This is a genomic window from Pseudomonas sp. Os17 (assembly GCF_001547895.1).
Classification (GTDB): Bacteria; Pseudomonadota; Gammaproteobacteria; order Pseudomonadales; family Pseudomonadaceae; genus Aquipseudomonas.
Genome location: NZ_AP014627.1, coordinates 3,383,624 through 3,441,294, shown reverse-complemented (window position 1 = coordinate 3,441,294; position 57,671 = coordinate 3,383,624). Strand labels below are relative to the sequence as shown.

37 protein-coding genes and 5 pseudogenes (2 of these 42 running past the window's edge) are annotated in these 57,671 nt (G+C 58.9%); 14 read left to right on the top strand and 28 right to left on the bottom strand.

Annotated features, from left to right (window positions below; all coding sequences use genetic code 11):
- Positions 1-795, top strand: the 3' portion of a protein-coding gene (locus tag POS17_RS14990; RefSeq protein ID WP_060839293.1) for a DUF6687 family protein. 546 nt of this gene lie to the left of the window's left edge; 795 of the gene's 1,341 nt are visible here — the last part of the coding sequence; its start codon lies off the left edge, out of view; its stop codon occupies positions 793-795.
- Between the two features lie 80 nt (positions 796-875).
- Complete coding sequence (locus POS17_RS14985; protein ID WP_060839292.1) at positions 876-1,499, top strand: class I SAM-dependent methyltransferase; 624 nt, start codon at positions 876-878, stop codon at positions 1,497-1,499.
- Positions 1,500-1,539: 40 nt separating this feature from the next.
- Here the strand turns inward: POS17_RS14985 and POS17_RS14980 are convergent, their stop codons facing one another.
- The 4 genes from POS17_RS14980 to POS17_RS14965 all read right to left on the bottom strand — a co-directional run bounded on the left by POS17_RS14980 (position 1,540) and on the right by POS17_RS14965 (position 4,354).
- Entirely contained in the window at positions 1,540-2,019 is a 480-nt protein-coding gene (locus tag POS17_RS14980) for a copper chaperone PCu(A)C (RefSeq protein WP_060839291.1), read from the bottom strand.
- Complete coding sequence (locus POS17_RS14975; RefSeq protein WP_042941277.1) at positions 2,019-2,624, bottom strand: SCO family protein; 606 nt, start codon at positions 2,622-2,624, stop codon at positions 2,019-2,021. Before POS17_RS14975 ends, POS17_RS14980 begins: the two co-directional genes overlap by 1 nt.
- Positions 2,625-2,824: 200 nt before the next feature.
- Positions 2,825-3,463, bottom strand: a complete 639-nt coding sequence (locus tag POS17_RS14970) for a LysE family translocator (protein WP_060839290.1) — start codon at positions 3,461-3,463, stop codon at positions 2,825-2,827.
- A gap of 81 nt (positions 3,464-3,544) precedes the next feature.
- Positions 3,545-4,354 (bottom strand): helix-turn-helix transcriptional regulator, encoded by an 810-nt coding sequence (locus tag POS17_RS14965; RefSeq protein WP_060839289.1) that lies wholly within the window; start codon positions 4,352-4,354, stop codon positions 3,545-3,547.
- Between the two features lie 196 nt (positions 4,355-4,550).
- On the opposite strand from POS17_RS14965, the gene POS17_RS14960 reads away from it, so the two are divergent.
- On the top strand, positions 4,551-5,375 hold the full coding sequence (locus POS17_RS14960) for an enoyl-CoA hydratase/isomerase family protein (protein ID WP_060839288.1): 825 nt from the start codon (positions 4,551-4,553) through the stop codon (positions 5,373-5,375).
- A 20-nt stretch (positions 5,376-5,395) separates the two neighbouring features.
- On the opposite strand, the gene POS17_RS14955 is transcribed toward POS17_RS14960, so the two are convergent.
- From POS17_RS14955 to POS17_RS32720, 10 genes are all read right to left on the bottom strand, one after another.
- Positions 5,396-6,625: a hypothetical protein gene (locus POS17_RS14955; RefSeq protein ID WP_060839287.1), complete on the bottom strand. Its 1,230-nt coding sequence runs from the start codon at positions 6,623-6,625 to the stop codon at positions 5,396-5,398.
- Positions 6,622-7,620 (bottom strand): DegT/DnrJ/EryC1/StrS family aminotransferase, encoded by a 999-nt coding sequence (locus POS17_RS14950; protein WP_231979042.1) that lies wholly within the window; start codon positions 7,618-7,620, stop codon positions 6,622-6,624. The genes POS17_RS14955 and POS17_RS14950 overlap by 4 nt, the downstream gene beginning before the upstream one ends.
- Positions 7,611-8,120, bottom strand: coding sequence for a hypothetical protein (locus POS17_RS14945; protein ID WP_060839285.1), 510 nt, complete (start codon positions 8,118-8,120; stop codon positions 7,611-7,613). The genes POS17_RS14950 and POS17_RS14945 overlap by 10 nt, the downstream gene beginning before the upstream one ends.
- A gap of 67 nt (positions 8,121-8,187) precedes the next feature.
- Positions 8,188-18,612: a LysM peptidoglycan-binding domain-containing protein gene (locus POS17_RS14940; protein ID WP_060839284.1), complete on the bottom strand. Its 10,425-nt coding sequence runs from the start codon at positions 18,610-18,612 to the stop codon at positions 8,188-8,190.
- A 15-nt stretch (positions 18,613-18,627) separates the two neighbouring features.
- Positions 18,628-19,995, bottom strand: a complete 1,368-nt coding sequence (locus POS17_RS14935; RefSeq protein ID WP_060839283.1) for a hypothetical protein — start codon at positions 19,993-19,995, stop codon at positions 18,628-18,630.
- Positions 19,992-23,549: a hypothetical protein gene (locus POS17_RS14930; protein ID WP_060839282.1), complete on the bottom strand. Its 3,558-nt coding sequence runs from the start codon at positions 23,547-23,549 to the stop codon at positions 19,992-19,994. The genes POS17_RS14935 and POS17_RS14930 overlap by 4 nt, the downstream gene beginning before the upstream one ends.
- Before the next feature lie 2 nt (positions 23,550-23,551).
- Entirely contained in the window at positions 23,552-24,484 is a 933-nt protein-coding gene (locus tag POS17_RS14925) for a hypothetical protein (RefSeq protein ID WP_148654964.1), read from the bottom strand.
- A 90-nt stretch (positions 24,485-24,574) separates the two neighbouring features.
- Positions 24,575-24,910 carry a hypothetical protein gene (locus POS17_RS14920; RefSeq protein ID WP_060839280.1) on the bottom strand — a complete coding sequence of 112 codons (336 nt, stop codon included), beginning with the start codon at positions 24,908-24,910 and terminating at the stop codon, positions 24,575-24,577.
- 420 nt (positions 24,911-25,330) lie between these two features.
- Positions 25,331-26,377: a hypothetical protein gene (locus POS17_RS32155; RefSeq protein ID WP_173655899.1), complete on the bottom strand. Its 1,047-nt coding sequence runs from the start codon at positions 26,375-26,377 to the stop codon at positions 25,331-25,333.
- 1,012 nt (positions 26,378-27,389) lie between these two features.
- Positions 27,390-27,785, bottom strand: a complete 396-nt coding sequence (locus POS17_RS32720) for a hypothetical protein (protein WP_173655876.1) — start codon at positions 27,783-27,785, stop codon at positions 27,390-27,392.
- On the opposite strand from POS17_RS32720, the pseudogene POS17_RS30995 reads away from it, so the two are divergent.
- Positions 27,720-27,854 (top strand): annotated as a pseudogene (locus POS17_RS30995) (IS3 family transposase); the annotation flags it as partial. The gene POS17_RS32720 and the pseudogene POS17_RS30995 sit on opposite strands and share 66 nt — an antisense overlap.
- Positions 27,855-28,400: 546 nt before the next feature.
- Here the strand turns inward: POS17_RS30995 and POS17_RS14910 are convergent.
- The 9 genes and pseudogenes from POS17_RS14910 to POS17_RS14875 form a co-directional block, all read right to left on the bottom strand.
- A complete protein-coding gene (locus POS17_RS14910; RefSeq protein ID WP_060839279.1) occupies positions 28,401-29,501 on the bottom strand; it encodes a caspase family protein in 1,101 nt (366 codons plus the stop codon).
- Between the two features lie 31 nt (positions 29,502-29,532).
- Complete coding sequence (locus POS17_RS14905; RefSeq protein ID WP_148654963.1) at positions 29,533-31,560, bottom strand: effector-associated domain EAD1-containing protein; 2,028 nt, start codon at positions 31,558-31,560, stop codon at positions 29,533-29,535.
- 144 nt (positions 31,561-31,704) lie between these two features.
- Positions 31,705-31,992, bottom strand: a pseudogene (locus tag POS17_RS32715) (GAP1-N1 domain-containing protein); the annotation flags it as partial.
- Between the two features lie 4 nt (positions 31,993-31,996).
- Complete coding sequence (locus POS17_RS14900) at positions 31,997-32,854, bottom strand: hypothetical protein (RefSeq protein WP_060839277.1); 858 nt, start codon at positions 32,852-32,854, stop codon at positions 31,997-31,999.
- Between the two features lie 2 nt (positions 32,855-32,856).
- Positions 32,857-33,600 (bottom strand): TRAFAC clade GTPase domain-containing protein, encoded by a 744-nt coding sequence (locus POS17_RS14895; protein WP_231979041.1) that lies wholly within the window; start codon positions 33,598-33,600, stop codon positions 32,857-32,859.
- Between the two features lie 209 nt (positions 33,601-33,809).
- Positions 33,810-35,153, bottom strand: coding sequence for a GTPase-associated system all-helical protein GASH (locus POS17_RS14890; RefSeq protein WP_197662860.1), 1,344 nt, complete (start codon positions 35,151-35,153; stop codon positions 33,810-33,812).
- A gap of 301 nt (positions 35,154-35,454) precedes the next feature.
- Positions 35,455-36,582: a DUF3800 domain-containing protein gene (locus POS17_RS32315; RefSeq protein WP_060839275.1), complete on the bottom strand. Its 1,128-nt coding sequence runs from the start codon at positions 36,580-36,582 to the stop codon at positions 35,455-35,457.
- Positions 36,583-36,806: 224 nt separating this feature from the next.
- A pseudogene (locus POS17_RS14880) lies at positions 36,807-37,645 on the bottom strand (DNA-binding protein); the annotation flags it as partial.
- Positions 37,646-37,829: 184 nt separating this feature from the next.
- Positions 37,830-38,378 (bottom strand): annotated as a pseudogene (locus POS17_RS14875) (IS3 family transposase); the annotation flags it as partial.
- Positions 38,379-38,839: 461 nt separating this feature from the next.
- Here POS17_RS14875 and POS17_RS14870 point away from each other — a divergent pair.
- The 6 genes from POS17_RS14870 to POS17_RS32710 are packed head-to-tail and all read left to right on the top strand — an operon-like array spanning position 38,840 to position 43,118.
- A complete protein-coding gene (locus POS17_RS14870) occupies positions 38,840-40,288 on the top strand; it encodes an SIR2 family protein (RefSeq protein ID WP_060839274.1) in 1,449 nt (482 codons plus the stop codon).
- A gap of 3 nt (positions 40,289-40,291) precedes the next feature.
- Positions 40,292-40,768, top strand: coding sequence for a TIR domain-containing protein (locus POS17_RS14865; RefSeq protein ID WP_060839273.1), 477 nt, complete (start codon positions 40,292-40,294; stop codon positions 40,766-40,768).
- 31 nt (positions 40,769-40,799) lie between these two features.
- Positions 40,800-41,333: a toll/interleukin-1 receptor domain-containing protein gene (locus POS17_RS14860; protein ID WP_060839272.1), complete on the top strand. Its 534-nt coding sequence runs from the start codon at positions 40,800-40,802 to the stop codon at positions 41,331-41,333.
- Positions 41,334-41,385: 52 nt separating this feature from the next.
- Positions 41,386-41,928: a toll/interleukin-1 receptor domain-containing protein gene (locus POS17_RS14855; RefSeq protein WP_060839271.1), complete on the top strand. Its 543-nt coding sequence runs from the start codon at positions 41,386-41,388 to the stop codon at positions 41,926-41,928.
- A gap of 54 nt (positions 41,929-41,982) precedes the next feature.
- The gene (locus POS17_RS14850) at positions 41,983-42,831 is read left to right on the top strand and encodes a toll/interleukin-1 receptor domain-containing protein (RefSeq protein ID WP_060839270.1); all 849 of its coding nucleotides are present in this window, start codon (positions 41,983-41,985) and stop codon (positions 42,829-42,831) included.
- A gap of 5 nt (positions 42,832-42,836) precedes the next feature.
- Positions 42,837-43,118, top strand: coding sequence for an antitoxin Xre/MbcA/ParS toxin-binding domain-containing protein (locus tag POS17_RS32710; protein WP_082729867.1), 282 nt, complete (start codon positions 42,837-42,839; stop codon positions 43,116-43,118).
- Between the two features lie 488 nt (positions 43,119-43,606).
- Here POS17_RS32710 and POS17_RS14845 read toward each other — a convergent pair whose 3' ends face one another.
- From POS17_RS14845 to POS17_RS14835, 3 genes are all read right to left on the bottom strand, one after another.
- The gene (locus tag POS17_RS14845) at positions 43,607-45,271 is read right to left on the bottom strand and encodes an ATP-dependent helicase (protein WP_060839269.1); all 1,665 of its coding nucleotides are present in this window, start codon (positions 45,269-45,271) and stop codon (positions 43,607-43,609) included.
- Positions 45,268-47,199, bottom strand: a complete 1,932-nt coding sequence (locus POS17_RS14840; RefSeq protein ID WP_060839268.1) for an ATP-dependent nuclease — start codon at positions 47,197-47,199, stop codon at positions 45,268-45,270. The genes POS17_RS14845 and POS17_RS14840 overlap by 4 nt, the downstream gene beginning before the upstream one ends.
- 502 nt (positions 47,200-47,701) lie before the next feature.
- Positions 47,702-48,820, bottom strand: a complete 1,119-nt coding sequence (locus POS17_RS14835) for a hypothetical protein (RefSeq protein WP_231979040.1) — start codon at positions 48,818-48,820, stop codon at positions 47,702-47,704.
- 218 nt (positions 48,821-49,038) lie between these two features.
- Here POS17_RS14835 and POS17_RS14830 point away from each other — a divergent pair, with 218 nt between their 5' ends.
- Positions 49,039-49,767 carry an antitoxin Xre/MbcA/ParS toxin-binding domain-containing protein gene (locus tag POS17_RS14830; RefSeq protein WP_148654962.1) on the top strand — a complete coding sequence of 243 codons (729 nt, stop codon included), beginning with the start codon at positions 49,039-49,041 and terminating at the stop codon, positions 49,765-49,767.
- A gap of 137 nt (positions 49,768-49,904) precedes the next feature.
- Here the strand turns inward: POS17_RS14830 and POS17_RS14825 are convergent, their stop codons facing one another.
- A complete protein-coding gene (locus tag POS17_RS14825) occupies positions 49,905-50,294 on the bottom strand; it encodes a hypothetical protein (RefSeq protein ID WP_060839266.1) in 390 nt (129 codons plus the stop codon).
- A gap of 1,813 nt (positions 50,295-52,107) precedes the next feature.
- On the opposite strand from POS17_RS14825, the gene POS17_RS14815 reads away from it, so the two are divergent.
- On the top strand, positions 52,108-53,565 hold the full coding sequence (locus POS17_RS14815) for a toxin-antitoxin system YwqK family antitoxin (RefSeq protein WP_148654961.1): 1,458 nt from the start codon (positions 52,108-52,110) through the stop codon (positions 53,563-53,565).
- 93 nt (positions 53,566-53,658) lie between these two features.
- Here POS17_RS14815 and POS17_RS32310 read toward each other — a convergent pair.
- Positions 53,659-53,865 (bottom strand): annotated as a pseudogene (locus tag POS17_RS32310) (histone-like nucleoid-structuring protein, MvaT/MvaU family); the annotation flags it as partial.
- 713 nt (positions 53,866-54,578) lie between these two features.
- On the opposite strand from POS17_RS32310, the gene POS17_RS14805 reads away from it, so the two are divergent.
- On the top strand, positions 54,579-57,245 hold the full coding sequence (locus POS17_RS14805) for an ATP-binding domain-containing protein (protein ID WP_060839262.1): 2,667 nt from the start codon (positions 54,579-54,581) through the stop codon (positions 57,243-57,245).
- A 132-nt stretch (positions 57,246-57,377) separates the two neighbouring features.
- Positions 57,378-57,671, top strand: the 5' end (the start) of a protein-coding gene (locus POS17_RS14800; protein ID WP_060839261.1) for a hypothetical protein. The gene runs 384 nt beyond the window's last position; the window shows 294 of its 678 coding nt (coding positions 1-294); the start codon lies at positions 57,378-57,380; its stop codon lies beyond the right edge, outside the window.

Genomic DNA, 57,671 nt, shown 5'->3' with positions numbered 1-57,671 from the left:
AGGGTGGAACAGGCGCAGGTGATCACCAGCGATCATTTCGATCTTGACGGGCTGGCCTCGGTCTACGCCTTCCTGGCCCCCGAGCAGGCCCTGCGGCACCGTCAATTGCTGATCGATATCGCACGACTCGGCGACTTCACCCGGGGCACTTCGCCCCAGGCCCTGCACTGCGCCTTTACCCTGCATGCCCTGGCCGCCCGGGTGCGCAGCCACAGCCAGGGGGGCAACGACCGGCGACTCATGACGCGTTTCACCACACTGCTGCCGCAACTGGCCGATGTGCTGGATAACACCCGGCGTTACGCCGAGCTGTACGACCCGGCCATGCAGGAGCTGCAGCGCAGTACGTTGCTGGTGGAGCATGCCGCCACACGGATCGAAGAGTACCCGGACATCGATCTGGCGATCTTTCGCCTGCCTGACGGGGCATGGCAGGGCGAGGGCGGGTACTTCGGCCTGTCGCCGGTGGCGTTGCACAATCGCAGTCGCTGTGGGGTGCTGGCCATCGTCAATCAGGGGCGTATCGAAATCCGCCAGCGTTATGAAAGCTGGGTCGAGCGCAGCAGCGGCATTCCCCGGGCCCGTCGGGACCTGGCAATCTTCGCCCGGGCCTTGCAGGAAACGGAGCGCACTCCTGGGCAGTGGCTCTACGACGGGGTGCAAGCAATCATGCCGGGCCTGAGGTTTGTCGCCGACCGGCCCAGCAGCCATTCCAGCGACAAGCTGCTGGCCGAACTGCGTCAGTTCCTCGGCCAGGCCCCAGTGGCCTGGGATGCCAACGGCCAGGCCACATAACGCCTTACCGCCAACTTCGCTTTGCCTGGCGCCCTTGTGCTGTAATCCGCGGCCACCAAACAGCACAAGGAAGCCTGTGGATGCACGAATCCGCCCGTCACATCGTCGATCTGTACCAGCGTCATGCCCAGGCTTGGGACCGGGCGCGCCGGGCCAACACCCAGGCATTTCACAGCGAACAGGCCTGGTTCGAACGCTTTCGCCAGGTCATGGGGACTGATCGGCAGGTACTGGACCTGGGGTGTGGAGGTGGCGAGCCGGTGGCGCGCTATCTGGTGGAACATGGATACGCGGTCACGGGCGTCGACAGCAGCGCCGCCTTGCTGGATCAGTGTCGCCAGCGCTTTCCCGAGCAGCAGTGGATCAACGCCGACATGCGCGGTCTGGCCCTGGATCAGGACTTTGCCGGCATCCTGGCGTGGAACAGCCTGTTCCACCTGAGCCCGGACGATCAGCGCGCCATGTTCGCCGTATTCGAACGCCATGCGGCCCCGGGCTGCGCCCTGATGTTCACCAGCGGACCTGCAGCAGGGGAGGCCATCGGCGAGTTCGAAGGCGAGGCCCTGTACCACGCGAGCCTGGACCCGGGGGAATACTGCACCTTGCTCGATACCCATGGTTTCGAAGTGGTGCAGCACATCAGTGAAGATCCACAGTGTTGCGGCTTCACCGTGTGGCTGGCCCGGGCGCTGGATTACTCATAAAAAAACCGGCCCACAGGGGCCGGTTTTCATGTTTGCTGTCTCAGTGCTTCATCATGCTGTGGTCCGGCGCATCCAGCGCCCGGGCTTGGGCTTGGACCTTGATCGACTCCTTCTCGCCCTTGGCGTTTTCCACGATCAGGGTCAGCGGCACGGTGTCCCCGACCTTGATCTGGCCAGTGAGCTCCATGAGCATCACGTGGTAGCCGTGGGTGTCCAGGCTGACCTTCTTCCCGGCCGGCAGGGCGATGGCGTCCACTGGCTGCATGCTCATCACGTCGTTGTGCATGCTCGACTGATGGATCTGCACGTTCTTGGCCACGGGCGACTGCACTTCGACCAGCTTGCTGTCGCTGCTGGCGGTGAGGTCCATGAAGGCGCCGCTGGCGTGCTGGCCAGGGACGGTGGCGCGGACCCAGGCGTTGTCCACTTGGGTCGCGGCGCCGGCGGTGCCGGCCAGGCCCAGCAGAGAGATCAGCAGCAGGGCGGATTTAAGGCGCGACGGGCGCTGGTGGGCATTCATTAACAAACCTCCATGACGGTGAGCAGGTCTTCCGCGCACTCTTGGGCGTTGAGAGACTGGGACAGCCCCAGGCGCAAGGTGCCCCGGGAGTCGTAGACAAAGCTGGTGGCGGTATGGGACAGGGTGTAGGTCGAGCCGCTGGGGATCTTTTCGTAGAACACGCCAAATTCCTTGGCGGTGGCCGCGGTTTCTTCCAGGCTGCCGTACAGCGCTTCGAAGCTCGGATCGAAGGCCTTGACGTAGGCGTCCAGCACCTCGGGCGTGTCGCGCTCCGGGTCCAGGGTGATGAACACCACTTTCAGGCGCTCGCCATCGCGGCCCATCAGCTTCTTGGCCTGGGCGGCGCGGGCCAGGGTGGTGGGGCACACGGCCGGGCACTGGGTGAAGCCGAAGAAGATCATCGGCATCAGGCCGCGGTAGCTGGACAGCGACTTGGTTTCGCCTTGGGAATCGGTGAGTTTGAAGGTGCGGCCGAGAATCTGATTGCTCAGGTCCTTGCCGTACTTGAAGGACAGTCGGGGACTGTTGTCGCAACCGGCAAGCAGGCCCAGGCCGAGCACCCCGGCGCTGGTGAGCAGGGTGCGGCGAGTCAGCAAAACACTCATGAAATAACGCCCTTTGAACAGCCAGACAGGCAAAAACCCGCGCATGGTAGCAAACAGACGAAAGCAGCGGCGGGCTAATTAGACCAATGCCTGCGGCCATCGGTCGCAGGTTCGGGGCGGGTCTGGGGCTTGAGCTTTTCGGCGTGGCCATCAACGTCGCGGCAGGCCTGTGGCGGGACGCGGCCCAGAGCTTCAGCGCTTCAGTGCCGCCACAGCGTGGCGCCGATCACCAGCAACGCCAGGAGGATCAGCACCACCCCGGTGCCTCGTTCCAGCCAGGGCAGGGCCCGGGCAAAGCGCTCGCGCACTCGGCGATTGCCGATCGCCAGGGCCACCAGCACGTCCCACAGCAGCACCGCGCTGAACATCCACAGGCCATAGACCAGTTTCCAGCCGGCGCTGGTCTGCGCGCCTACCAGGGAAGCCAGGCTGACATAGAACAGCGCGTTCTTCGGATTGAGGATGCCGGAGGCAAAGCCCATGCCCAGGCCGCGCCACCAGGTGGCACGGCCCAGCGTGCGGGTCTGGCCATTGCTGTCCACCGCGGCCAGGGAGCTGGCCCCGGCGTGGCGCAGAAACAGCCAGCCCATGTACAGCAGGTAGCCGCACCCGGCCAGCTGGATCGTCAGGAACAGCGGGCTGTCGGCCCGAAACACCGAAACCCCGGCGAAAGCCAGAACGATGAATATGCCGTTGGCCAGGGCGATGCCCAGGCAGGCGCCAGTGGCCGCGCGCCAGCCGGCGGCCATGGACATGCGCGCCACCAGGAAGAAATCCGGGCCGGGAGAGAGCAGGGCAAGAAAGTGTGCGGCGGCGACCAGCAGGAACTGTTGCAGCATCGGTAAAGACTTCCAGTGACGTGATAGCCCGGAAGTCTGCGGCGCCCCAGGGGCTGCGGTATTGAAGAAAATTGCGCGGCCTCAGGCCTTGTACAGCCCCGGGGTCACGCCGACATGGGCCTTGAACACCCGCTGGAAGTGCGCCTGATCGGCGAAACCCAGGCGCTGGGCCAGGTCGGCCGAGGGTTCCCCGGCCTGCAGCGAGGTCCGGGCCTGGATGATCCGCTGGTTCAGCTGATAGGCGTGGGGCGTCATTCCGGTGGCGCCGCGAAAGGCGCGGATCAGTTGGTAGCGACTGAGGCCGGCCAGTGCTGCCAGGCGTTCCAGGGGCTGGGCCTGTTGCGCATCGTCCTGCAGGAACTGCATGACCCGATGCACCCCGGCACCGGCCCTTGCCGGGTCGGCGGCCAGGGCAATCACCGGCTGGTCGTGGAGCGGGAAGTCGCCGATGAACTCGATCAGTGCGGCTTCCTTGTCCTGCCAGCTGGCGGCGGAAAACAGCAGGTCGTTGAGTCGGCAAACCCGCTGATACAGGTGCGGATCCTGGCTCAACAGCACCTGGCACAGCGCCGTCGGCCCGTCGTGCTGCGCTTCCTGGCGCACCGCTTCGACCCAGCGCGGGTCCAGGTGCAGCATCTGGTAGCTCCAGGCGGTATCGGGCCGTGGATTGCAGGCATGGGCGCAATGGGCCGGGACCCACACCACGCTGCCGGCCTGGATCAGGGTCGGGCCCTGGGCGCCGCCGCTGAACAGGCTGACGCCACGGTCCACCACGCCGATGGACAGCGTCGGATGGCTGTGGGCCTTGTAGTTGGCGCGGCTGTCACAGGCCCGGCGGCTTTCGACGTAAGGCAGGTTCGCATCGCGCCAGAATTGCGCTGAAGAGGTCATGGCGGTTTCGCAGTGCAGGCAAAGCGGGCGGCTAGGCTAACAGGCCGGCCGGTGCGCCGGCCAGCGCCCCAGCCGCTGCTGGCTGTCCAGGCAGCGCCCAGGCATGTGCGCCACACCACACCGGCCCGGGGCCGTGGCTGCCTATACTGCTGTTCGGGTTCGCTCAAGCGGGCCACGACCTGCAACAGGAGTTGCCATGAACTTCAAGGAAATCGCCTACGAGCAACAGGGCCCCATCGTGGTCATCCGCTTCAACCGTCCCGAGCAGCGCAACTGCATCGGCCCCGTGACCCACCGCGAACTGATCGAAGCCTGGAGCCGCTTTCGCGACGATGAAAGCGCCCTGGTCGCGATCATCACCGGCACCGGCGACCGGGCCTTTTGTGCCGGCGGCGACCTCAAGGCCGCCGCACAACTGGTGCCGTCGGACCCCGAGGAAATGGCCGCCCATGAGCGTGGCGAGCGTCCCGGCATCATTGGCCCCAGCCGCTGGGTCGATGTCTACAAGCCGGTGATCGCCGCGGTCAATGGCGTGGCCTATGCCGGGGGCCTGGAGTGGGCCTGTTTTGCCGACATGCGCATCGCCGAGGAACACGCATCCTTTGGCGTCACCTGCCGCCGCTGGAACATCGGCCTGGCGGACGGCGGCACCCAGCGCCTGCCGCGGATCATCGGCATGGGCCGGGCCATGGAGCTGATCCTCACCGGCAAGGTGATCGACGCCCAGGAGGCCTATCGCATTGGCCTGGTCAACGAAATAGTGCCCAGCGGGCGCTCCCTCAAACGGGCCCTGGAGCTGGCCCGGATGCTCGCCGGGCTGCCGCAGCCGGCGATGCGCTCGGACAAGGAAGCCGCCATCCGCGGTTACGGACTGCCCCTGGCCGAAGGCCTGAAGATCGAGGCCCAGTGCTTCAACCGCTCGATCCACGCCCCGGAAACCCGGGAAAGACTGCGCCAGTTCATCGAGCGTGATCACCCCGATCGCCGGGTTCGCCCGGCGCCGGGCCTGCTCGGCGACTGAGCCCCGCCCGGACCCGGGCTTCAGGCCTGGCCGCGCAATGGCCGGCAGGCTTCTGCCAGGGTGGCGCGCAACGCCTGGCACAGGCGCTGGGGATCGCCGCCCTGGCGAAACCCCGCGACCTGGCGTTGCAGCTCGGCGAAACACCGGCCCTCGGCACTGCGGGCCAGGCTCAGGCGCGGATCGGGCTGCACGTAGCGCGGATCGTCCGGCGCCAGGTACAGGCCGTTGAGGTTCTGGTAGTCGGCGTCGATCCAGGCGTACAGGTGATGGTCGAAGCGCTCGGCAAACCGATAGCGGCCAAAGTCCATCACCTGCAGTTGCAATGGCGCCACGCCGGGCACCCCCGCCAGTTGCACGTTGACCCCGTCGATCAGCAAGGGCGCACCCCGGTTGGCGCTCAGCAGGCGTTGCAGCGTCCCGGCCACCAGAGCACTGACCGCCAGCCTTTGCTCATCGCGCGTGACTTGCAGTTCGCCGTTCTCCCGGCACAGGTGAAAGCGCACCGCGCCGCAGCTGCTGGCGGTCAAGCCATAACGCCGCAACAAGAGCTCGGCCTGCATCAGGGCCCCGGCCAGTTCGGGGCCCTGCCAGTAGCGCTGCCACTGGCAGCGCGGGCGGGTGCAGGCCCGACGCAACAGCAGCACCGCCGGTTCCGCCGCACGCCCGTCATGCCACAAGGCGTCGAAACCCAGGTCGATCAGGGCATAGGCCGGCAATGGCGTGATCGCGGCGCCGGCGTGGTTCATGGCGGCGAACACCAGGTGCTCCATCAGCACTTCGTGCACCGCCTCGGCCAGGGTCAGCAAACCGTTGGAATGGGGCAACTGCGGGGCTTCGTCCGGCGGCACGCCAATGCCCTTGATGTCGAACAGCACCTGCTCGCTGGCCGGCGCGCACAGCACCGCGGCGCGCCCATAACGTGGCGGACGCCAGGCCGTTACCCGCCGGTCGTCCAGGGTAATCGGGGTGTTGATGCCCTGGGCCGCTGCCTGGCTGGTGGATATAAAAGCCGCGTGGTCCAGCAGCCAGCGATCGATGGCCGCCTCCGTGGCTCCCTCCCAGGGCGCGTCGAAGTCGGCGCGCAGCGCCGGGTAGTTGGCGAACAGCACTCGCGCACCGGCCACCCCGAGCAGTTGTTCCGTGCTCAGTGTCTGGCCGCTCTCGGCGTAGTCGGCCAGTCGTTGCACCCGTGGGCCCGGGGCGAAAGGCAGGTTCAGATCGTGCTGGGGTTGCCAGGCGGGACTGTTCATCGAGTGTCTCCGGCCCAGGCATCCAGGCGCCCGGGGTGGTCGAGGGCGGCGATCGGGTCCAGCAGGACCCAGTTGCGGCGCAGTTCCAGGCTGGCTTGCGGCCCCTGGGCCACCTCGCCACGGCCGCGCAGCATGGGCAGCTCCCGCAGCGCGCCGGCCGCCGGGGCGCAGACCCCCAGGGCCTCGGCATGGGGGCTGTGGCGCAGGCGTTCGAACAACTGCGGTTCGCGGGTGCGGATCGCCAGGTATTGACCGCTGGGCGGCGCCGATCCGGCCGGTGCCCAGGGCTCAAGGCCGGCATCGCGCAAGCGCGCCAGCAGCCCGGGCATCTGCTGCCGCAGGCGCTGGCTACGGGCCTGGGCCCTGGCGACGGCAGGCATCAGCGCCGGCAGGGCATGAATCGACAGGGCCGGGCTCAAGGCCGGGCAGGCGCGGGAACGCTGGCCCGGCGACCAGACGTCGATGTCGCCATCCACCGGCAGATCGCCGAACAGCGCGCCACCGCCGCCGATGTCCAGGGCCTTGCCGTGGCCCAGGGAGGTGACCACCAGCGATGCGCCGGGACAGCACAGGTCCCAGGCACCGGCGCTGTCTTCGATGATCGGCAGGCGCGGGCCCAGCAACTGGCGCAAGGCCGGGATGTCACAGGGCAAGCCGTATTGATGGACCGCGATCACCGCGTCCAGGCCATGGATATGGGGCGCCAGCGCCTCGCTGCTGAGCAGCAGGTCGGCGGCGTTTTCGATAATCACCGGTATCGCGCCGGCATTGAGGACGGCGGCCACCACTTGATGGCAGGTGGCGGCGGGAACCGCGACCCGCCAGGTGCCAGTGGCCCCCAGTTGGCGCAGCGCCAGTTCCAGCGCCGCGGTGCCGGAACCGACCAGGACGCCGTGGCGCCGCTGATAAAACTGCGCAAGCCAGGACGAGCACGGCAGCCGATCGGCCTCCCGTGCCCGCCACTGGCCATCGGCAGGACCTGGAACTACTTGCACTTGTCCATGGCGCAAGCGGTGAGGGCTTCGACCTTGCACTTGTCCATGGCGCAGGCGGTCAGGGCTTCGACCTTGCACTTGTCCATGGCGCAGGCGGTGAGGGCTTCAACCTTGCACTTGTCCATGGCGCAGGCGGTCAAGGCCTCGACCTTACACTTGTCCATGGCGCAGGCAGTCAAGGCCTCGACCTTGCATTTATCCATGGCGCAAGCAGTCAGGGCCTCGGCCCGAGGGCCGCCGATGCGCCAACTGGTGAATTTGCTCTCCGGCAGCGCGCCGCGCTTGACCACATCCAGGTGCAGGGTGCGGGCTTCATGGTCGTTGCATTCGAGCAGGATCTCGTCCTCGGCGACCGCGAAGTGATCGTGCAGCAGGCAGAGTCCGAAGCGATCCAGGTTGCCGTGGCGCTCCAGTAGCTCATGCAGGTCATTGATGAATTGCGCATCAGACGCCCCCAGTGGCATGGCTTCGTCAAAGGAGGGATTGGTGTGTCCGTTCATGTGGTGTACTCCAATAGGTTTGATTTAAAGCGGTCATCTTCATCAACAGTGCGCGGCAGTGGCGGTCTCATGCACCTCCTTGTTCCGGTGGAACCTTGTTGGCGGATACCCATAGAGTCTCGATGCTCAGCAGCGGTGGCTGGTTGTCCGCGGCCACCGCGCCCCGCGCCAGTTGCGCCGGATCGTCGGCGCTGAAGGCCCGCAGGGTCAGGTCGACCCGGGCGTTGCCCTGCACCGTGACCTGTTCGGCCAGGCGCCAGCGATCGATGGCCTGGCTGAAGGCGCTGGTGAAGGCCGGCGGACTGTTCAGCGAAGTCGCCACCGGCAACAGCAGCGCCGCCGGCAGCACGGTGCGCGCGACCACCCCCGGCCCGGCGACCTCGTAGCTGTAGCGGCCCTCCATGCCGACCTGCACCGTGGTGCCGTTGCTGCCGGCGCCCAGGGCGGCGAAAAACACCTCCAGGTAGTCGTCCAGGCTGGCGTTCGGCACCTTCAGGTTGTCCAGAGAGAAGGCGCCTTGGCTGATGTGCGGGCTGATGCTTTCGACAAAGCGCACCACCGGGGTCGAGAAGCGGAACAGCGGGTTGGTCTGCAGGGTGCCGATGTCCGCCGCGGGGAACAGGATGCGGTTGCGCTCCACCGACAGCGAGGCCCAGGCGTTCTGATGGTCGAACAGGTTGAGGGCCGGCAGGCTGGTGCGGCGCTCGTCGATCAGCAGTGCATCCGCGTAGGCGAGCCACACGGCTGGCTGGCTGCCCTTGAGTCGGTAGCGGTAGGCGATCAGCCCCGGGTTGCTCGGATCGACCACGCTCACCGCCTCGTACTGTTGCGGGGCGATCTGCACCAGCGGCAAGGGCAGGCTGACCTTGCCGAGCTGGGGCAGGGTGGCGCTGATCTGCCCGCTGGCCGCATCGTAGCTGGCCGCCACCTGATTGATGCTGACATCCAGGAGTAGGGTTTCGGCCCGCTCCTGGCCATCCACCGTCACCGGTGCCAGTACCTGGCTGAAGCTGCAGGTCAGGGCCTGGGGCGCGACAAACGCCGCCGCGCTGCGCAGCAGCGGCCGGGCCCAGGCATCGTAGGCCTCGGTGACCTCCTGGACGATGTAGACGAAGGCCTCCACCGCCTGTTGCGCCGCGGCAATCTGCACCGCGGTGGGCTCGCCGAAGTTGATCGCGCTGAGGTTGTCCTGCATCGCCACTTCAATGCTCGGGTACACGCTGACGAATTGCGCCAGGGCGGTGACCAGGCTCTTGTTGGCACTGCGCAGCGCGCCATCGACGGTTGGCGTGTTGAGGGCGATGGCCACGTTCAGGCTGTCCTGGGCCGTGCCGCGCACCAGCGAGTCGAAAGCGTAGGTCCATTTGCTCAGGTCCGAAACCTGCTGCGGCACCGGGGCCCAGGCCGTCGCGGTCTGCCCCTGAATGGTCGGTGGCTCGGGCAGGGCCCGCAGCAGCACCGGCAGGTTCAGGGTCTGGCCGTCGGCCAGGGGCACCCGCAAGGGGCCGGAGATCAGCGAGATCCAGTTCGACTGGGTGTAGCCGCTGATGCCCGGCACGTTGCGCACGTCATGCTCCAGGTGGCTGATCTGCAGCTCCAGGTCCAGCGGCACGTAGCTTCTTGCCGCCTCGTTGCGCGAGTTGAAGACAAACGCCAGGGCGCTTTCCCCAGGGGCGTCGGGCAGGGCGATGCGCCCGCTGCCAAAGGCGTAGTTGTCGTTGCCGGCCACCGCTGGGTCGCTGGTGCGCGCCGCAGGTGCGGCGCTCGCCACCGTCGGCTGGCCGTACAGCGACAGGGGCTCGCCGGTGGCGCTGCCTTGCACCGAGAAACCGACGATGGCGGTGGTGCTGTAGGCCGAATACAACTGGTTGAGCAGGGTCTGGCGCAGCTTCTCGCCCGCGGCGGCCCGCGCCGGGCCATCCTGCGGGCCTGCCGAGAGCACCGGCTTGATGGTCGATGCAATGGCGTCGGCCAGGGTCTGCTTGGCACTGAGGATTTTCCCCAGGTTGCCGTCCTTGAGCGGGTCCTTGCTGCCCAGCAGGGTGTCGAGCAGAAACACCGAGGGCGCGTAGGTCGGCGCGAGGAAGCCGTCGATGGCCTTGAGGGCGGTTTCGAACCACAGGTTCTGATCGACCCCGGTGAGGGTCAGGGTCACGGGATCGCCGCTCGGGAATGGCTGGTCCGGCTGGTAGTTGGGGTAGATCTGCACGCTGTCGGAGGTCAGGCTGCGGGCGATCGGCTGGGCGGCGAAGTAGCCCGGGGCCGGATCGATGCGGTAACGGATGCCGTCGTTGCCGTCGCTCAGGGCAAAACGCGCGGCCCACAGGGTCTGGCTGCGGCCGTCCGGAGTGCTGCCCGGGTCCGCGGTGCCGCTGCCGACCCGGGTCATCCAGGCCCCGGCCCGCTGGAACAGCGCCTCGAAGGCCCGGGCGAACTGGCTGTAGCCGCTGGTGCTGGCGCTCAGCGCATCGGGGACCGGCAGCAGGGTGCTGGTCACCGCCACACCACCTTCCAGGCCGGCGACATCCGGCTCCACCAGCGCCGCGACCCGGCGCAGGCTGAGGGTCAGGCTCAGGGGCAGGATCGAGCCCGGGGCCAGGGCGTCGATGTCCACCGCCAGCTTCAGTTGCACCGTGGCCGGCGCGGCGGGGCGGGTGCCCTGGACCACTTGGGCGAGGTACAGGATCACCCCGTTGACATAGTCCAGCAGTGGCTGCGCCTGGTTGTCATCAAGTCGGCTCAGGGGCTGGGCGAACAGGCTGTTGACCAGCTCCACGCTGACTGCGCGGCCCTGGCACCAGGGCAACTGCAGATCCTTATAGGACTGGTTCAACTGGTAGTAGACCAGTTTGAACATCGCCAGGTCCTTCTTGGCCTGCTCCTTGACCTTGTCCCCGCCGGCCGGGTCATAGCTGGAAGTGTCGAGGCTCAGGCTGATCACCAGTTGCGCGCCGCCGGCAACGGCTTCGTAGGTATAGAAACTGCGGGTGTTGGGCCAGGCCGACAGGGCGATCAGCCGGTCGCAGTAACGCAGCGGCAGCGGCGGGTGATTGAGGCTGCCGGGATACCCGGGCGCGGGGGCCTGGAAGGGGGTGACGGTGATGTTGCCGAAGATGTCCAGCCAGGTCAGGTTGACCTGGGCGAAGCTGCCCACGCCACGGTAGGGGTTGTCCTCCGCGCTCGGCAGCCCGGGCCGGGCCGGCGTCGGTGCGGCATTGCTGGTGGCGCGCCGGGCCAGGCCAAGGGTCTGCTGGTAGCTGTACTGGCTGTCCTCGGCCAGGTCGTTGAGGGCCCGGGCGCGGCTTTGCGGATCGCGCATGGCCCGCCGGCGGGCCTGGGCCTCGGGCGAGTCGACGCCACTGTCCGGCCGCTGCGGGCCGAAGGGCAGGGCCAGCTCGCTGGCGCTGAACCAGGGCGAACCGTCGAGCCCGGCGGACAGCACCGAGTACAGGTTGTACAGGTAGGCGCTGGCGTAGCCGTCCGGGTCCTGGCTTGGCGAATCCACCGGCGGTGGGTTGTTGCGCAGCACACTGAAAGCTGCGTTGCCCTGTTTGAACACCGCCTGCAGATCGAAGGTCTGGGTGTCGATGCTCAGGCTGCTGCCGACACTGAACAGCCCGGTGACCTGCGCGGCGCCCACCGCCAGGGCATCCAGGTCAAGGCCGTAGTAGGTAGCCAGAGACTGCAGGCTGTTGCCCGGCGCCAGGCTGGCGTCGACGACATAGGTCAGGGCCGGGATGAACAGGGCCACGCCGCTGGCGGCGCTGACCCCGGGGTTGAGGTTGGCGATCTGCGTGGCGCTGATCGGTTGCAGCGCGCCCACCGAGTAGTAGCGCGCCAGGTTGTCGAGAATGCTCGCGCTCTGGCCGTTGCCGGCGCTGGCCTCGGCCGGGGTCACCAGGTGGATGATGCCGTCCACCGGCACCTGCACTGCCTTGCTCAGCGTGACGGCGGCATTGAGCTCGGCGATGCGTCCAGTGCCGATGCCGTAGAAGGCCGCGAGGCTGTCCAGGCTGTCGCCGGCACCGGTGGGTTGGCTGTGGTCGGCGGTGGCGGCCGAGCGCAGGGTCATGTGGCTGCCTTGCTGGATCACCGTGTCGGTGCTGACGAAGGCGTTGACGAAGTTGCCCAGGCGGCCGTCGAGGGCGTCGCGGGGGTAGGTCACCACCAGGGTCAGGGTGGCGGTGCCGCTGTCATCGAAGATGCTGTCGGGCAGGCCGGCGGTGGCGATCGCATCGTAGTAGCTCAGGTAGTAGCCGCCGGAGCGCACGGTGGAGAGTTCCCAGAGCAGCTTGACCACTTCCTCGGGCGGATTGAGGATGCCCCGCGGTCCGGCTTCTTCGGCCAGGCGCGCGGCCATCAGGGCCGGCGGCGGGTTGGTTTCGGTGGACAGGTTGGTCTGGGTCAGGAAGGCCAGGAAGTCGCTGGCGGCCTGGCTCAGCAGGTTGCTGGCCTTGGCATTGCCCTGGGGCATCAGCAGGAACTGGCCGCTGATGATCGCGCTGCCCAGCTCGCTGACCGCGATCAGCAGGCGTTCCAGCAACTGCGCGTCGGTGGCCGAAGGGCCGAGCAGTTCATAGGTGTAGGACAGGTTGCTGCCGCTGCCGGCGATGGCCCCGGGTTCGGCCTGGGGCAGGCGCTTGATGGTGAAATCGACCCGGGTCGCGTAGCTGTAGGCCGGGATCTCGCGGCTGGTGGTTTCCAGGGTCGCCGGGTCGGTGGACACCTCGCACGGGGTGAACGCCGGCAGGTAGGGTATTTGCTGCGCCAGCTGCGGCAACTGCCGGGCGAGGTTGCCAACCCGCTGGTTGATCAGCTGGATCAGGCCGTCGGGCAGGGACCAGAGCATGGGCTGCACACTGGCGCCGCCCTCGCTGCTGGCCCGCAACCCCGGCTGGCAGAGGTTGCGCAATTGCTGCAGGTCGGCGGTCGACCACAGGGACACGCTTTTCACCGCGCAGTCTTTCGGGCTGCGGGCCACGGTGGGCAGCAGGTCGATGCGCGGCGCCGGCTGGAACTTGCCTTGCCGGGCGTAGGCCAGCACCCCGCAGAGGTTGCTGTAGGCCTGGTTCAGGTTCATCGAGCCGCTGCTGGCCCCGGCGATCTGCACGAACGACAGGTCGACCCCGTGGCTGGTGGCGGCCCGGCTCAGGCTGATGGGCAAGTCGCTGCCGGGCAATTGGCCGGCCGGGGTCGGGAACTGCTGTCCGGTCAGCTGGTACAGGCCATAGGCGTTCTGCTGGGCGGGGTAGAGAAACGCCGGACTCAGGCTCAGGCCGCCCATGCCCGCCGGGTTCGCCGGCAGGCGCAGGCCGTAGGCCAGAAAGCGCGAGAGCATGCCCGCCAGTTGCGACAGCTGGTCGGTGGCCACCAGCAGATTCCACAGATCCTCGGTGTACAGGCTGTTGAGCGAGGTGAGGGTGATCTGCGGCGTGGCGAACAGGGGCGCCACCCCGAAGTTGGCCGATGCCGGGTTGCTGAACAGGGTCATGGCACTGACGCCGAAGCGCGCGCCGGCGCTGTTGAGGCTGTCGCCGGCGGTGCGGTACGCCAGGTTCGGCAGCAGCAGCGGCTGGCCGGCAAGCAACAGCCCGGGCATGGCGTACAGCGCACTGTCCTGGGCCAGTTGCGCCAGCGTCACGCCCAGGGCCCGGGCCAGGCTGTTGAAGGTTTCCCCGGGGCCGGTGGTGTACTGATGGATGTCGTTGCCCACCGGCAGGCTGATCACCTGATTGGCGGCGATCACCAACGAATTGCCGTTGGCCAGGATCAGCCCCGAGGCGCTGGTGCTCCAGCGCGCCGGTACGCTGCTGTCGGACCAGGCCGCGGCGACCTTGGCCAGGGTGTCGCTGCTCTGCAGGGTGTAGGCCGGCAGCGGGATCTCCAGGGTCAGGCCGTCGCTCAGGGCGACTTCGGCGTTGGGCCGGACGATATCGTCCAGGGTCAGGTTGTTGCCGCGCTGGTCGTTGGTCCAGCTCAGGATGGTGCTGATGGAGTTGCCGTTGGCCGTGGCATAGGCGTAGTCGTCAAAGGCATTCAGCGCGACCTGCAACAGTTGCCGGCCGATGACCATGAAGGCGTCGGTGAAGATCACCGCGGCCATGGATTCGCTGTCGTCCGTCGCGGCCCGCAGTGTCGGCGTCGGCGTTTCCTCGTCGGTCACCAGCGCGGCCAGCTCCTTGAACATCTGCGCGACATTGCTGCGGTAGGTGCTGTTGGTGCCCACGTAGCGGGCGAAATCTACGGTCGCGCTGCCGGCATTGGCCAGGGGCACGCTCAGCGACAGACCGTCGAATACCGGGAACAGCACCGAACCGGCTTGCAGCACCTGCTGGATCTGCGCCTGGTTGGTGGCGTCGGGCAGGGTGATGCTGACCTCGAAGGACGACAGGAAGGTCAGCAGCTCGCTGATGCCGAACGGCGGGTTGGCCAGGTCGGCCAGGCGTCTGATGTCCTCCACAAGCATGGCCTTGTCCACCAGGGTGCCGAGGATGTCGGCCAGGGTGTCCTGGTCGCTGCTGGCCGAGCCCAGGCTGCCCACCAGCCAAGGCAGATAGTCGGCGCACAGGCGTTCGAAGCTGCTGTTACCGGCGCTGTCGGCCGAGGCCCGGGTCGGCGAGGGCGCGTCCATGGTCAGCAGGAACACGAAGGCTCCTTGCTGGTCGGCGTAGTCGCTGGCGCCCTCGTTGCACAGCACGGTGAATTGCGGCGTGGCGTAGAGGTTGAGCAGCGGTTTGCCGGCGGCGCGCAGCAGCGTCATCGGTTGCGGCGTGGTGGCCCGCCTCGCATTGGCCAGCTGGACATGGCGGGCCTGGCGCGCCAGCAGCAGGCCGGGTTCGGCCCAGGGTGCCGGGCCGCTCTCGATGGCGTTGATCTCGAAGCGCGCCGAGACGTCGGCATGGAAGGAAAAACTGATGCTGAAGCTGAACAGGCCGAGGTCGATCTTGACCTTGACGCTGACCTCCACCGTGGCCCGGGCGGCAATCGGAATCGGCTTGTAGCTCTCGTAGGTCAGGGACAGCGACAGGGTGATGCGCACGTTGACCGCGGCCGAGATGATGGCGAAGTCGATGCTGCCGTAGAGCAGGCCGATGACCCCGACCGTGCCCTGGATCTTGAAGTAGTAGTCGTCCTGCACGCTCTTGCCGGCCGGCACCAGGGCGGTGGACGGACGATAGGCGTGGAAGGCGGCGATGGTGCCTTCCAGGATGCCGAACACGGTCAGGGCGAAACCGGCCTTGAGCGGCCCCTTGACGAAGTTGTAGCCCAGGCCCAACTGCAGGCCCAAGCCGAAGACGATCACCGGGTCGAAGGTGCCCTGGGTGGTCTTCGGCACCTGGGTGGCGGTCACCGACGACAGCTTGCCCAGGTAGAAACCGCCGGCGCCGAGCACCGGCACGCCGTAGACGATCGCGGAAATCGAGAATGAGCGGGTGAAGTCCAGGTTGTAGGGAAAACCGATGTCGATGAGAAAGTCGCCGTTGGTGTAGATCTTCACCCCGATCTCCGGCAGCACCACGGACACCGCGCCGAAGTTGAGGTTGCGGATGCTGTCGGGGAAGGTCCATTCGATCTGGTACACGCCGACGTCGTCGGTAATCTTTTTGTACAGGATGTCCAGCACCAGGTTGCCCAGGGCCTTGGCCTTCTCCCCGGCCAGGGCCAGGCGCAGGCCATAGAGGTTGGGGTCGTTGAACACCAGCATCAGGTCGACGGTCCAGTCCTTGCCGGTCTTGAGCAGCAACAGTTGCCCGGCGATCAGCCAGTCGCTGTTGCGGTTGTAGTAGGGCACGCCCTTGCTGCCGCTGTCGCTGGGGTTCAGGGTGTTGCTGGAACCGGTGGTCGACGGCACGCCCTTCAGGGCGTCGATCACCGCCTTGGTGTTGGCGAAGCTGTCGTAGCCGCTGATGGCCACCCGCTGGCCGAGCACCAGCAGCGGCAGGCTGAAGTAGTCCGTGCCCTGGCCCGGCACCGTAGGCAGCTTGTCCACTGGCTGGCCTTTGCTCGGGTCCAGCAGGTTGCTCCAGTCCTGCTGCTCCTGGGGGTTGTTGCCCTTGAACACCGAAGAGCCGTCGATGCCCAGGGTGATCTTGTCCACGCCATTGACCTTTTTACGCTCGAACACCAGGCCGTCGATGCTCATGAAGCCCAGGTCGATCTTGCTCGCCAGGGTGTACTTGGCGCTGATGCTCGGCACGCTACTGCCGCTGCTGTTTTCCAGGTTGATGATCAGCGACAGGCCGTCGAGGGAAATCTGGTTGAGCACGTCCCAGGGCGAGCTCAGGGTGAAGTACGGGTCGTTCAGTGATTGCATGAGTTTCTGGATCAGCCGGCCCAGGCTCCAGTTCTTCAGGGTGAAAGTCAGGGTCTTCTTGTCGACCTGATAGATCGCCGTCAGGCCTTCCCAGGACAGGGTCAGCTGGGCGTTGCTGCCCTGATTGTCGGGGGCGAAGCTGTAGCCCAGCAGCACGCTGTCGTTGAGAAAACTGAAATCCCACAGGGTGGTGGCGCTGCCGCTGTATTGCTGGTTCGCCGGCTTGCTGGCGTCGTAGCTCAGGCTCAGGGTGGCCAGGGTGTCGACGCTGAAGGCCTGGCCCAGGTTGAAGGTCCAGCGCAGGCTGCCGGCCACCGTGTAGCTGTCGAGCGGGGTGTTGCCGGTGCTCAGGCTGGCGTCCACCTCCAGGGTGTTGACCAGCAATTGGCCGGGCAGGAAATCCGGAAAGGCAAAGGCCCCACCGAAGCTGAGGAACTGGCTGACCAGCTGTTGCACGTCCACCGGCTGCGCCAGTTGCGCGGCGACTTGCCAGGTGGCCGGGGTCTTGCTGCCGTCGTAGTCGAGGCTGGCATTGGCGAAATACGGACCGATGCCCACCAGCCCACCAATCCCCGCCTGGTAGGTGGTTACCGCCGGGGCGTTGGTGCCGCTGGCGGCGGTGGGGGTGGTGGCCTTGATGTACAGCTGGCCGTCGGTGACCGAGAGAATCGGCTTGCCGGCCAAGGTGAACAGGTTCAGGTCGAGCTCGAAACCGGCGTTGAAGGCGTAGCTCTTGGCGCTGACGTCCAGGCTCAGGCCGACGTCGGACAGCGAGGCATCGACGAAACTCTTGGGGATGCGGATCAACTGAGCGGTCAGTGTGGCGATCAGGTCGTTGAGGTTGGCGGTGCCGTCGAAGCGTGCCAGCAGTTGCAGGTCGGAATTGAACTGGACGAAGAACAGGCCGTTTTCGCCCGCGGTCTTGCCCTTGAACACCTCGGGCAACAGCAGGAAGTGGGTCTGGAACAGAAAGCTCTGGGCGTTGCCCTCGGGCAGGAAGTTGATCCCCCACACCAGTTCGAAATCGGTGACGCCGAACACCAGCTGGTTGGTCGGGTCCTGCAGGGGCACCCAGGGATGCTCGACATTGATCACCGTGGGGTCGGCGCCCAGGGTCACGCTGGCGGTGCTCAGGGCCAGTTTCGGGCGGGTGACGCCACTCAGGGCGAGGCTGCGCAGGCCGATTCCGGAGAGGAACTGTTGCAGCACCGGCGGCGTGCCGCTGAAGAAGCTGCCGTTGTTGTCCAGCAGGCCGATGATGGTCGCCGGGGTCAGCAGGGCGCTGCCGTCATCGCTGTGGCCGAGGTAGAAATTGAAGGCGCTGCCGTTGTTGATCTGGGCCAGGGCGCGCATCTGGTAGTCGACGGACTGGCCGTTCTGGTCGGTGAGGCTCAGGTTGAGGCCGAAATACAGGCTGACCTGCTGGTCGTAGAAGGCTTCGGCCGGGTCTTCGCCGTCCTGCAGTTCCGGCGGGCCGATGATCAGGCCGAACACCGGGGTGTCGACATTCAGGTACAGCAGCTTCAGGCCGCCGCTGACGTTGAGGAACGGCGCCTGCAAGGTGGTGGTGGGCATGAACACCTCGACCCCGTCGACCTTGGCGAAGTCCATGCTGCCGGTGAAGGGCAGGGCCAGGGTCGGGAACCCCAGGTTCTGCACCACCGCGACCGCGGTGCTGAGCTGGGCCGGCGGCGTCAGCTGGGCGGCAAAGCCCTGGCGCGGGCCCTGGCTGGCCTTGAAGGTGAAGACCGCGTTGCTGATTGCGGTCCACTTGAAGGGAATGCCGGTGGCGAAGCTCGACAGGTCGGCCCAGGTCCAGCTGGCCGGGGTAGTGACGATTTCCAGGGTCAGGCTCTGGGCCCCGGCAGCGCCCGTGAGGCCGAAGGTCAGGACCAGCCCCTGCTGGATGTCCTGTTGCAGGAAGCGCGCGCTGACCCCGGTGACCTTGAAGCTCTGGGTGGCGGGGTTCAGCGGCTGCACGCTCTGCGCGGTGAGGTTGATCGTGAGCCCGGCGACGGGGGACTGGAAGGCCGCCTTGAGGTCGTTGTCCAGGGTGGCAGACACGCTGACCGTGGCGTCCGCCAGGCCGGCGATCAGGTAGTCGCGGGTGAGGACGATCGGCGCGCCGGCATCGCCGGTCAGGGCCGCGGCGAGGTTGCTCAGGGGACTGTTGGCCATCTGTCTTCTCCTTGTTCAGACCGTCACAAACAGGGCCAGGTGATCGCTGGTGGAGCGGATGTGCCCCAGGTTGCGCCAGCCGCGGTAGCGTTGCCGGTCGCCCGGGGCGAATGCCGGGGCGGGGGCAGGGGGTGCGGGGATCCAGGCGGGCGGCGGTGCCTGAAAGTCGCTGGCCATGGCCACCAGGCCCATGGGCGCACCGCCGGGCGCGGGGTTGACCACGTTCAGCGGCACCCCGACCACGCTGTTGGCGATGGTGAAATTGCCCGCCGCGCCGCCGCGCACCAGGATGTTGTCGATGGAATACAGGCTGCTGCTGTTGGACGAGCCGATATAGCGGTACCCCGGATAGGGCACGGCCCCGGCGTTGGTCGACCAGAAGATGCTCGCGTTGCGACTGCGCAGGTGGGTGGCGAAGTAGCCGGTGTAGGCCTCCAGGGCCGGCGGCGGAGCCAGGGCCGGCGCTTGCAGTTGCAGGCCGTAGCCCAGGGCGGTGAGGGCGCCATAGCGCCCCGGATCGTTGCCGTTCTGGCTCAGCAGGTTGACGTTGAAATCGCCGGTGATGATCCGGGTTTCCAGCGCCCCCAGGGCGGCGCTGATGTCGCGCACATTGGCCAGGGCGTTGAGGTAGGCATTGGCCGCGACGTATTGCGGCGGCGAGTGGATGGCAAACAGCGTGAGGTTGCGCTGCACCACCACCGGCGGGCCGTCGACGGTTTCGCAGAAGGTCACCATGTAGGGTTCGCGCAAGCCGCCGTAGTTGATCGCCGCGCCTAAATTGTCGACGAACGCGACCCGCGCCGCGCAGCGGCTTTCGTTGAGGTTGCCCGGGTTCAGCGCCGTGGCCGGAATGGCCCGGTTGGGCACGCTGAAGCAGGTCTGGGTCTGCAGCAGCGGGTAGTTGCCAGCGGCCGGCGGGGCCGCCGCGTGGGGGTTGAAGCTGATGCCATTGCCCGCTGGCGACCAGGCGTTGGGGCCGGTGAACAGGCGCTTGCCCGCCGCCACGCCGCCGCCCGCCGGGATCACCGGTTTGTAGAACACCGCCACCCCCTCGGCGCGCCCGGCCTGGCCGACCACCAGTGGCGGCACCAGGTTCCAGGGCACCCCCGTGAGGTTGCGGATGCGCAGCAGCAGTTCGGCGCAGCCCTGCCAGCCGCCGGTGGGGGAGATCAGCGACCCGGGGCCGTGGCTCGGACCGCTGGCCGTCTCCACCACGACGAAGATGTCCGGATTGAACGCGGTGATATGGGCCAGGATCAGGGCCAGGCGGTCGGCGGCGTCGAGGTCGGGAATGAAGGCGCCGTTGCGATCGCGCTTGGTGCTCAGCGGGCGGATCTTGTTGTAGCCGAAGCTCTCGATGTTCCAGTACAGGACCCGAGTCATGGCGTCACCTCCGATGGCCCGGTCAATGCCGGGGGTGTGGACCTGTCGGGTTCCAGGGCCAGGAGGCTGGCGGCCTGGCTCTGCGGGTCTTTGACGTAGGCGGCGTACCAGCCCAGGCTGCCGGAGGACTGCGGGTCGCCGAACAGGAAGAACTGCAGGGTGGCGCCGGGCGGCAACTTGGCGATGCCGAGGATCTTGATGCCGATGTCGGTCAGTTGCAGGTTGAAGAACCTGGCCTGGGTGTCGGGCTGATCGGGGATGGTCTGGTACAGCAGTTTGATCGGCCCGGTGGAGACCTTGATGATGCCCTGCAGGGAAAACACGCTGGCCGACGGCGCGGCGCCGGGCAGGCTGAGGCCGACAAACAGCATCGGGCTGGCGTCGCCGCTCTTGCTGCCGGGCGACCAGGCGATCAGCAGGTCGGACTCGAAACCGGTGCCCGACACCAGGGCCCCGGGGGAGCCCATGGTGACCTTGTAGACGATGCCCGACCAGGCACCCGACAGCGCCTTGAGCGCCAGGTTCTCCGGCAGCACCGGGAGAAAGCCGTAGTCCGCGGGCTTCTTCTGCGCCGGTGCCTGGATGAACTGCTTGAGCTGCAGGGTCAGGCCCTTGTACAGACTCTGTCCACGCACCTGGCTGGTGGCCGGGTCGAACCCGAGGTTGTCGGGGTTGAAGGCAAAGCCCACGGCATTGGGCGTGGCGCTGGGGAAGGCCATGGCGATTTCCAGGTTGGTGTAGGCCAGGCCCTGGTTGCTCGGGCTGCCGTCGGCGCTGCCGAAGGACAGCAGATCGAATAGCCCGTCCGCGGTCTTGAGCAGGGTGAAATCCAGCTTGCCCCACAGCAGGAAGCGACTGGCGGTGGTGACACCGCCGTCCGGGCTGCCCAGGGTGTTGAACTGAATGCGGTTGACCGAGGCGGCCGGTAGCACGTTGCTGTCGAGGTTGAACAGGTAGCTCTGGCTCTGCTCGAACACGTAGGTGGTGGTGTCGTTCTGTTGCAGGGCGCTGCCGTCCAGGACCATGGCATTCACCGCGCTGGGCTGGCCGGCGCGCAGGGTGGCGCGGATCGGCGAGCCGAACAGCAGGTCCAGGCTCAGCTGGATGCGACTGTTGAAGGTCACCAGCCGGGATTGGCGGAACAGCGCCTGCAGCTGCAGGACACTGAAGGCATAACCGTTGCTGGTGCTCAGGGCCACCGGCATGTCCGGGGCCGCGCCATTGGCCTGGGCCTGTTCGTAGGAGGGGTTCTGGTAGTCGATCAGGCCGAACAGGGTGGAGATGCCCTGGATATCCAGGGTGTCGCCCTGTTGGCTGATGCGGCTGACACTGGCGCCAAAGTGGTGGGCCAGGAAGCGGCTGTAGTCGATGCCGGCGGCGATGCCCGCCAGTTGCTCGGGCAGGCTGTCCAGGGGCAGGTCGGCGTTGAGCACCATGAAGCCGTTCCAGGCCGGGTCGCTGACCTGGGCCACGAAGTCGGCGTAGAGGCTGTCGGGGCTGGCCGCGGCCTTGGCCTCGGCGACAGCGATGAAGTCCTGCAGCCACTGGGACAGACCGGTGTAGGCCAGGGTTTCCAGGCCCGGCGCCAGGTCCGCGGTCTTCGAAAACGTCTCGGGCATGGTCCAGCGATTGGGGTTGTCGATGCGCTCCTTCAGGCTGCCGGCGCAGTACTTCATGATCAGCACATTGCGGTAGCTGGTGGTTTGCACGCCGACGCCGATGTTGGCGATAAAGCGCCAGTCGGCGATGTCCATGCGGTTGCTGAAGCTGGCGCCCTGGGTGAAGAACGGCTGCGGATTGACCCCCACCAGAAACAGCTGGTTGGTCTGCAAGGCCTCGTGCAGGGCGTCGCTGGGCTGTACGAAGGCAAAGTCCAGCGGCCCCTGGGTGGATGGCGAGCGGGCCAGCAGCACCTTGGCGTAGCCGATGCCGTCGGCGTCCAGGTCCACCAGCAGGCCTTGCGGGGTGGTCGCCCGATTGGGTGGTGCCGCGTCGGTGGTCAGCAGCCGTTGCAGGCGCCGGGCCCGCGCGGCTTGTTTGCCCGGCAGGGTCGCGGCGCTGATCAGGCTTTTGCGCGAGGCGGCGAGGATCTCGCTTTCGAACTGGGTCAGGTTGAGGCTGGCATTGCTGCTCACCCCCGCATACGGCACCAGCGGGAAGGCAAACCCGGCGTCCTGGGGCAGCGGGGTGCTCGGCGCGGCCGGGGCCAGCAGCGCCGTGGCGCCGTTGCCGCGGCCCTGGCCATAGAGCGGGCTGCCGTCGGGCTGGGCGCTGTAGGCCGGGGTGGAGGCGCCGGCCACCAGGCTGCACCAGGAGGTACGGTGCTCACCGTTGAGCAGAGCGCTGACCGCGCCACTGGTGGGCGTGACCAGGCTGCTGGCCTGGAACGGAAACACCGGTGCATAGGCCGGTTGCGCGGCGAGCAGGCGCAAGCGGTCGTTGTCCTGCGGGCCCAAGGAGCTGTTGTAGGGGCTGAAGCTCAGCCATTCGGTGCCAAAGATCCCGCACAGCAGGGTCTGCCCGGCACTGGCGGCCGGCAGGCTCAAGCCAAAGTCGCCGGCCAGGGTCAGGCTGTAACTGCCGCCTTGGGCACAGAACACCAGGCTGGCGGCGTAGGGCCGGGGCCAACCGTTGGCGTCCAGGCCATTGAGCGGGATCAGGCTGATCGGGTTGCCGGCGGTGCTGCGCCACTGGCTGGGCAACGCCGTGGTGCCGGGGTTGGCGAAGCTGATGGCGGTGCGGATCAGCCCGGCGGCCAGTTGCGCCGCGGCGATGTTCTGATTGAGCGGGTCCAGCGGGTCGAGCACGCCGCCCATGGTCAGTCTGGCGGGCATGCCGTTGGGGTTGAACACCGGGTAATTGAGCACGCTCTGGCCGCCTGTCGTGTTGGCCACATAGGTAAAGCCGGTCTGGAAATACTTGAGGGCGGGCTGGCTGCTGTAAGTCAAGGCGTAGGTCAGGCTGCCGGCCTGATTGCCGTCCAGGGGCACGTAGGCCAGGGGCTGTTGCGGCGGTGTCAGCTGCAGGCCGCTGTCGGCCGCCAGCTTGTCGATCAAGCCTATGGTGATGCCGGCATTGGATTTCAGGCGCAGGGCGTTGAAGTCCGGGTCGTATTTGACGTAGGTGCCAAAGCTGATGAAGAACGTCAGGCGATCGCCAAGCTGCAGGTTGAGGTTGTTTTGCACCTGGCTGGGGGCCGCCACGCTGATGCGCAGGCCGTAGCTGTTGAAGGCCTGGGGCGCCGGCAGGCTGGAGCCGGGCAGCCACAGCAGCGCGCGGCCGACGAAGTTGCGCTGGTCGACGGCGAACAGAAAGTCGTACAGGGCGTTGATGAAGGCCGTGGGGTCGCTGCGCAGGGCCGCCGGTTCGCTGGGGGCGAACAGGTAATGGCCGGCATTCTTGTCGAAGGCGTCGGCCGGGCTCAGGCTGGCCGGCAGGCTGCCGGGCGCGGTGCCTTTGGGCATGACATAACCGCGCCAGCCATAGCCGCTGGCATCCGGCAGGGCGTAGGCGGCGCTGTGGGCGATCTGCTGATAGTCGGACGTGCTGGTCATGTCTATCCCCTGCAATTGTCGGCGCGGCCACGGATCCACGACCAGTCGGCGACGCTGCCGACGTAGTGGTTCGGTGGGTTGTGACCGGACTGGAAGGTGCCATCCAGGCTGAGCTGCCCTTGCTGCTCCTGGGTGGCGGGACGAAAGTCCAGGAGTCCGCCCTCGATGCGCACCGGTCCGACGCTGGACTGACGCAGGCTCACCGGGGTGGCGGTGGCCATGAGGGTGTAGCGGTCGATCAGATCGCTGGCGTAATAGAAGCTCACCTGGGCGGTCAGCGCGTTGCTGCTGTCGGCCTTGTAGGGATCCAGCAGTTCCACGGTCACCTGCAGGTCCGGCAGCAAGGGCTGGCGGTAGCGGGCCAGGACACTGGTGGTCGGGCTCTGCCAGCGGATCAGGTCGCCACGATAGGCCCGGGTCACGGGCTTGCTGCTGTCGCGCTGATTTTCAATGGTGAAGTCGGCCAGCAGGTGCGACGTGTTGGGCGGGGCGCAGAAAAAGGCGCCGAGGCTGCCCCAGACCCGCTGGCCATCCGCGTTGGCCAGATCGAAGTCGGCGGTGGGCGCGGCGGCGGTCATGTTCAAGCCGGTCATGCCGGCGTTGCCCAGGGAAACCTGGGCATTGACCCGGGCTTCGTGGCTGTCCACCACCAGCACGAACATCACCGGACCGACTTGGCGATTGACCTGCATTCCGGGCAGCAGCACCGGTCCCGGTACGCAAGGTTCGCCGGGGGCGGCAGAGGAGGAGGGCGAGAGGTCGACGCAATCCACGGCGGGCGAGCTGGCATCGGTGCTGGAAAGGACTTGCTCGTGGCCGTTGCTGGACACCACTGGCGCAAGGCTGCCTGTGGTCATCAACCACGCTGCAGTCGCCAGGATCGCGCCGAGGGTTGCCCAGAGAATCCGGGTGTAGAGCATCCGTTGCCTGGTCACGCGAGGGTACCGTCCATGTCCCGTATTGCATGAAGCGAAGCCGGCGTTGCCGGCCTCGCAAATGGGCTCCGGCCTAGGAGCCCGATTCGATCACGACAGGGTGAAGGTCCCGATGTTGGTGTTGTTGAACGGTGTTTGCGAGCCGCTGTCGACGATCTCCCCGGTGAACAGGATGCTGAACGCCGAGCCCACGTTCTGCAGCTTGACCTGGGCACCCTTGCGCAGGATGACCGGACCGGCGGAGGAGTCGGCGCTGAGCGTCTGGACAGTTGCGGTGTTGTTGACCTGGGTGGCCCACAGCAGGTTGTTCTGATAGCTGAAGGTCACTTTGGTGGTCTGGTTGGGGTCGCCGTTGTAGGTCGCGGTGGACTGGCTGTTGATGGTCAGGGGGGTGGTGACGGTGTTTACCGAGGTGAAGGCGGTCATGTTGAATATCCTTTTCGTGTGTTGGGCATGATTCAGCGGGCTGAACCGGGTGAGAGTCTAGGTGTGCTTCCTGGTCTGTCGAGGTCGCTGACCCAGCGCTCGAAAGGCGTTTTTGACCCTCGTGGGATGCTCAAGACACACCTCGTTTAACGCTGCAGGCCGCGTAACTTAAAGGCTCTTGGACTGGGCAGGAGTTCGAGGCACGAGGCCTCTAATAGCGTTTTGTTATCACTGTTAAGACAAAATAGTTGGATACTCCCGGGTTCTGCGTTGGCGTCCCGCACGGGCAGGGTGAAACATCAACTAAGCAGAGAGTTTCGGGATGAGGGGACATGTAGGGAACAGGAGATATTGTTAACTCAACTAAACAACCATTTAGTTGAGTTAACCCATAACCGTGTTCAGAGTAGGAGGGCAGTATTAGCCAAATGCCAAAGTGGCCGCATTTAACGCGCTATCGACAGTATTGAGTAGTTGCCGGTGATCGAATTCACGTTTGTCATGGTGATGACTACGTTGCATTACGCGTTCAATCGCATAACGATCGACATCCAACCAGTAATGGTCATCAACATGCTCGGCATGTACCATCTTTGCGGCATATTTGCCGGCTTCACCATCAGCTTTCAAATGATGGAAAACACTGCAGAAATCTACCAGTTTTTTGTCTTTGGTGGCTATCCAACAGTCTTGTTGAACTCCATCAAGTCCGTTCTGATCCGTTATATTGGCGGCATGCAGGAGGCGTATATCAGAGGCTCCGTTGAAGGCAATCGCCTTTACATCCGCCACGGTTGTAGGCAGTTTCTCTTCACTAGTTTTGAGGAAGTTATTTCTGACCTTGCGCCGTAACTCAATGGTTTCCCGGGAATGTGCGTCGGGCTCTGCGAAGCAGTATTTGGCGATTTCTATTTCAGTGGCGCTCAGAATACCGACATGCGCCTCAAGGTTGTCGATGAACCATTTGAACTTGTCGAAGGGCTTCAACTTCATTCGATCGGCAACGTTCAGATAAATCAGACTGGCATACGGTACTGCAAGCGTAACCTTGGCGTCAGACGACAAGTCGTCATAACCGTAATCTTTTTTTTTGCCTTGGAACAAGGTGTGAACTGCATTCGGCGTATCAATGAACTGAGGCAGGTGTTGGGCGCAGAAAAGCTCATAGGCGTCACTTGCTTGACGTGCCAGCTCTGGGGGCATTTCGCTAAGGGCCAGTCCAGGTGACAAGCAAACACTTTGAGGCGGGCAACGATGCAATAGCTTCACTAGATTCTGCAGGCCTTGTTTTTTGACAGACGCCCATTTGTTGCCATGCTTGACGACTTTTTCCATGCTGATGAGCATGTTGGTGTCCAGCGAGATAGTCGTCTCGACATTCGCCGACTTGTTACGGGCAATGTGAACGGGATCGAGCGTCGACTCAGTGATGCGGCTGGCTTTGATGAACAGGGTTCTGGCTTCCATGATCAATCCTTGGTTGGGTCCTGTATTCCTGGTTTCTACCAGAGCAACGTAGGTCAGTCGATTTAATACTATGATGCGCATAATGTATATTATGTTAAATTACATACCACTGAATCACCCCGGATTCTCTAGACACTGTGACAGCTGCACCAATCGCGTTTTGAGTGGAATGTCCCCCTCCAGCCCCCTCAAGCTCTTGTATTCCGGAGGCTTCAGCCCACCATACGCCCTGGTTCGGCATGATCTCAAGTCATTGATTTTTATTGATTTTCAAGAAATCGCTCCAAATGGAATAGCTCTCTCGGCCAAGGAGAAATTAGTGGAATGAATTCTGACGTTGCGAAACCCTGCCAACCCTGGAGCCCGCACTGGACAAGGGCTCCAGCGCCATTTGAAGATTTAAGTGGACATTCCGAGCTACCAACTCCTGAGACGTAATTAGTGGACATTCCATGCAACACCAGCCCTCTCATTATTTTCCATACAGCTCCCGATGGCCCTGTGCCGATGGAAAAAAACGCCCTGAGCCCAAGTCATCTGTTGCTGCTGAATCCCCTCAAAGCCCCATAGTTCCTAGCCAGCAGTCTATCCAGCCGATCGCACACACGGATGCCCGCCGGCGTTCCTGGTCAACGACAATACGTTCAACGGCACGCAAATCGACACAATGACGCCGTACAGCCCGATCTCCGTTTCCTGAAATTTTGCGGCCATCCTTTAAAACAATGAGTGGAAAATCCGTTTGCCCATTTCGCCCAAAATCCCCTGAACCCCCCGAAAATCGGGCACTTTCCAAAATTCAAAGAAATTAGTGGACATTCAAAATGGCTTTTCCGTTTAAATCTTTAAATGGAAAAACCGTTCGTGATTTTCCACTTATTGTTTGGCCCGGCGTTCTCAATTCAGGCCTTCGGCCACTGGTGGGTTACTCAACAATTGGCACCGAGCGGCGGCCCCGAAAGCGGCGCTAACTAGCGACCTCAACGCATACCAAAAATCATCCAATATTTATTTAAATGCTTATATAGGCCAAAACTCCACAGCACAGTGGGCCAGTGATCGAAGCCTGACAATTAACAGCTAAACTAACTAGAAAACGAAAACCCCAAACCACGCCCATAGAATAATGAGTGGAAAATCCATCTGGCCAGATAACCATGCTCAAATCATTTATCAAGCAATAATCGTAGCTTTCACCGCCGAGCAGGGGAAGTTGCAACAGACACCACCAAGGGCTAACATCGATATCACTGGTCATCTGCGACTTCATTGACCAGCCAACGACCTGACGAGAAAACAGATCCAGCACCACCGCCAAATACAACCAGCCTTCATAACCTCGCGGCAAGATGCTCGTAGTGATGTGTTTGATTACATCGAGATGTTCTACAACGCAAAACGCCGCCATGGTTTCAACAATCAGCTGTCACCGGTAGAGTTTGAAAAGCGTTACGCAATAAGCTTGCAAGGTGTCTAGAGAATCCGGGGCGGCAGCTATCGACCTGTAAACGGCGGACGCCGAGGAGGTCCTGGGCGCCCTACCCCTTGACCAAACGCAACTGCGCCGCCGAAGTAACTCGGGCTGTATCGACCTCTCCGCCCTGCCCCTTCAGGACGTCGAGCATCAAGCCAAGCGTCAACTGGTTGATCTCTTCAGGCGGAATGGCCAAGGGACTGAAAAGGGACAAATTTATTTGTCATCGCCCGTTTCCGACTGAAGGCGGTCTCCTGCGGTAGCTATTCCTGGCCGAAAACAGTCCTTGGTGGTTCGAGGGAGCGCGTAAACGTTGAAAGTGAATTAAGGCATATTCAGGGCAAATCAGAGGCGGCCATAGACCGCAGAGAACCAAAATGCCGGGTGTAAATGCCCGTATTCTAAGGCCTGAAGCGGTCTGAAACGATCTTAGAAAGGGTTCGAATTCCTATCCAGTACGATTGATCGCTGCAATGAACCTATTGCTGTCGTTTGCGAAAGGGAGCGACCGGCCAGAAGCGACGATGCGCGGTCGGCAGTAATCGGCCATTAGCTGCCGATGGCAAAATTCTTTAGCTCTTGGTGATGTGGAAAATCCTGCAAAGCCGAGTCGATTAAGGAGCTTTGATTTATTTCAGCCCCACCGCCGCCTTGTCTAAGCGTACGCAGCGCAGCGAACCAGCTAGCGCGGCCTGTCCCCCCCAAGCGTAAGCGGGAAATATCGCCACCGGCACGCAGCCAAATGTCTTGATCCTGAGGTCCTGCCGGATAAAGGTCCGATAAAATTTCTTCGAGTTGGCGCCACACCTTGCCACTCTCTGCTGCCGCAGACGTAGCATCGAGGCGTTTCACTCCACCAAGCTCAAGCGCAATCGGAAAATTATCTTCCAAATCACTAGCTTTGAAAATGGGATGCTGCTGGCCTGGCATGGCATGACGCACTCTTTCGCTGACGTAATTAAACACCTCAAAAACACGTATCAGCCCATCGCCTTGAGTACGTGCGCCCCCCCTTAAAGCTCCTAACAAATGTTCCGTAAAGAGACTGTTTCGCGCTCCCCCCAAAGCATACGAGTACTCAGTCGCCCTAGACGACGCGATCATTACGCGCCCGGTGCCTTGAGCCAGTTGGTTAAGCGATTTCTCATTGAAGCCAAGATCCAGCGTAGCGCTGATGCTCTTAAAGCTCGCGGCGGCGCCTGCATGGCACGCATCAATCAGGACAACCAAACGCTCAGCCTTAATACGGGCAAGCGCAGCGGAGAACTCTTGCTCAGCCAATGTGGTTTGAGCGACACGGTGCGAGTCGCAATCAACGGGCACTAAGGCGCTTTCATCGCCCAGACGGGCACCATGGCCTGAGAAGAAAATCAGAACGGTATCGCTCGGTTGAGCGCGCGCCGCCAGCGCGTCGAGTTCCTGACGGATCGCATCCAGTGTCGCCTGTGTGTCCAGTAGCAGCTTGACGTTCTGCGGCGCGTAACCGCAGTGAGCAGCAGAAGTGAGCGTGGCAACAACATCTTGGGCGTCGTTGAGAACAGAACACGGTAGCACAGGGGCCTGCGCATAATTTGCTACAGCAACGACTAACGCATGCCGATCCGCAGAAGGTGTCTTCTCATCCACCTCGATTACCTCTCGCGTATTCATCCTTACTCCAGTGCTCCGTTAGTTGGCACCATTAAAAATGGGCGTCATTATCTAACTCTCTGAGAAGCTCATTCGACGAATACTCGCGCCGCATCTCTCTCAGCAGGTTTCTGACGTGCGGTCCCTTTCCGTTCTTAATTTGGACAAGTGCGTGGTGCCAACGAATTCGCCCGCTTCCGCCGTGCTGTAGGTCAGCATTGCGACCGCCCGCACGACTCCAAAGCTCTTCGTGATCTGGCCCTTCTGGATACAGTTCTACGGCCACCGCCTCCAGGCAGTCCCAATCATCCTGCGCCGAGCGCGACAATAACCGAATTCGCCAACGATTGATCGTTCCCAGTAGGTCGGCACAAAGTCTCAGCGCGGGCCAGATATCGCTGCGGCTTGAGCGAAACTTAAACAGCGTATCTGCGGCCCTGGTCCAGTTTCTCTTCAAGATCAAGTGACCAAGCGCTTCAGCCTCTGATGCTGACAATACATTTGGCGACTTGGACCAGACATCGAGCCACCGAATCAATCGCGACTCGTTGAACTGATGCAAGATCGCCATGATCTGAATACAGTATCCAGGAGGCGTCTGCCCTTCAAGCGCGAGGTATAGCTCAGAGCCAGCAAGCATGAAGGCTTGAAGTCGGGCATCGGGGGGCGAAAATCGACCCTCCGAAGCGTGCTTGAGCCAACCCAAACTAGTCGCACGCAGTAAATTTTCAAGAGCGGGCTCATGCACTCGTCCCCACACCTCCGTCAGCCTCGGATACTCGCTAAGATCGGCCAGAGGTGTGGTGGAAAGCGTGGTAATCAACTGACGGTTAGCTGCCCGACCGTCCAATAGATTCTCCAGGACGCAGAAGAATGCCTCGCATGGCTCTCGCGGCCCGTCCCATGCGGCCGCATTGAACTCTAACGTTCTGAGCCAAAGCTCTTGTACTCGAGCTTCAGCAATGTTGAAGTCGCTCAGAAGCTTGGGGTTCTTAGCGACCCGCTCAGCAGCAATGAGCAGTAGCCGCGGTTCCTCTATATTCAGAGCCACCTCAAGCAACTGCGCGGAGACCACGGGATGTAAAACCGCCCGAAGCCCGTCGAGATACTCCACAGCCACATCGACCGAAAGCTGGCGTTCGACTGCATCCCTCACGTCAAGACACGCCCCTGCCGCTGCGCCGTGAAGCGCATACCACTGCTTTTGTTTGGCGATTCGCATTACTACATCGCCAACACTTTCAGTCATCTTCCTCGGCGCGGCATTGACGAGCCGGTCCTCCAACGCAACGTCTACAGGTAAATGCTTGGAAAGAACCTGTAGGATGTCACCACCCTCCACTACCCAGCGCCAGAATGCAGCGGGGAATTCACTAGCAATCATACGTGAAGCCGCGTAGATACCGGCGATAATCGCTTCACGCCAGGGTTCAACCGCATCCGGCGCGGACAGCGCATCCTTGATAGCGGATAGCATCTGCGCATCTTCGTGAGGCTCGAACTTCTTCTTTGCGGCCCAAGACTCCAGAGCAACCCAGATCCTGCTCGATGAAGCAAAGCCGTCTGCATTTAAATTTCGCAGCTGTAAGACCTGCGCTACGGTCGCGCTGCCTAGCTGCAGCAAAAATTTCTCGATCACTATTTCTTTCGCCGCTGTCCCAATCGAGCACTCTGGGGACAGCCGTTCTACCAATCGAATAGTTGCTAAGCACTGCTCAAAAGTCGAGCTCATCGAAGTGCTAGCATCGAAGACACGCTCTAGCATTGGCAAATCCGAGAATTGTGTAACCTGAGCGCCAATTTCCTGCGCATAACGCAGGATGGGTGCGGCTTCGGTATTGTCACTGAGCATGGCTGCAGCACGCGTCAATGCGCCCGAGCTATTGCCCCCCACGATGCGATGCCCGCCCCACCGCGCAGCTAGCACTGAAGGCGAACACACAATAGTAGGCTCTGGTAGCTCCACAACATCATGCGGACCAAAGCTGAGCCGAAAAGCAAAGCGTGTGCGGATGGCTGGCCAGCAGTTAGCCCAAAGAGCCGTTATCAATTCCTCGTAACCGTTAAGACCAATTTTCACAACGGGTCCTTTGCCACGAGTAACCAGCGCTTGCGCCGTAGCAATCAAGTCCGACGTAGTTCTCTGCACTGCCTTTGAGGGCGACAACTCTAACGAGGTGAGCACATCCGGAGGCTTGGGTGAGTTAATAAGAAGCCCAAACAGAGGTCTCAGATCACTCCAGCAGAGCATTTCCTGAAGTGGAGCTAGGACGGCATGCGAGATGACCATTCCAGGCCTGCTTGAAAAAGGGTCTGCAAAGGTGCGTGCCAAAACATACCACTCACCGAGGGCAAAGCCGCTTACATAAGGAGACCATACGACTCCCGGCGGTGCTGTATCAGGCAAGTCTAGACGGGCCGCTAGCTCCGGAGGAATGCACGAGGCATCACTGGCCATACGAAGAGCATGCCCGCCAAGAGCTTCACCAAATACGGCCTGTTCAACTATCACAGCATTACCCTGCCACTTTTAGAGCGCTAGCTGCTAAGAGGGATTGGATCGGTTGAGTGAGATCTGGAGTGTGCTGCCCATTTGGCAACACCACGTAGCCAAAGTGCTCAGGGCCTTGAACAACGTAATCCATGTCACTGCAATTGGGCGCGAGCGCTCGCCCCAACGCGGAAAGGCCTAGCACCAAAGGCTCAGCCCAAAGACCGTGAATGAAGCTGGAGAACATAGGAAGCCTGTGCTCCAAGACTTGTGCAGGTGGTTGATTGAGCTCATCAGCGCCTAGCTCATCCCAGCAGCTCAAAAGTACTCCTAGGCGAGGGCTTGCAAGCGGCTTCGAGGTGCTTTCATTTCGGATATAAATCAGCATCTGCAGCAACTCGATGAGGCGCGCCTGATCGGAGACCTGCACCTCTCGATTATCAACGCTCGCACCGGTGATATCGTTCAGCGGGCGGGAGAAGATGTCTTCACTCACCCGAGTTTGCTGGAGGCGAACCAGTAGTAGCCAGGCCGGCGAGACCACGACACGATCGCGCCAGGCAGCAGGAATTTGCCTGGTTGAGGACATGGTCTTAATCTGCTCACCGCCATAATCCGGCCATATCAGCTCGGCCTTCAGTCCGTTTTCGTCAGTGATTGGCCAAAGGCTATCAACGTAGGTGGTAGTGGGCGTGTGATCCGCAGTAAGCCCCTCGTTCAGGCGCCCCATAGCGGACTCGAAAGGCTGAAGGTTCGTCGCTGCCCCATCCATCCGTAACTTGCCAGCACCATTCATTAAACGGTTAAGAAGCTGCGCACCATAGTGGGTTTTGCCGACACCTGACTCACCGAGGAGCAGGATCGAGTTATCACTAACGCTCATGGCTACTTCACCCCAAACATGAACAGAAGATCCGAGCTAGTCGCTTGGGGCGGTGGTAAGAAAAGGCGAGCTCTCCGGATATCAAGGGTCCAATCGAGCAATTCGAGAAGCCCCTGCCCCTTATTCTCGTCATCACCCGAGCTAGAGATGCTGACCAGAAACTCACGTGCATCAGGCATTAACTTCAACACTGCATCGCGGACAGCCGTTTCAATTTCTGGTGCGATGGTCACATCAGCTTTGGTCCAAACGAGCGCAACTGGACGGTCAGAACGCTCTGCTGCAAGTCTGCGAGCCAATACCTGAAGGGCACTACGTGCTGATCCTTTATTCTCTCCAGCAAGTGCTTGGCGATCTGCAATCAGCAAGAACATATCCGCATGCTCTGCCACCCAGCGTGCACCCTGTGCATCAGGCGCATCACGGTTCATGGACCATTGTTGGAACCATTCGCCCGGGGCATCGGTAAATAGGTAGCTGCGAACATCACCTGAGCCACCTCTAAATGAAGTATGTAAAAGCCCCGGAGCTCTCCCGCCCCGGCTGGAGGTGTGCGGTGGAAAATTGGGGGGATTACCTGGAGTCCATCGCAACGAACCTGCCAGCGCTTCCCAACCTGCTAATGAATAGGAACCGACAAAGCGGCGTTTTTCAGAGCAAGCCAGACCGCGCCCGATAAACAGGTACCAAGCCGCGAGCAGCGTAGTCTTTCCAGCGTTCTGTGGCCCTACCACCCCGACGACCATTGGCTTTCCTGGGCCTGCGACAAAGCTCAAATCAGAGAGCCCCAGCGCACTTCCCGACCAAGGAAGCAGCAAGCTGTTAGCGTCCCCCACCGCGGATGCTGATACCTCCTCGTCCCCAGCCCCCCAACTTGGACATTTAGTGTGGTTCACAAAGCCCAAGTCGCAACTGCAATCAGGGGCAAAACATGAAGGGCGCGAGCAAGCACTCATTAGGCTTTACTTCCAGGCTTCTTAGCCTTCACAACCTCTTGCGTAGCCCGAGCGGCCTGCAACTCCCTGAAAATCCAAGCGGCCCACTCAGGGATGGTCAGGACCGCATCAGCAGGTACGCCGACCCTCGCGCGGAACTGGGCGTCGTCTATCGCAAACTTACCCTGTTGTTCTGCAAGCAAACCCAAAATAGGACCTCGCCCACTAAGCTGCGGAACGAGCTGACGCGCAACCGCCCGCAATGGGCTCAGCTCTGCTGATTCGACAGCCTCACAAACGAGCTCACGTATAGACTGTTTTTTCGCGGGATCCACGGAGGCCAGGCTCAATACGGTCTCACTGAGAAACTCGGCAACACTTACGGGCGAGAAGGTGGGCACCTGTTGGTGCAGGTCCAAGGCCATCAGCGCCCCCACAGTCGATACTGGAAGCGCACGATAGCTGACGCGAGCGCTGGGGGAGTATAGGGTCTCTTTCCACCAAATCAGATTTGTTCTTCGCTGCAGGCCCGCAGTTGCCGCACTTACAAGCCTCAGCGTATCCCCAACATGTGTTGCCACTGCTACTGACAGTGCTCTCAGCGGCCCAGAAATATCTACCGGGGCGCTCTGAACATCTTCGCTGGCGGCATCAATCGCTCCGGCTATCGCATTAGCAGCCAAACGTCCAAAATCAGTTGCCCAATTCTGAGGGTCTCCGTGTGGCCAAAAGCGGTTTTTGTTCGGGCCAGCTCCGTTAGGTCCCGCCGCAGCCTGTAAAGTGGCAGTCAGGCTTTCAGTATCGATGGTCAGAGCCTGCGAGGAAATTTTAACTGCAGGCGGAGCCGAGTACTTTAACTCAGGGGCGTCGATAGAGTCTGGGGTCGCCCACTCTGTCTCGGCGCGAGCGTCAACTCGACTCTCAATCTCCAACACTGCCTCTACCCAGATCTTTTGCTCGTTACCAGCCTCGATAAAGGGCAGTGCATTGCGAGCTGAAGTGACAAACGCAACACCCACCTTTTCGTCGCTGGCAGCCTGGACGAGCGCATCGAGCAGCAGAGCCCGCAGCACCATCATGGGTGTACCAGAGAAAGTATTGATGTAGGTCGGCCACCGCTTCTGAAGCGCATCACACACCTCTGTGATGACTGGATCCTCCTCGGGTGACGCAGGATCAAAGGCAATGAGGGCAAACGAGGAGGTCTTGGATGGCGCCTTTTTTAAAGCAGCAGCTAGATCGGAGGCAGTCTCTCTGAGCTTCGCGAGCTTGGCATCATCGCCGCCCACGTCAATCAGCCCTGCACCCAGAAAACGAAGTAGGATTTGGTCGCTCATAACAGGCTGAATCTCTTCCTTGATCATGGCCTCAGCCACCACTGGGCGGAGGACTAAACCTATACTAAATCCCCAGCGGAGGTGAGAGCAATTGGACATCATCATGACCTCGACGCCTCTAGCAAAAATGCATAGCTGTCTTAGCGCCTAGCTTATCCGTGTCTCCAGCTATTTCTTTGGCTCAAGAGCGGGAGTTTTACGCTTGGACCCGATAACAAAAGTCAGAGCGATACAAATATGACGGACCGCTTCTTGCCGATCGCTGCCCTTGGCGAGAGGCAGAAAACGGCCAACAGCCGTCTCGAGTGCCTGCAAACTCAGAGCCGATTTACCCCATCTGAAAAGGTGAAACTCTCAACCTGCGCGTTATATCTGCAATCACCTGTGGCAAGCCCTCTGTGAGACTCACTTCCTCCATCGCCCTGCGATGCAAGTGCTGCAATAGAAGAGTATTGCGTTGGGCTCGCTGAAGTTCGAGTCTCACTTCATCCATGTCGGGCACTACGCTGCCATAACGAGCCTGTCGTGCAATGATGTGCCGCCAATGGTCAGCCGATTCATCTTTGACCCCTGAAAAAACGTACACGGCCGCAGCAGCGACGGCGTCCGCAATCTGAATGCCGTGTGCTTCATGGGATGCAGCAAATTCTATTGGGCCAGACAGGTTGAACGTGATCGGATGTTGCTCTCCCCCCATTTCAGAGAAACTCTTTGTCGTATTGCCCACCATTGAGGTGAACATCTCCTGGTTGTGTTGGAGGGGTTTAGAGTGATCGCAGACTGCTGTGATTATCTCATGCTCGACTCCCCAATTAGCCAAGAGGGTATATAAAGCGGAGTTGGTCAGATCAAGCACCCATTTGCCCGTCTCACCGTTCGCTAATGATGCCAATTCACTTCGAATATCTTGGTGACGCTTTTGGGCAAACTCACGGATCAACCTGATAGTCTCGGAGTGCTCCGCAACCGCTGACGACGAGAAAATAGTTTCGAGATTTTGCCCGCTGCCATCCCTCATCAGTGCTTCAAACTCAGCAAATAGTTCATCCGCACCCGCACCGCGGGTGATGAACTCCATATACAGCACGTTCGCTATGAAACGGTGGAAACCAATCCCATAGAAAAGAGAGTTGATATCGGAATAACAAGGCTCAAAAATGTACTCGTGAAACTTTGCCGCCAAGGCAAACTTTTTGTCAGAAACTGAGACTTTAATTCGACCATCGAAAGCATCAAGCACCTCCGTGATTGCTTTCCTGCCTTTCGCAAACTTCACAAGATTGGCGCCTTTTAGCTCGCCCCCTTGGATATTGTATTTCTTAATAATCCTCTCTACAGTGGTTTTCGCCTCATCATCATCTGTAGCAACCGAGGCGTAGGCGAAGTAATTCTGTCTTGGGTGCAGCAGATTGTTCCCTGTAAATCCGGACTCATCGAAATATATTTTTTGTGACATTCCACATTCCTTGTAGTGATATAAATTGGTGTTCGGCACATTAGTGCCCCTATTGGTCTAAGAGGACGCTGGTGGGGGGGGCCTAATTCTGATCTGAATATCGCAACAAAGGCGGAGAAAAGCCACCAATTTGCCATCGCATAGTCCACCGACTGCTTCTGGCCGATAGCAGTCATTCTATGGCGCGAAAGCTCCTCACTCTTGGCGATTATGTGTTGCTGAACTTTTCTGACTCTTGGCTTACGCGTAACCTTAGGCAGCTCACGCATTCGAATCAGCTGCTGCTCCAAGGTTTCAGCCCGAGCTAGCTGTGCGGTTGCCCGTTGCTGCGCCTGGCTGAGTTCGCTCTGAGACAGCTCCAGTTTTCGCTGCAGGTCATCACTCTTTCGGCTGGCGGCCTTTAACTGATTTGCAACAGCCTTGACCTCTTCCCGAGAGCGATCAATCTCGCGATGAGCCCGATCCTCAATGCCGCGCACATAGTTCTCTTGCGCGACATGCTCCTGCTCGGCCTTGAGTCGTAACGCCTGCGGTTCCTGCTGCAATTCCTGGGGGTGCTGTTGGGCCTCACGGCGCTCGTGCGCCGCGCTCTCCCGTTGCTGTTGCAAGTCATCAATCTGTGTTTGACGTTGGGACAGTAGCAGCTCCAGGTCAGCCAAACGTAGTTCGGCGGCCTGCCGCCCTGCCACCGCTTCTGCAACCTGCTGACGCGCCTTGGCCATGTCCTGACGCGCTTGATCTTCCGCCGCCGCCATTCGTTCGCGTTCATCATTCAGCACTGTTCGGCCAAACCCTGTTCGACGACGCCCTGTGCCAGATGAATCGCCTGCTGCCACACCGCGACAAAGGCCTGTGATACCTCGCCCGGCAACGTCGGCAGGCGAGTCTCACCGCTCAGCCGCTCGGCCAGACGTGCCCACCATTGATCGAGCAATCCACCCACTCGCGCCGGGCTGCCGCGTCCCAGTTCCAGGCGTACCCGCTCCACCGTCGGCCGTTCACCGCGGGCGAGCACCGCGTCCGCGGCGGCAAACACCTCGTGTTCCGGTACCCCTACTGCCATGACTCACCTCGGCGCATATTAGGTCTGATAATTAAATCTTATCCGACCTAATAGATCGAAAATCTAAAAAATATTACGTGGAACGTATTTAAAAATACAGAAAATCTGCAAGCCTGGCTGGAAGCTCCGTTAGAGCGGGATAGTTCTCCTCGTTACAAAAGCCTCAACGCGTCAGCTGTAGTGGTCAACAATTCCCGGACACATAATTAAGTCTTTCTTCCGCAACCGCTGGCGGTATGAAACCGTTGTGCTGATGCGGCTTTGTCCAGTTATACCGCTGCATGAGATAGCGGGCGATGTCCTGCTCGGCCAACGCTGTCGTCATGTAACCCACCGTCGGTACCCACTCTGTTTTCAGGCTACGAAACAGCCGCTCCATGGGCGCGTTATCGTAGCAATTTCCCCGTCTGCTCATGCTATGGGTCATCCGATAATAGCGCCAGAGTCGCTGGCGGAAGCTACGACTGCTGTATTGGCTACCCTGGTTGCTGTGGAACAGGACGCCATGCGGCTTGCCACGTATCTGGTAAGCCCTGTCGAGCGCCTTGATGACCAGGTCAACATCGGGCTTGGCGGACATCGCACAACCCACCACTCTGCGGCTGCACAAGTCTAAGACGACGGCCAGGTAATGCCATCGGCCCTGCGTCCAGATATAGGTGATGTCACCGCACCAAACCGTGCTCGGCGTTGCCACGGTGAACTGCCGAATAAGGACATTGGGAATGTCGGGTGCTCAACCGTGCCTTTCAAGTAGTGAGCCATTCGCCCTGACAGATGCGGAAAAGACCTCCTCGCTAATAGGCTGTGGCTGAACTGCGGGGCATGCGACCATCTCCATTTTCAAATTCGTATGATTTGCTGCTGGAAGACTCGTGTCGACTAACCCCTGACAATTACCCGCCACTAGTAAAATGCTAGATAAATCGCTTCACTATAGAATGCTAACTTCGCGAGATTATTCCGTTTTGAATCCATAACTCGAAGAGGGTCTGACGCTATTCTATACTACGATACTTATAATTTTTTTGGATCCTATTTTCGGAAAATTTCAAGGCGACTTTAGTCGTGAAGCGATATTCCCAGATACTAGCGTAGCGTTAGTTAGCGAGCCGTTCAGTGGCTCTAGGCTGCGCCGCGTTGATTAGACCGCCGCAGATTATTTGCTGGCGCGAGTCTAAGGAAGACGCTTGTATGCGGAAAAAGTTTTCGGCAGAAATTGAAATTTTTATTCGCCGGTACGTCCGGGATCTGAATGAAGGTGTTGCCGCAGTCTTTGCGGGGGCTGGGCTTTCTCGGGATTGCGGCTACGTGAACTGGCCAGAGCTGATGCGAGAGGTAGCGGAAGAGCTCGGGCTTTCGGTTGACAAGGAGCACGACCTGGTTTCACTTGCCCAGTTTCACGTTAACGAGCGCAGCGGATCAGGTGGACTGGCTCGTCGCATCATTGACGAGTTCTCCGAGCATGCGGAGCCGTCGGATTCGCACCAAATTCTGGCCCGCTTGCCAATCAGAACATACTGGACGACCAACTACGACCAACTTATTGAAAATACGCTTCGTAAGAACCAGCGTGTTCCAGACGTTAAGCATCAGGTTTCCGACCTCTTGACCACGCGACCTAAGCGGGATGCCGTTGTTTACAAAATGCACGGAGATGCACTGTCTTCCACAGAGGCCATTCTCTATAAATCTCAATACGAGCAGTATTACAAAACGCACGAGGCCTTTGTCACGGCTTTGAGCGGTGATTTGATCTCCAAGACCTTCCTTTTCATCGGCTTCAGCTTCACCGATCCGAACCTTGATTACGTACTGAGTCGACTGCACGTGCCACCGCATGCGCGGCGTGAGCACTACTGCTTCCTGCGCCGCGAACCCTCCACTCCGTATGAAAACGAAGACGCTGAGGCGGTACGATACCGCCAGCGCAAGCAGGAATTGCACATTCGGGACCTAAAGCGGTTTGGAATCCAAACGCTTCTGGTCGAGGATTACAAAGACATTCCCAAAGTTCTGAGGGCGATTGAGGAGCAGTTCCTCAAGAAAACCATCTTCATTGCCGGCAGCGCGGAAGAATACGGTGATTGGGAAAAAAATGACGCGCTGAACTTCATCCACTCACTCTCATCCAGCCTAATCCGAGCCGGCTACCGCGTAGTCAATGGATTTGGATGGGGCGTGGGAAGCGCCGTAATCAACGGTGCCTTGGATGCTATCTATTCAAATCCAGAGAAGTATTCAGAAGATCAGTTGGTTATGAGGCCATTTCCCCAGGTGGCATCGCAGGGCCAGGATTTGGGTGTGCTATGGCAACAGTACCGCGAGCGCATGATCTCGCTGTCAGGCATCGCGCTATTTATCTTTGGTAATAAGGCTGGCCAAAACGGCATCGAAAATGCCGGAGGCGTCCAAAAGGAATTCGACATCGCCGTTGCAAAAGGCGTCGTTCCAGTACCTATTGGAGCAACGGGCTATATGGCGAAAGAACTGGCCGATAAAGTGATTGCCGATCCCGGTAGCTATATACCTGAAGATCTTTGGCTGGCCGACGAATTGAAAAAACTAAACGAAAGCTCGACTGATGCCAAAGTGATCGAGGACATAGTACTCGGGATCGTCAAGAAACTGGCGGGGGTTTGATCCATGAAGCGTAACGTTTTTTACAGCTTCCATTTTGGCCAGGACGTGTTGCGCGTCCAGCAGATACGTAACATGGGTGTTATCGACGGGGATGAACCGGTCAGCCCAAACCGCTGGGAAGAAATCAAGCGCTCTGATGAAGGCGTTAAGCGTTGGATCAACGAGAATCTCCAGCGCAAGACCTGCCTGGTGGTTTTGATCGGAGCGGAAACAGCGAGCCGTAAATGGGTGCGATACGAAATCATGAGGGCATGGGAACTGGGTATTCCAGTTCTAGGTGTTCGTATCCATAACCTCCGATGCCCAAATGCTGGCATCGGAGTATACGGAACTAATCCCTTCAGCTCCTTGACTCTGAAGCGGGCCAACGGAACGGTCTATACACCTAAGGTGTACGATCCCCGTTCAAATGACGCGTACGGGGTCATCAAAGCGAATCTGCCTACCTGGATCGAAACAGCTATCAAAGAGTGCGCATAAGCGCTCTCTCTCATTCTTCTAAGAGGTATACATGGCTTTTTTTACCAAGGAGCAGGCAAAGGCTGCTGCGCGCCGCTCGGAAAATATGCTCGATCAAGTTGCGGGACTAGAGTCCTACTCGGATGAGCGGTTCGATGTGTTTTTGTCCCATTCGATGCTGGACCAGGATCTGGTAGTGGGCGTAGCCATGTTGCTTAAAGAGCAGGGATACAGCGTTTACATTGATTGGGTTGAAGATGAAGAGCTGGATCGCGAGCATGTTGACAAGGAAACGGCGGAGCGCTTGCGTCAGCGAATGCGCAACTGCTCAAGCCTGATCTATATAGCGACTGATCGATCAGGTCAGTCCAAATGGATGCCTTGGGAGTTGGGTTATTTCGACGGTTACAAGGACGGTGGTGTCGCTATCCTTCCCCTCGTAGATACAGTGAATTCCGGATTCGATGGCCAGGAATACTTAGGCTTGTATCCCTTGGTCAACCAAGTAAATCAGCGATTGTATGTAGAGGATGCCTCTAAAGTGCACTCGGACTTTTGGGCTTTCGTAAATGATCCGTCTCGCTAGATGTCTGAAGCCCAACTTTGGAACAATTAATTAACAGTTAACGGCTAAGAAAATGGCTCGTAACGTCACCAGAACCGAACTAAAAAGCATTGCTACCAATGCCTCTCGAAGCCGCAATTTCACGAAGTCTTTGACTGCGTCAGCACACAACCTGACATTTATCTCGCATTCCAGTAAAGATGAGGATTTGGTGGCGGGGGCCATTGAGGTTATCGCTAGCCATGGCGGCGTCCCCTATATCGATGAGGTAGACCCGGCAATGCCGAGTCACACGTCGGAAGAGACGGCGGAGTTGTTAAAGAAGCGGATTGTTGAGTGCAAGCGGTTCGTACTCCTTACGAGTCCCAATAGCAAAGATAGCCGATGGGTGCCATGGGAGCTGGGCGTCGCCGATGGGAAAAAAGGGATTCACAAAATCGCGATTTTCGGTGCCTCTGATTCTGCAGGCCTTGATGGTTGGTCATCTTGGGAATACATGGGTTTGTATCCAAGAATAATCTGGGGGAAGCTTCAGGGCTACTCAAATGAGCTCTGGATGGTCTATTCACAAAAGACGGACTCAGCCGTAACGCTGGAATCATGGTTGCGGAGCTAAATTCCAATTTTACAGGTGGTATTCGGATTCTCATCAAAATGAGCTGGGGACAATATGTATCTGGGTTTTGAAATTGAGCACTATAAACCGTTCGAGATGATCAGTAATGCGGCCATTGATGATTATCGCAAACAGGCCCGCGACGCGGCGGTCAATGACCTGGCTAACTATGTTATAGGTCAGATTGATAAAAAGGACGTGATTGACGCCAAGGAGCTCGCTAAAAAAATATTCCCGCAGCAGGACGCCCATGTGTTCTTGTCGCATTCCCATCGCGATGAGCGTGAAGCTATCGAGTTTGCGCTTTCTCTGGAAAAACGGGGCGTCAAAGTCTTCGTGGACTCCTGTGTGTGGGGCTATGTGGGTGATTTGCTATTGAAGATAAATGCTCATTACTCCGATAAAGAAGAGGTAGGTGGAACCACCAACTTCTCTTACGATAAATGCAATGACGTGGCGGCTTCTCTGTTTTTAATGTTGAATGAGGAGCTACATCGAATGATTGATGCATCGGAGTGTTTCATCTTTTTCAACACCCAAAACTCCGTAAGTATCAAAGGACATGAAGGGTTCGCTGAAGGCGATCGCACGTTTTCTCCCTGGATTTATTCTGAGTTGGCTTTCAGTGCTAAGACGCGATATACACTGCGGCCTCGCAAGCGCCTCCCCAGGGGCATTGTAGGAGCGATGGAGTCACACAAAGTGCATAGGGCGATGGCATCAGCATCTTTTGCGTTTGAGATCATAAACCTGCACTTACCTAAGCTCAGCGGTAACGATGTTAAATCGTTAGCTGATAAGACGCCTCATGTTGGTTTTTTCTGGCTAGATGCGCTGTATTACGAGCATGACTTAGAAAATGAGTTCAAAGACCACTGTCAGGCTGCTATTTTAAATGGCTAACGGCAATGTGCGACTCAGGACTGATCGGCCCTGGTGATCAGGACGCAATCATCCCTGCCCATTCTCTCAAAACAAAGCTGGCCAGGGACGAGCGACTAACCACCAGTCAAAGTGATCATTTGTTTCGCGTGGCGCATGCCATTGCTTTAGCTGAGTCTTTTTTTGGCAACACTGATAAGGCTTTGTGCTGGCTTTCCAAACCGAAGTCCAGTTTCTCGGGCAAAAGCCCCTTTGAGATGCTCTCGACAACCGTCGGATCACGTCAGGTAGAGGAGCTTCTCGCTTAAGCAATGGAGGGGATGTCATTCTGAACCTGATTGACAAAATATTTAAGAAACGAACTTTCAGTTTCGCTTTCTCGACCCTCTTCCCTCCGCTCGTCAGTGATCGCCTTGGGCCGCTCCACCACTGTGACATATGGCAATAGATGTAAATGGCGAACTACGGTACTCCGCGACTAGTTACGTACAGATGCCACGTATTTTGCGGCTTCGCAGACAACACCCACTGGGAAATTATTTGTCACCACACATGACCTAGATCAATGGGAGCGTTTGGGGTGGGGATTTTATAGAACCAGGTTGAGTTAATGCTGATGCAGATCACAGAAGGCTATGCTTTTCAGGCTCATGAAGGTTCGGGCATACCCATGTAACGTTACGCTGAAGGGTGGCAGCGGCTTGATAGTCCGACAGTCCTGGTTGGCAGATACGAGCCAGGACCGCATGACAGATACGAGAGTCGATGAGAGTTGCAGGATTACCTCACCAGAGGCTTAAGCATTCAAGTGAGGTACTGCGTATGAAAAGTATTCTTCCTGCATCGTGCGTTGAAGGCTCCACCGTCCAGTATGACCTTGCGGCCTTGACCGAGTGTCTGCAAAGGTGAGTGCCAAACGCCGCTTTGCACGTGATACACCCACAAAAAACGCACATCGATTAGCATCTTGGTCGCCGAAGAAAATTTCGTTGTCTACGGCGAGAATGATGACCGAGTCGAACTCCAGCCCCTTGCTCTTGTGGATGGTCAGAATCCTCACAGCCTGATCATCTGAAAATCGGAGGAGTGCTTTCGGAAGATCAGGCTCAAGCTTCAATAATTCCTCAATGCGCGCCTTCGTGTCTCGCAAAACCTGAAGTAGACGCTCGTGGGACTCGTAGTCGGGAGACAAGGATGCCAGCGCTTCGGTACCTACGTGCCTGAGGAAAGCTACTGCTGTGTCCCACCACCCGTCATACCTTTCACTGAGCAACTCAGAGATTGCGATGCTCTTGCGCTGAGACGTGATGAAACGGCCTAGATCCTGACGTGCATTTGCCTGGATGTCCTCGTCAGCGTAGGGGATCAGTTGGCTCATCAGCCTCATCCAGGCTTTGGGTTCGCGGTTTCCGTAAACTGATGACAGAAAATCCACTACCAGACGCGCTGCCGGTTCAACAGTAATATCCTGCATCTGCTGCTCGTTTCGGTAGGGGATGCCGCGGGCTTCGAGCGCAGTCATCAACTCGCCTGCGTATAGATCCAGCTGCTTGGACACGAGGATAGCAATCTCAGAAAGCGGAACGCCGTCGTTATTGACCCATTCAGCGACCAGGTTCGCTAGATGCTCCGCCTCTGCGTGGCTGTCGCTATAGCGAAACGCTAGAACCTCCCCTTGGTTACCTTCCACCTGATCATCAGCCATTACCGATTGTGGATCGAGTACGCGGATGATGTCGTTCTGCATGCGCAGCAGACGAGGCTTGGAGCGAAAGTTGCGGTACATATTGAGCGGTACCGCATCGAAATCCTGAGCGAACTTCAGGAAAATCCCGTCTAGTGCACCGGCCCATCCCATGATTTTTTGCTTCGTGTCACCCACGGCTGTTAGACGAATAGAGGTGTCAAGGAATGCCGTCTTGATCAAGTCGTATTGCTGATCCGTACAGTCCTGAAACTCATCCAGAAAAACGTCGCTGTAGGACTGACGTATTGCGTTTCTAGCTACAGCAGACTGGGTGAGTATTTGAATCGCAAACGGTACCAAGTCGCGAAACTCGATTTGCTTACGGCTAATCCTGCGATCGCCGATTTGGTAACCAGGGTCCAACGCGTCTTCCCCTGAGAGCACGGGGCGAAATTTGTCGATGATGCGCTTGGCGAACGCATGAAAGGTATAGCTATCGAACCGAGATGAAAGCTCGCTACCGCAGCGACGCTGCACTCGTTCCTTTAGGTTTTTGCTAGCGTCAACCTTGAAGGAGATTGCCAGTATTCGCTTGGGGTATCGACAAGTACCTGTGCGCAACAAAAAGTCCGCACGCTGCGCCAGCATTTCGGTTTTGCCTGCCCCAGGCCCCGCTGTCAGGGCCAGGCAATCTTGCTGCTCTTTCGCAGCGCGCAGCGCATTGGGTTCAAGGGTCAGGTTATCAGCCGGGCGCCACGCCAGAGCTTCAATCATTCTGGAAGCTCCTGCAGCATGGCAATGAGCGCGTCCGATAAATCACTCAATGACTTCGGCATGGCATCCAGCAATTGTTGATCGGTCAAGGTCGCCAGTGCCTCCAGGTGCGATGCCGGCTTACTGCCCAGCTTAAAGCTCTGATGGTAGGTATCGAACAGCAAAAGCTCATCTGGAGTGTACTGGGACGCGTTGTGATGGCTTTTCCCGAGTACAGCCTTGACGATGTCGATTGTAGGAGCCGTTTTAACCACGCCATACGCGTCTGGATAAGACAATAACATCGCGAAATCCAGATCCATGGGGTAAGCGAAAAACACGCCCCGCTCCTGCAGTACTTCGAATAGATTGCGATTAACGCCATCCAGCCAAAAAAAATGATCCCTTCTGACTAACAGCGTGTCCTCATTCCATTTGGGGGTGGTGACCGTTGTAGTGAGTGCCTTCTCCGGCTCATGTTGCTCGAGCTGATCATTGACGTACTTGATCCGTCCCCAGCCAGCCGCGTAGCGGGCCACATCCAAATCAAGCAGGGTCACATAGGGAATCCGAAGGCCGGCCAGAAGGCGCCAAAAATGATTCACATGCCTTCCACCCAGAGGAGCGATGGTGATCGCCGATTCGTCGACGGGTATACCCTTGGCCCGCAACAGCCTCGGCAAAACAATCTCCTCGCTGTCTCCTTCGCCGAGCACCACCAGCCGAGAAAAATAAACCTCGGGGAATGCCTGGACCGCTTCGCGCACATATTTATGAGCGATGTCCGCTTCAGCCGGCAAAACGATCTGTGCGATTCGTGTTTGCCGATCCTGCGTCAGTCGCAAATAACGAATGTGCTCGGGCTCCACCCGTCGCAGCATCGAAGGAGCATGGGTTGCTATCAACGCTTGAGCGTCGGGGTGCGCGGCCATCGCATCTAGCGCATTGACGATGCGGCCCAGGTAGTGAGGAGACAAGCTGTTTTCAGGCTCCTCCACCGCGATGAGGGTAAACACAGGCGGCCGCAGTCGATCCAGATCGAAGGATTTGTTCTCTCCGGACATCACGGCTCTACCGATAGCCTGAGAGGACAAGACGAGAGACAGGTAGAGCATCGACTTCTGCCCATCACTCAATCGTGCGAAATCTACAAAATTGTCTTCGTGCCCTGGAGTGAACGATACGGAAAGATGACGTAGTAGAGACTCGATTTCAGATGCGATGAAGGTGATTCTGGGATCGGTAAAAAAACTGCCTTTATGCAGGGCACCCCATGCGGAGGCCAAGCTGGTGCTGAAGGCGTCGATGCATGGATTGGCGGAAAGGCTTTCACTGATCTGGGTAGTCAATTCCCGAATCGCGACACGCTCCTTGTCCCATTGTACCGATCGCACAATCCGCCCAAGCAGCGCATTGGCACTGTAAGCAATGTGGTCAGCAGGATCGCGCCTCGCTGGCAGATAGTGCACGTGAATGTGATTGCGCTCCGAGCGAGCGACTTGGGCAGTGTTGAGCGGTGCTCCATCTGCATCCACATCGAGTACGTACACCAGGCTTTCATCAATATCGCCATCGATGCCCATGGTCGCGCGGAGTCGATAGCGGACGCGGGGGATACCGTTCGGCTCATCCAGACGCATGTGGCCGAAGTGAGGAGCGACAGTGGTGCTGTCGTCATCCGTGGCAAGCTCGGGGAAAATGAAGTCCGCCTCAATCCACAGCACCCGCTCAGCAGGTACCTCCAGCTCGGTATGCGACACGTGAAAATCGGATCGCTGAATCCTTCTCATTGAGGGGTCAAAAGCAAAGAGCCTGCATAAGGCCTGAAGGGCCGCGGTCTTACCCGAACCATTGGGGCCGATCAGGTACGTGATGTTTTCGAACGTTAACTCGGTTGGAGTTAACCCGAAGGACTGAAAGTTCGATAGGCGAAGTGACTGAAGCTTCATGGCGTATGGGTCATCCTTTCCACATGTTTTTTTGGCTCGTCACCTGCAAATCTCGCAAGGCGAGTTAATCGGTGTTGATCCGAGCAGCACCACTATTGAGGTTCTCCTCTCACAAAGCACTCTGCAATGATGCGTGCCTAGTCCAAACGAAACGCTGCGTGCATTGGTAGCCGAGTTTTCGTCTAGGCGTATTGATTCGACTTGCTGCTCGTAGGTAGCTGCGTTTCGAATCGATTCAGCCCCTCCTCTCAAGTCAATCAACTGTGAGGTTGTTCATGAAAGGCAGACGCAAAGCCAAGGCCGTCAAGTGGCAAATGAAAGAAGCATTCGAGGTAGAGGCCAGACTTATTTTGGAGGGACGCTCCCATCGGTCGTCGTCTCGCTTTCTTGATCGCTTACCCTTGTTAGAAAGTGAACGTGAGCCCGCTGGTTTAATGGCCGGCTCGAGCAAACGCACCCGCACTGGCGGTGCATCAACCGCATCATGAGCTGCGACCGGTTCTTACCAAGTCCATGCTTTTTCAGTCTGCCCCATGAACTTCGTACCGTGCAGAAAGGTGTTGCGCTCGTGGTTAGTGGTCAGCGCAAATCTGGCCCAATGCGAATGTCCGATAACCTTCAACTCCTCCTGCCATTGCTGCTTAATCTCCAGCTCCTCGATGTTCTGCCCCTGGATCACCTCTTCTGAAAACCAATCTTCCAATTCAATGGGTATCGCATCTCGCGTGCCCAAACGAGACCGCAAGTTCGCCGAGCAAATTTCCACAACCAATCCGGTGATGCCTTTCTTCATCAATTGTTTCAATACTTTGAGCTTTTCGCTCGCAGCGAAATTCGTTTTTTTCAACAAGGTGTTGTAGTACGGCTTGAAGTAATTGATTAATGCCGCCTCCGCCAAGGACACCACCTCATGTCGCTTCAATCGGACCTCTCTAAGACGATCGAAATGGGCAGAATCTTGCGCATCAGTGGCCTGAGCTTCCACATTGAAGTCGCCGCCATTACTGATGATTGTCCTCCCGTGCTCGAACCGACAGAGCAAAAGCAATATCTCCCGCTCCGGAGAATGAGTCGAGTTTTCGGCAAGAATTTGCTGAAACTTGGTGTGGGACAGCAATCTATCCAGCGCCGTAAGTGAATTCGCTTGCCCAATGCTCTGGCCAACATAGAGTACTTCCATGTCTGTGTCCTCAGGCATCAATTCACTCTGGGCACCTGCAACAATGACGTTTACGGCGATCATTTGCCCTCCTTCTGAAGTGTTCACGACCATCGCCGATCCGTTTGGCGCCAAGGTGATATCTAAAATTTCCAGACCACTCGCAATTGTGGGAAGGCAAATCTCATAAGTGAAGGGCACTCGCGTCATCCCGTGTTCACGCAGTACCAAAAACTCGCCCGAAACCACCCGTCCATTTCGAGACAGGATTTCAGGATTTAGATAAATGCGTTGGCGTCTGACTATTAAGTAAATATTACAGCCGGCGAGCGCCGTCCTATGGGCTGGATTGTCCTTCACATGATAAATATCTGCCGGCGTCAACATAGTGGGAGGGCTTGAGTAGAGATGGGTCGCCCCTTCCATCGAAAACAGCCGGGTAACCTCGCTAAAGTGATTCACGCTTTGCTCCTGTAATTGTATTTGTCACTTAGTTTTCAGCTAAGAGTGGGGGGCTGACATGTCTGATTTCTTGTGTCGGAATTGAATTGGCCACGCCCAGTGCCCCTATTACGATGAGGGGGCCCGATTGCCAGGTCAAATCACCGCTTCTGCCTACAAGTGAATGGACCGCTTATCGCAATTTAATGCTTGGCACCATGCCGTGACTCGTTTATTCCATGACAGAAGCCGTTGCACACGCGAGCATATGGAACCCTCTCTCGCTGACGGCCTATCGGGTGGATGACATGGAGAATGACGGACGCTGGTTTGTTCAACCACTGGCAACCAATGATGGCAGCGGCGATGTCATCGTCGAGTTACCTGCGGTTCTGTTGCAGGAATTGGGCCTGGGAATCGGGGACGATTTGGCACTCAACATCGCCGGAGATACGATCACTCTGACACCGATCCGTGCTCTTGAGCCTGAATACCCCAAAGGCACTGACGTCTTGCGCGCTCAAGCCGATGAGAGCTATCGAAGCCGCATGAATGTATTGCTCGGGATCCCCACCGATGCAACTGCTCTGCAAATTCACGAAATTATCGATGCCGGATTTGAAGTAAGCGCTCTGACGGCAGTGGGCCATCTAGGGCTCATTGCACCTGGTACTTTGGAGGCGATCGTTCCCCTCCAATCGCTCAAAATGAAGCAGGCCAGTGGCGAGCGACTAACCGCCAGTCAAAGTGATCATCTGTTCCGGCTGGCACACGCCATTGCGTTAGCCGAGTTTTTTTTGGGCAACACTGAAAAGGCTATGCGCTGGCTGTCCAAACCGAAATCTGTATTCTCGGGAAAAAGCCCGATTGACCTGCTCTCGACTACCGTCGGACTCCGTCAGGTAGATGGCTGCTCGTTCAATCAACCGAAGGGATGCCGTTCTGATGCTCCCTGCTCAATGAGCTGAACAGATTCACTGGAATTGGTCTCTGGAGAGCGATGAAATAAATCACGACTGACTGTAGTTGCACACAGGTAGACGGGCGATAAGTACTACCGTTGCCGCAAGTGACATGCCCAGCAGTGACGGCACCATTGATTATGTCAGCGGTGCTTTGAGTGAACCTTCCCATCAATCAGCGTGACCATCATGTAGATGTATAGCTCGTTGCCCCAGGTATAAACGAGGACATTGCCGTTACTGGACGACTCGCGCCCTGGAATCTTCACAATGTCCAAAACCTGTTGATACGACATTCCTGTCTTGATCGCGTCGTATTGCTCGTCACTGATGTTTGGGCGCTGCGCCTGAATGGTTTTCAGATCCGGAAATCCTGAAACGTAATTTACGCTGTTCCCGTTGCCAGAGATCGCAGGACTATTGGCGCCAGTAGTACTCTGTGAGGAAGCACTCGTCGGCAAGAGCAACGCCCCAACTGATGCCAGTGCGCCAACGATCCCCGCGTACAACGCCACTTTTTTCATATTCGCCATATGTCACTCTGATTTTTACGAAATATCACGCATGATTGGTCGTGCAGGGTTTGACGCTGACCAATGTTTTGCAGCCAAACCGTGCCATTGAGTTTCCAATATCAACAGAGCTCGACTGCTCTGTCGCTACAGTCGTTCCCACACAGCAGGACCATCCGGAAGGTCCAACAAAGATGTGTCTAGCAGCTCAAATGTGACGGGATGAAGCACGGAATCGGTTGCGTCATTTACCAAGTCATCAATGGCATGAGCGATTCGTCGGTAACTGCCCAAACTCACCTGATCGAAGACAGGGTGAAATGTGCCGTTTGCTGCCTGGGCAATGTAAAAAGTGCCAATCCCAGTCCTGTGCCTCAGTATTGCTCGCATGATTTGCTCATCAGCAGTGCGCTCAATATTTACCGAGCAAAAGAAGGAACAGCACGCTAGCAAAATGCTATCAAGCAGTCCAGCTATCCCACTTCGCCTCCCCCATCGACGCGCCGTCATCTAGCTCAACATCCAATCGCGCACGGCGCCCAGGCCTAATGAAATGAACCGTCGGGATAGGTAACATGCTTAAAAAGCTTCAAATGCGGCTCAGCTCAATCCGATGCTTCTTGCTCGAAGGGTAACGGTGTCTCGAAGAGACTCGCCGCCTATGCACATGCCGATACGGTCATTCCTCCTGGTCTGCCGTGGTCAGAAAGATTGGTTTGTTGGATTCAAACCTCCCTGTGGTTGAGAAGACACGATCGAGCCTCTTGTACCCTCCGGATGGCGAAAAGAACGGCTGCACACTGGACAAGCTCGATCAGATTAGTCGGCGCCTAGATCTCAGTCCCCTTACCCTGCTCATGCTGACCCTTAGCGAAGATACCGACAGACCTCCGTCAGAGCTGCTGAGTAAGCTAAAGATCGAGATCGCGGAGCTGCAGCAAGATGATGGTCTGCCAGGCTTTCTGATCACTCCAGAAATGCTCTGCCGCAGAAGACCACAGTTCAAGAGAGCTGGCAGCGGTAGGGAACGTAACTCAATGCAAACTGAACTCGCGTTCTTGGAGTGAACGCCCCCATTATTGGTGAGCATGGTCTTGAGCGGGTTGTATACGTCAGCCCCTGGATTGCATGCTTTAGGAGTAATGACCTATGCAGTGTCGTTGTCCAGAACTAGAAGATTGCGTCAGCTATGGCGAGTCTGAACAGGATTTTCGTAGAGGCTTCACATTCCTGGAAGAGCGTTCTCTAGTGCACCTTTACCGTTGCGATCAGTGCCAGACCAGTTGGCAAATCGATGTCGACGGCCGAAGCGATCTCGCTATCAAAGTAGCCGCGCCTGAGCAATGGTCATCCTTCAACGACCTGCCCTTACGGCGAGGTTTTTTCGTCAGGTTTCATGGCGGTGAATGCGATAAGGAATGCATCTGGGCAAGATGCTCTCAACCCGCCCTGCTCGGTATGGCCATCTGTGTCGATCATGCGTATCCGGAGTTCTCTGGGGAATCAGGAGGTCTGTGATATTCCTTCTAGCCTGGAACATCAGCCTAATCAACGAGGCTCGTCGCCCGTTGAGGAACGAAGGGCTTGACTGATCAAGCCCTTCAAGCTTCTCTCCGCCCCTACGCTTCTCGGCAGTGACGGATAGCCTTCTCGATACGCAAGCGTCCAGCATGAGCCAGCTTCGTAACGCCAGCCTCTTTAGCAACGGCATCACCCTGCCTTGCCGGGAAAACGTTGAGCGACGCGGGATGGCACATTGGAATCATCTCGCGCCTTCCCTACAATGTATTCCTTTCAGATCGGCATGGGCCGGTACGGGGATAAGGAGATTCTGGTGTCTATCATTGCTCGCCGCTATTTCGCACTAAGTGCGATCGCCGTCGCCTCTCTCAGCCTTTCCGGTTGCTTCACAGAGGAAATCGACAAACGCCAGACCCAAGAAATCCAAGGGCTGCTTTACAAAATCCATGCGAATGATCCTTTTACAGGGCGCGTAGTTAATTACCCCATGTCGGTTCTGGGGCTTTTCAGCGTGGGCTCCTGCGAGGTCGACTTCAAGAAGGGACTGCCTGATGGTGAGATGCGCTGTTCAGACAATTCTGGTCAATTGTTAGGTGTAGGTCACTTTAAAGCCGGGAAACGAGACGGCGAAGAAGAAAAATTCGATGCTAAAACCGGGAAGAAGACTGCTGAAGGGAATTGGAAACAGGGTCAGCAAGATGGACTGCAGGAGCAGTTCAACCCTGAGAGCGGGGAGCGAATTTTAGAGGTTCACTACGTTTCCGGTCGAAAGGAAGGTAGGGAGCGTGCCTGGGATGGCCAGGGAAATGAGCTCATCGCTGACCTCGAGTGGGAAAACGGCAAGCAAACAGGATTCGACAATCGTGGTACCGATCATCGAACCTACCTAGCCGGTAAATACAATGGCCCCCAGAAGTCGTTCGGTCTCGATGGCAACCGCTTCTACGTCTCCCGTGAAGAGAACTACATGGGCGGCGATCTCCATGGCACTCAGAAGCGTTTTGACGCCCGCGGCAATGTAACGGAGTTGAGCGAATTCGAGCATGGAAAACTGCGTGCCCGCACCGTAGATGAGTACAGTTACGGTGGTCAGCACGTCCACCATGTTAGCCGCTTGGCGATCAAGGAAGACGTAAATGAGTACATCGCCAGCGACCTCAGCAATGACGGCCCAGAGCAATATTGGGACGACGAAGGCCACCTGCTTCGGGAGCTGCAATGGAATAAAGGGCGACTGGTCAGTGCGACTGCGTACACATGGGTCGGCGATAAAGAGGTTGGCAGGTATCAAGGTGTAGCTCGAGGAGGTCAGGCTCATCAAGATGCCGTCGTAAAGCATGGCCAGGAGCGAATTTACGACCGAAATGGTGATCTTGAAGCCGTATTGGTTTGGAACGCTGGTCAGATCGTCAGCACGGTGGTCAACCTGCCAACTGATCGCCGCAGTCAGTACCCAGGGAAGATGGCCTTGATAGATCGCAATTGGGGCTGGGGGAGTCCAGTAGATGAGATACCAGACTTCGAGACACCTAGCCGTTCCGGTGGTGGTGGTTACGCAATTGATCACGTGACCATAGTTGACATCCCCGCGGTTGGTCAGGCCATTCAACCTGCGCAGGTAGTGCCCAGCACTGCTCATGTAGTGGCATCAGCGCCAAGCAATAACACTGATGCATGCGTCCAAAGCAGGGTCGATGCCGTTCATGCCGAAGATCCGGAAGCGCTGATCAGGGCTGACATGCTCGAAGAGTTCGAACAGGACTGCAAATAACTCACTGAGCACTGCACAAGTGACCTAGCAGATCTGCCACCACCTGGGGCATCGTAGCGATGCCCCGCACTATCCGAAGCCCACCGAGCCTGTCTAGGCCACCCAGGACTCGATCTCCTCAGCATTATACTCAGTCTTCCATTGCTTAAGGAGCTTGTGACTTCCTCCTTTAGTCTCGACTACCTCACCGTTATGGGGATTTTTGTAGGTCTTCACGCTGCGAGCCCTTCTCGAAGACTTCTGCGGCGCTTGGGCTGTACGAGTGCGCTGGCCGGCCTGAGGGTCAAGGATTGTAATGATGCCCGAGAAATACTTTGGATCACAGAACTTGGCTAGCTGGTAGTTGCATACGAACTGGGCTCGCCTGGGTAGTTATCCCGGACGAGCAGATCGATATCGACGCCCTTCAATGCTTAGCCTATAAACTGCTCGCTGATGGTGTGAGAGGCCTCTTCACAAACTTTGCCCTTGGCGGTGCCGGTGCGATCTCTGCATCAGCGCAGATCCGCCCAGATATCTACGTCCAACTGCTGCAGCAAATGGAGAGTGGTGATGTCATCTCTGCTCGCGCGACGCTCTATCAAACTGCAGCCTTGGATACAAATGGCGTTCAGCGAACCCAACCCAGTATGCAGGGGTTGATCAAGAGCGAGCTACCTCCACCTATGCTCAGGTGCATATCAACTTCGATTGCGCGTCTCGAATGTCTGCTTGCTGGCTTAGTTGGCTCACCGGCCCTGTAGGCCACGTGACCAACCAGGTGTCATTTGAGGACGTGATGCTTAGCTCTAGAAGCACCACGCGCTCCAGAAGCATGTCGTCGACCGACCGCGAGTATGGTTGGATGCCGGTTCACGTTAAATCGAACTCACTCATGGCAATTCGCTAGCAACTCCCGCTGCCAAGATTTAGGATTTGGATCAGCCGACAGACATTGTCATCTTGAGCCAAGGAAGCTGCTCACTCGCCGCCTTACGCTCAGGCCACGACCGTTCGAAACAGGGAGAGCTTCAATGAGTTCCAGCGATGCCGAGAAAATTGCCAATGACGCGTTAGATTCGTTCCAACAAATTGAACAAATTGCTTCCAAGCAGCTCGCCACCGGAAGTCGCGAAGCCTCGGAGGCTTTGGCCGTCGTCAATACCTTCACTGGCGCGGCGGCCGTCGAGCAGATTGCTTCCATCTCGGATGACGTGACCAAGTCACTGATAAGCCTCGTTCGAGAGCCGGCTGTGTCGCGGATAGTGGTGGAGAATGAGAAAGGCCAGGTTGAGACGTACTACATCTGTCGCACGACTGGAGGATTCATCCTCAATCACGGCAAGCTAGCAGGTTACCGCTCTCCTTTCGGTCGCTTGGCTGCCCACGGCGCAGGTGATGACGTTGATTTAGAGATAGCGGGCAAAAAAGTCAGCTACCGCGTCTTGGATAAACTCGAGTTAAAGCCTCAGAAAAGCGCTGAGCTCTGGGACTCAATCGATAGCATTTGGCAGCAAGAACGCTCAGCACCTCAGACGATCCCCTCTCTTCGCAAGGTAATTCAGCCGGACGACGAAAGCGGTTCTTTTTTTGCAATGCTCGCCGGCAGTTCTGAAACCGAGAAGGTCCGGGAAGGTGTACGTCACGAGATCCGAAACGCTATGGCCCTTCGAGACCAAGCGATCCTCGACAAATTCCAGGACGAAATCTTCCGCCTTTCTGTAGACCACCAGCTCATCATCCTTGGCCCACCTGGCACAGGAAAAACAACAACCTTGATCAAACGTCTTGGCCAGAAGCTGGACTGGGAAGCGCTTAGCCAGGAAGAACGCCTTCTGCTGGGCCCACAATCTAAGCGCTCACGCTGGATGATGTTCACGCCGTCAGACCTTTTAAAGCATTACGTCAAAGAGGCCTTCAATCGAGAGAATGTGCCGGCTTCGGATGAGCACATCAAGACCTGGAGTAAGCGCCGACATGAACTGGCAAGGTCGACATTTGGAATCCTGAAGACGGGCAACGGAGGCACATGCATTCTCAAGGAGGATTGCCAATTCGCCCCGGTGGACATCAACGATGATCCGCGCCAGTGGTTTGCTGATTTCAAAGCTCTTCACCAAAGCCGCCTCCTCGCATCTCTGAAGGAAGGCGCAATTTTACTACGAGATTCGGCCCCGAACCTGGTAGATGCGGTGGTGCACAAGCTATTTGCAATGTCAGATGGACTTCGACCAGAAGGATTGCTGAGCGCCTATGCCGACTGGAACCATCTCGAGACGCGGATTGATCCTATGCTTAAAGCTAGCCGCTCAACCACAGATGACCTGATCCAGAAGCAAGGCAACCTTCTTCACAATCGCAACAAGTCTGTATTTGCGGAAATGGCCACTTTCCTCGATGGCCTCGGCCAGAATGATGATGAGGACGAAGACGGTTCCGAATTTGATGATGATAGCGCTGAAGAAGGCTCTCCTACCCCATCACACACGGCAGAGCTCAAAGCATTTAAAGCTTACCGAAAGTTTCTCCAGGCCTATGCGCGTACTCGTTACCGCGATAGCAATTTAGGTAAGGCAAGCCGCGCAGCTCAGCTACGAGACTGGCTCGGGGATCGAGTCCCTTCAGATCAATGGCTTGAAACGCTCGGACGAGAGATGTGCTTTCAGAACGCCTTACGGCGGTTTAGGGACGCCTGGAAACGCTACATCCTTGATGTTCCAGCAAGCTACAGAGCATTCCGCCGCGACAGCGTTACGCTCGATCGCTATAGCTATCAGCGGCCAGAGCACGCTTCCCACATCGATGAGACAGAGCTCGACGCAATTCTTCTCCTCATGCTTCGATCCGCTCGCGAATTGATCCGCCAAGATTTTGTGAAGCGGCATATCGACGAACCTCGCTTCACCGAGTTGGCCAGGATCTCAAGCCAGTTCCTGCAGCAAGTCCTAGTGGACGAAGCCACGGACTTCTCGCTCCTACAGCTTGCTTGCATGGAGAGCCTTACCGATCCGTCCATTGAATCGTTCTTCGCGTGCGGAGACTTCAACCAACGGATCACAGGGAATGGCCTCAAGCACCTCAACCAGCTCGGGTGGATTTCCCCACGCCTCAAGCCACAGCGAATCAACACGGTGTATCGGCAGAGTCGTCTGTTGAACAGCTTTGCCACCAAACTGCTTGACCACATGGATGGAGACACTCAAGCCGTAGGCAGCCTGCCGGAACACTCCTCTCACGAAGGTGTATCGCCTGTGCTAGGCGAGAACCTCCGCGGTGAAGACGTCGTGACCTGGGTCGCCGAGAGGATCTTCGAGATCGAAGATCAGATCCGCTCCAAAAATGAGCCGGTGCCTACGATTGCCGTCCTGGTCGCATCCGAGGCGCAGGTGAAACCCGTCGCCGATGCGCTTACTAAAAAACTGGAGAGCAGGAGTCTGATTGCAGCTCCCTGCGTCGATGGGCAGTCACTGGGTAACCAATCAGATATCCGGGTGTTTGATGTCCAACATATCAAGGGGCTCGAGTTCGAAGCAGTGTTCTTCATCGGGCTGGATGAGCTCGTAGAAGCCAAGCCTACTCTGTTCCAGCGATTCCTGTATGTGGGGGCCACCCGGGCAGCGACTTACCTCGGCATGGTATGTCACAAGAAGCTTCCTCCGGCCCTGGAAGACCTCCGGCCCTACCTGGCCAATAAATGGTGAAGCTTCGGTAGTCAGGCCATTCCCCAAGGAGAGTAATCCCAGCGGCAGTCTGCGTAGCTTCTTCGCCACAGCTGCCGCTGATGTACCTGCTCCAACCACTGTCAGACAATGACTAAAAAGGCATAGACAACCATGAGTAAAGACACTGGGGAAACCATCTCACGCACCCTGCGTCAGGTGTTTGAGTCGGGAGAAAAGTATCCGAAAGGATGGAATTTCGATTGGCTAGAGCCGCATTTTTTTGCCCTAACCAGGGTCGTCCTACCAGGTAAAAAAAACAGTCGCTTGCTCATCGAAATGACGCCCGACCAAGTCGACGCTTTGATTGATCAGGAGCGAGCCGATCAGAAAACGACTGAAACGAACAAGCACGCAGTAGAAAAGAAGCGGAAAAATCAGAAGCTGAAACAGCTCAAGGCTGATCTG

Excerpts from the sequence above, each read along its gene's own strand:
- POS17_RS14985 (WP_060839292.1), top strand. The coding sequence starts at position 876 with ATGCACGAATCCGCCCGTCACATCGTCGATCTGTACCAGCGTCATGCC.
- POS17_RS14980 (WP_060839291.1), bottom strand. The coding sequence starts at position 2,019 with ATGAATGCCCACCAGCGCCCGTCGCGCCTTAAATCCGCCCTGCTGCTG.
- POS17_RS14975 (WP_042941277.1), bottom strand. The coding sequence starts at position 2,624 with ATGAGTGTTTTGCTGACTCGCCGCACCCTGCTCACCAGCGCCGGGGTG.
- POS17_RS14970 (WP_060839290.1), bottom strand. The coding sequence starts at position 3,463 with ATGCTGCAACAGTTCCTGCTGGTCGCCGCCGCACACTTTCTTGCCCTG.
- POS17_RS14965 (WP_060839289.1), bottom strand. The coding sequence starts at position 4,354 with ATGACCTCTTCAGCGCAATTCTGGCGCGATGCGAACCTGCCTTACGTC.
- POS17_RS14960 (WP_060839288.1), top strand. The coding sequence starts at position 4,551 with ATGAACTTCAAGGAAATCGCCTACGAGCAACAGGGCCCCATCGTGGTC.
- POS17_RS14955 (WP_060839287.1), bottom strand. The coding sequence starts at position 6,625 with ATGAACAGTCCCGCCTGGCAACCCCAGCACGATCTGAACCTGCCTTTC.
- POS17_RS14945 (WP_060839285.1), bottom strand. The coding sequence starts at position 8,120 with ATGAACGGACACACCAATCCCTCCTTTGACGAAGCCATGCCACTGGGG.
- POS17_RS14940 (WP_060839284.1), bottom strand. The coding sequence starts at position 18,612 with ATGGCCAACAGTCCCCTGAGCAACCTCGCCGCGGCCCTGACCGGCGAT.
- POS17_RS14935 (WP_060839283.1), bottom strand. The coding sequence starts at position 19,995 with ATGACTCGGGTCCTGTACTGGAACATCGAGAGCTTCGGCTACAACAAG.
- POS17_RS14930 (WP_060839282.1), bottom strand. The coding sequence starts at position 23,549 with ATGACCAGCACGTCCGACTATCAGCAGATCGCCCACAGCGCCGCCTAC.
- POS17_RS14920 (WP_060839280.1), bottom strand. The coding sequence starts at position 24,910 with ATGACCGCCTTCACCTCGGTAAACACCGTCACCACCCCCCTGACCATC.
- POS17_RS32155 (WP_173655899.1), bottom strand. The coding sequence starts at position 26,377 with ATGGAAGCCAGAACCCTGTTCATCAAAGCCAGCCGCATCACTGAGTCG.
- POS17_RS32720 (WP_173655876.1), bottom strand. The coding sequence starts at position 27,785 with ATGGCGGCGTTTTGCGTTGTAGAACATCTCGATGTAATCAAACACATC.
- POS17_RS14910 (WP_060839279.1), bottom strand. The coding sequence starts at position 29,501 with ATGAATACGCGAGAGGTAATCGAGGTGGATGAGAAGACACCTTCTGCG.
- POS17_RS14900 (WP_060839277.1), bottom strand. The coding sequence starts at position 32,854 with ATGAGCGTTAGTGATAACTCGATCCTGCTCCTCGGTGAGTCAGGTGTC.
- POS17_RS14895 (WP_231979041.1), bottom strand. The coding sequence starts at position 33,600 with ATGGTCGTCGGGGTGGTAGGGCCACAGAACGCTGGAAAGACTACGCTG.
- POS17_RS14890 (WP_197662860.1), bottom strand. The coding sequence starts at position 35,153 with ATGATCAAGGAAGAGATTCAGCCTGTTATGAGCGACCAAATCCTACTT.
- POS17_RS32315 (WP_060839275.1), bottom strand. The coding sequence starts at position 36,582 with ATGTCACAAAAAATATATTTCGATGAGTCCGGATTTACAGGGAACAAT.
- POS17_RS14870 (WP_060839274.1), top strand. The coding sequence starts at position 38,840 with ATGCGGAAAAAGTTTTCGGCAGAAATTGAAATTTTTATTCGCCGGTAC.
- POS17_RS14865 (WP_060839273.1), top strand. The coding sequence starts at position 40,292 with ATGAAGCGTAACGTTTTTTACAGCTTCCATTTTGGCCAGGACGTGTTG.
- POS17_RS14860 (WP_060839272.1), top strand. The coding sequence starts at position 40,800 with ATGGCTTTTTTTACCAAGGAGCAGGCAAAGGCTGCTGCGCGCCGCTCG.
- POS17_RS14855 (WP_060839271.1), top strand. The coding sequence starts at position 41,386 with ATGGCTCGTAACGTCACCAGAACCGAACTAAAAAGCATTGCTACCAAT.
- POS17_RS14850 (WP_060839270.1), top strand. The coding sequence starts at position 41,983 with ATGTATCTGGGTTTTGAAATTGAGCACTATAAACCGTTCGAGATGATC.
- POS17_RS32710 (WP_082729867.1), top strand. The coding sequence starts at position 42,837 with ATGTGCGACTCAGGACTGATCGGCCCTGGTGATCAGGACGCAATCATC.
- POS17_RS14845 (WP_060839269.1), bottom strand. The coding sequence starts at position 45,271 with ATGATTGAAGCTCTGGCGTGGCGCCCGGCTGATAACCTGACCCTTGAA.
- POS17_RS14840 (WP_060839268.1), bottom strand. The coding sequence starts at position 47,199 with ATGAAGCTTCAGTCACTTCGCCTATCGAACTTTCAGTCCTTCGGGTTA.
- POS17_RS14830 (WP_148654962.1), top strand. The coding sequence starts at position 49,039 with ATGACAGAAGCCGTTGCACACGCGAGCATATGGAACCCTCTCTCGCTG.
- POS17_RS14825 (WP_060839266.1), bottom strand. The coding sequence starts at position 50,294 with ATGGCGAATATGAAAAAAGTGGCGTTGTACGCGGGGATCGTTGGCGCA.
- POS17_RS14805 (WP_060839262.1), top strand. The coding sequence starts at position 54,579 with ATGAGTTCCAGCGATGCCGAGAAAATTGCCAATGACGCGTTAGATTCG.